At 45.8% G+C, this 57,671-nt stretch carries 31 protein-coding genes and 1 pseudogene (1 of these 32 running past the window's edge); 13 read left to right on the top strand and 19 right to left on the bottom strand.

The window, feature by feature from the left end; genetic code table 11:
- From IQ257_RS02770 to IQ257_RS02760, 3 genes are all read right to left on the bottom strand, one after another.
- Positions 1-479: the start of a tellurite resistance TerB C-terminal domain-containing protein gene (locus tag IQ257_RS02770; protein WP_193873111.1), read on the bottom strand. 823 nt of this gene lie to the left of the window's left edge; only the first 479 of its 1,302 coding nucleotides appear in the window; it begins with the start codon at positions 477-479; its stop codon lies off the left edge, out of view.
- Between the two features lie 103 nt (positions 480-582).
- Entirely contained in the window at positions 583-1,872 is a 1,290-nt protein-coding gene (locus tag IQ257_RS02765; protein ID WP_193873110.1) for an ATP-binding protein, read from the bottom strand.
- Positions 1,873-1,999: 127 nt separating this feature from the next.
- Positions 2,000-3,046: a glutathione S-transferase family protein gene (locus IQ257_RS02760; RefSeq protein ID WP_193873109.1), complete on the bottom strand. Its 1,047-nt coding sequence runs from the start codon at positions 3,044-3,046 to the stop codon at positions 2,000-2,002.
- A gap of 178 nt (positions 3,047-3,224) precedes the next feature.
- Between IQ257_RS02760 and rpsD the strand changes: the two genes are divergently transcribed.
- Positions 3,225-3,833, top strand: coding sequence for a 30S ribosomal protein S4 (gene rpsD, locus IQ257_RS02755; RefSeq protein ID WP_193873108.1), 609 nt, complete (start codon positions 3,225-3,227; stop codon positions 3,831-3,833).
- Positions 3,834-3,919: 86 nt separating this feature from the next.
- On the opposite strand, the gene moaA is transcribed toward rpsD, so the two are convergent.
- Positions 3,920-4,906, bottom strand: a complete 987-nt coding sequence (moaA, locus tag IQ257_RS02750) for a GTP 3',8-cyclase MoaA (RefSeq protein WP_193873107.1) — start codon at positions 4,904-4,906, stop codon at positions 3,920-3,922.
- Between the two features lie 249 nt (positions 4,907-5,155).
- On the opposite strand from moaA, the gene IQ257_RS02745 reads away from it, so the two are divergent.
- From IQ257_RS02745 to IQ257_RS02705, 8 genes are all read left to right on the top strand, one after another.
- On the top strand, positions 5,156-7,036 hold the full coding sequence (locus IQ257_RS02745) for a protein kinase domain-containing protein (protein ID WP_193873106.1): 1,881 nt from the start codon (positions 5,156-5,158) through the stop codon (positions 7,034-7,036).
- 582 nt (positions 7,037-7,618) lie between these two features.
- Positions 7,619-9,547, top strand: coding sequence for an AMP-binding protein (locus IQ257_RS02740; RefSeq protein WP_193873105.1), 1,929 nt, complete (start codon positions 7,619-7,621; stop codon positions 9,545-9,547).
- A gap of 16 nt (positions 9,548-9,563) precedes the next feature.
- The gene (locus tag IQ257_RS02735) at positions 9,564-10,400 is read left to right on the top strand and encodes an isocitrate lyase/PEP mutase family protein (RefSeq protein WP_193873104.1); all 837 of its coding nucleotides are present in this window, start codon (positions 9,564-9,566) and stop codon (positions 10,398-10,400) included.
- A gap of 145 nt (positions 10,401-10,545) precedes the next feature.
- The gene (locus IQ257_RS29735) at positions 10,546-15,594 is read left to right on the top strand and encodes a non-ribosomal peptide synthetase (protein ID WP_228060364.1); all 5,049 of its coding nucleotides are present in this window, start codon (positions 10,546-10,548) and stop codon (positions 15,592-15,594) included.
- Positions 15,591-18,989, top strand: a complete 3,399-nt coding sequence (locus IQ257_RS02720) for a non-ribosomal peptide synthetase (protein ID WP_193873103.1) — start codon at positions 15,591-15,593, stop codon at positions 18,987-18,989. The genes IQ257_RS29735 and IQ257_RS02720 overlap by 4 nt, the downstream gene beginning before the upstream one ends.
- A complete protein-coding gene (locus IQ257_RS02715) occupies positions 18,986-23,371 on the top strand; it encodes a non-ribosomal peptide synthetase (protein WP_193873102.1) in 4,386 nt (1,461 codons plus the stop codon). Before IQ257_RS02720 ends, IQ257_RS02715 begins: the two co-directional genes overlap by 4 nt.
- A 76-nt stretch (positions 23,372-23,447) precedes the next feature.
- Positions 23,448-24,512: a glycosyltransferase family 1 protein gene (locus IQ257_RS02710; RefSeq protein WP_193873101.1), complete on the top strand. Its 1,065-nt coding sequence runs from the start codon at positions 23,448-23,450 to the stop codon at positions 24,510-24,512.
- Between the two features lie 9 nt (positions 24,513-24,521).
- Positions 24,522-25,673: a DegT/DnrJ/EryC1/StrS family aminotransferase gene (locus IQ257_RS02705; RefSeq protein WP_193873100.1), complete on the top strand. Its 1,152-nt coding sequence runs from the start codon at positions 24,522-24,524 to the stop codon at positions 25,671-25,673.
- 33 nt (positions 25,674-25,706) lie between these two features.
- Here IQ257_RS02705 and IQ257_RS02700 read toward each other — a convergent pair whose 3' ends face one another.
- The 4 genes from IQ257_RS02700 to IQ257_RS02685 form a co-directional block, all read right to left on the bottom strand.
- Positions 25,707-28,052 carry an NACHT domain-containing protein gene (locus IQ257_RS02700; protein ID WP_193873099.1) on the bottom strand — a complete coding sequence of 782 codons (2,346 nt, stop codon included), beginning with the start codon at positions 28,050-28,052 and terminating at the stop codon, positions 25,707-25,709.
- 120 nt (positions 28,053-28,172) lie between these two features.
- Positions 28,173-28,415 carry a hypothetical protein gene (locus IQ257_RS02695; RefSeq protein ID WP_193873098.1) on the bottom strand — a complete coding sequence of 81 codons (243 nt, stop codon included), beginning with the start codon at positions 28,413-28,415 and terminating at the stop codon, positions 28,173-28,175.
- Positions 28,412-28,633, bottom strand: coding sequence for an SOS response-associated peptidase family protein (locus tag IQ257_RS02690; RefSeq protein ID WP_193932918.1), 222 nt, complete (start codon positions 28,631-28,633; stop codon positions 28,412-28,414). Before IQ257_RS02690 ends, IQ257_RS02695 begins: the two co-directional genes overlap by 4 nt.
- A gap of 44 nt (positions 28,634-28,677) precedes the next feature.
- Positions 28,678-30,636: a hypothetical protein gene (locus IQ257_RS02685; RefSeq protein ID WP_193873096.1), complete on the bottom strand. Its 1,959-nt coding sequence runs from the start codon at positions 30,634-30,636 to the stop codon at positions 28,678-28,680.
- 326 nt (positions 30,637-30,962) lie between these two features.
- Between IQ257_RS02685 and IQ257_RS02680 the strand changes: the two genes are divergently transcribed.
- Positions 30,963-34,133 (top strand): alpha-mannosidase, encoded by a 3,171-nt coding sequence (locus IQ257_RS02680; RefSeq protein WP_193873095.1) that lies wholly within the window; start codon positions 30,963-30,965, stop codon positions 34,131-34,133.
- On the opposite strand, the gene IQ257_RS02675 is transcribed toward IQ257_RS02680, so the two are convergent.
- The 8 genes from IQ257_RS02675 to IQ257_RS02640 all read right to left on the bottom strand — a co-directional run bounded on the left by IQ257_RS02675 (position 34,123) and on the right by IQ257_RS02640 (position 52,987).
- Positions 34,123-34,356: a hypothetical protein gene (locus IQ257_RS02675; protein WP_193873094.1), complete on the bottom strand. Its 234-nt coding sequence runs from the start codon at positions 34,354-34,356 to the stop codon at positions 34,123-34,125. The two genes, IQ257_RS02680 and IQ257_RS02675, sit on opposite strands and share 11 nt — an antisense overlap.
- Before the next feature lie 141 nt (positions 34,357-34,497).
- Complete coding sequence (locus tag IQ257_RS02670) at positions 34,498-38,352, bottom strand: PAS domain S-box protein (protein ID WP_193873118.1); 3,855 nt, start codon at positions 38,350-38,352, stop codon at positions 34,498-34,500.
- Positions 38,353-38,521: 169 nt separating this feature from the next.
- Complete coding sequence (locus IQ257_RS02665; protein WP_193873093.1) at positions 38,522-43,114, bottom strand: DUF6923 family protein; 4,593 nt, start codon at positions 43,112-43,114, stop codon at positions 38,522-38,524.
- A gap of 159 nt (positions 43,115-43,273) precedes the next feature.
- Positions 43,274-45,412 (bottom strand): OmpA family protein, encoded by a 2,139-nt coding sequence (locus IQ257_RS02660; RefSeq protein ID WP_193932922.1) that lies wholly within the window; start codon positions 45,410-45,412, stop codon positions 43,274-43,276.
- Positions 45,413-45,574: 162 nt separating this feature from the next.
- Entirely contained in the window at positions 45,575-49,690 is a 4,116-nt protein-coding gene (locus IQ257_RS02655; RefSeq protein WP_193879893.1) for a hypothetical protein, read from the bottom strand.
- On the bottom strand, positions 49,687-50,601 hold the full coding sequence (locus IQ257_RS02650) for a DUF11 domain-containing protein (protein ID WP_193879896.1): 915 nt from the start codon (positions 50,599-50,601) through the stop codon (positions 49,687-49,689). The genes IQ257_RS02655 and IQ257_RS02650 overlap by 4 nt, the downstream gene beginning before the upstream one ends.
- 719 nt (positions 50,602-51,320) lie before the next feature.
- Entirely contained in the window at positions 51,321-52,334 is a 1,014-nt protein-coding gene (locus IQ257_RS02645; RefSeq protein ID WP_193879898.1) for a 2-hydroxyacid dehydrogenase, read from the bottom strand.
- A 209-nt stretch (positions 52,335-52,543) separates the two neighbouring features.
- Positions 52,544-52,987, bottom strand: coding sequence for a hypothetical protein (locus IQ257_RS02640; RefSeq protein WP_193879901.1), 444 nt, complete (start codon positions 52,985-52,987; stop codon positions 52,544-52,546).
- A gap of 54 nt (positions 52,988-53,041) precedes the next feature.
- Between IQ257_RS02640 and IQ257_RS02635 the strand changes: the two genes are divergently transcribed.
- Positions 53,042-53,707 (top strand): class I SAM-dependent methyltransferase, encoded by a 666-nt coding sequence (locus IQ257_RS02635; protein ID WP_193879903.1) that lies wholly within the window; start codon positions 53,042-53,044, stop codon positions 53,705-53,707.
- A gap of 9 nt (positions 53,708-53,716) precedes the next feature.
- On the opposite strand, the gene IQ257_RS02630 is transcribed toward IQ257_RS02635, so the two are convergent.
- On the bottom strand, positions 53,717-54,004 hold the full coding sequence (locus IQ257_RS02630; protein ID WP_193879906.1) for a hypothetical protein: 288 nt from the start codon (positions 54,002-54,004) through the stop codon (positions 53,717-53,719).
- A gap of 277 nt (positions 54,005-54,281) precedes the next feature.
- Positions 54,282-54,605: pseudogene (locus IQ257_RS29730) on the bottom strand (pyridoxal-phosphate dependent enzyme); the annotation flags it as partial.
- Positions 54,606-54,906: 301 nt separating this feature from the next.
- On the opposite strand from IQ257_RS29730, the gene IQ257_RS02620 reads away from it, so the two are divergent.
- Positions 54,907-55,356, top strand: coding sequence for a hypothetical protein (locus tag IQ257_RS02620; RefSeq protein ID WP_193879908.1), 450 nt, complete (start codon positions 54,907-54,909; stop codon positions 55,354-55,356).
- Positions 55,357-55,432: 76 nt separating this feature from the next.
- A complete protein-coding gene (locus tag IQ257_RS02615; protein WP_193879910.1) occupies positions 55,433-55,876 on the top strand; it encodes a hypothetical protein in 444 nt (147 codons plus the stop codon).
- A gap of 105 nt (positions 55,877-55,981) precedes the next feature.
- On the opposite strand, the gene ilvA is transcribed toward IQ257_RS02615, so the two are convergent.
- Positions 55,982-57,493 carry a threonine ammonia-lyase, biosynthetic gene (gene ilvA, locus IQ257_RS02610; RefSeq protein WP_193879912.1) on the bottom strand — a complete coding sequence of 504 codons (1,512 nt, stop codon included), beginning with the start codon at positions 57,491-57,493 and terminating at the stop codon, positions 55,982-55,984.
- Positions 57,494-57,671: the final 178 nt, after the last annotated feature.

Raw genomic sequence — 57,671 nt, 5'->3', positions numbered from 1 at the left:
GCCCACAAAGATTGATTCAGTTCGGATTGGTGTTTTTCAATCTGACGAATTTGCGTTTGCAGATTGTAAATTTCTTGGAGTTGCTGCTGTTTTTGCTGCTGAACATCACCGAGTTCTTGATACAGTTCGTTACGTTGGGTGTGAAGTTCAGAAATTCGGTGTAAAAGTTGGCTACGTTCACCTTGTAAAGCACTGACACTAGCTTCTAACTGATGTTCGATTGCCATCGCCTTGGAGAGGGATTCATAAAGCAAGCTTTCTTCTTCTTCAAAGTCTTGAATCTGATTGAGTAAAGAATGCTTGTGCCGTTTTTCCTGTTCGAGACGTCGCTTTTCAGCTACCATGGCTCCAACAGAGCTAGCCACTACAGTAATAGCACCATTCAAGAGTGCTTTGTTGGGGTTGGTGAACAATCCAATACCAAAGCTAACTGCAAAGGCAACGGCACCGAGAAGAATCTGATTGACTAGCTGGGTCATTAGTCATTAATCTGGTCATGGAGCATTGATTCACGCTCTCGGCTTCTTGCTAATAGCCTCTTTTTCAGCATAATGATGACGAATCAAGATTGAAGGTTAAGAGCTAATGGCTCATGGCTAACTCGCCCCTAAGAAAATCAACAAACTGTCGAGCGCTGCGTCCGGAACGTCCGTTGTGGCGGGTTGCCCACTGGAGAGCACGATACTCTAGTTCCTCTTGAGGGAGATTAATACCAGCTCTATTTGCCAAATGTTGAACAATTTGCAGGTAAGTGTTTTGGTTGGCTGGCTCAAAGGTTAGGGTTAAGCCAAAGCGATCGCTAAATGATAACTTCTCTTGAACAGTATCCCAGCCATGGACTTCATCATTATCGCTGGGACGGGGGCGATCGCCAAAAAATTCCCGAACTAGGTGCCGCCGATTCGATGTTGCATAGACTACGACATTGGGCGGTCGAGCTGTTACACTCCCTTCTAATACCACTTTCAAAGCTTTAAAGGCATCATCGTCTTCCTCAAAGGAGAGGTCATCCACAAAGATGATAAACTTCTGAGGTAAATCCCGCACTTGCTCGACAATTGCAGGCAGCTCCTTCAAGTCTGATTTGGCAACTTCAATCAGCCGTAAGCCACGACTGCTATAGTTTTGTAATAATCCCTTGACTAATGAAGACTTCCCTGAACCACGACTGCCGTAGAGCAGAACGTGTAGGGCAGGATATCCAGCTAGCAGAAACTCTGTATTCTTTACCAAAGTAGCTTTTTGGGAGTCATAACCCCTCAGTTCTTCAAGCTGGACAGGATCAGGATGGGCAATACCAACAAGCTGTCCCGACTGCCAATGCAAAGCGCGATATTCAGCCCATAACCCTGTACCATGTTGTCGGTAGTAGGCAGCTAAATCCTCTAGGGCATCTGCCCAGTTACTTTTCTGTTGCAGAAATGTTGACTGTAATGATTCGACACTCCAAGGAATCGGCTCTACCTCTAATTGAGATGCTTTTTGTACCCAGCGACTGATTTGTTCGCCACTGCATTCGTAGAGACTTTGCAGGTTGAGTAAATCCTGTTGAGCAGCAGATACCAAGGCTGAGGGTAAATCATTCACGGCAACTCGCTGGACTTGCCGAGTAAAGGGATTATCATCGCGCAGAATTCGCCCAATCAGGTAATCTTGCCAACTTTTACCTCTATTTGCTAAAGCTTGGAACCATTCGCCATAAGCAATAAGGCAGGCGAGCCTATTCTCCTCATTCCGCCCTAGAGTGTGCAACAGGTGGAGGAAAGTATGCCCAACTTCACTGCTCAAAACAGATTGATAAAGCAGCAAGGATGCGGCTTGGCATCTGATAAATCGGCTGGAAATGATCGCTGGCTTGTTTAGAGATGACATGGATGCTATTTTAATCAATTATCTCATGTCTGGTTAAAGAGGTTAATTAGACTTTAATCGGTAATTCCCTTTAACCGTTGCAGTTCCCTTTTTTACTTAAGAATTGCGATCGCTTCCCAGAAAAATTTTAATCTTGCAAAACAGTCTGTTTGCCGCTGCTTTCACGTTCATGGGGTTCGAGGAGGTTCGTAATATCCGGACCTGTAGGGATAATTCCACCGGGGTTAAGGGGAAACAGGTTGCCGTAGTAGTCACGCTTCACGCTCTCTAAATCACAGGTGCCAGCGACTCCAGAAAGCTGATACAAGTCACGCAGATAGCCCCCTAGGTTCTTATAGTCCTGAATTCTTTGGCGATTGCACTTAAACAATCCGTAGTACACGATATCAAAGCGGAACAGGGTAGTAAAAAGACGCACGTCTGCAAGGGTAACGTTGTCCCCGCACAGATATCGACTCCTCTCTAGTGCCATATCAATTTCATCTAAAGTTGCAAACAACTCATTGCAGGCGTTGTTGTATGCCTCCTGAGTCTGGGCAAAGCCGCAGCGATACACGCCATTGTTGACGGCAGGGTAAATTTTCTCATTCCACTGTTCGATTTGCCCTTGCAGTTCCTCTGGATAAAGTTCTTGTGCGGGATTTTTGGCAAATTCGTTGAACTGGGAGTTTAACAGGATAATAATCTCAGCACTCTCGTTATTGACAATCGTCTTCGTCTGGTTATCCCAGAGTACAGGAACCGTAGAACGTCCGCTGTAACCAGGTTGGGCTAACTGGTACAGTTCAGCCAGGGTGCGGCAACCCTCTTCTTCTTGGTTGAGTACCCAGCCCCCCTCAATAGGAGAAGGAGACACGACGGACACCGATATAACATCTTCGAGCCCTTTGAGTGCGCGAACGACGAGAGTGCGGTGCGCCCAAGGGCATCCGAGTCCCACATAAAGGCGGTAGCGTCCTGCTGCGGGTTGGTAAGGGTTTCCCTCTTGGGTGCTAATGGTGTTTCTGAACTGGCTTTCTGGGCGAATGTACTCTCCCGACTGACTGCGGGGGGCAAGCTGCGACATCATCAGGTGCCATAAGGTAGTCCAGACCCATTTTCCGAGTCTGATGATGAATTTTGCAGGGAGTGACTTCCCTTTTTTTTGGGGTTTGGGAGGGGTAGGCTGTGACATTGCATTCGCTCGAAGAGCTTACCAATATATAACTAGTCTATTTGATGAGTGAATAGAGAGGCAGTAGAGGAGGTGGGGAAGAACAAAAAAATTAAATTAAACAAAAAGCACTCCCTAGAAAGGTGTATCATAATAGTTTTGGGTAAACGTTCAGTTAGCACAGGAACAAGGAAGTTATATGTCGCGATATCGAGGCCCGCGCTTGCGGGTAGTGCGTCGTCTGGGCGACCTTCCGGGTCTGACTCGCAAGACGCCTCGGCGGTCTTACCCGCCAGGTCAGCACGGTCAAGGTCGCCGGAAGCGCTCAGAATATGCCATCCGCTTGGAAGAAAAGCAGAAACTCCGGTACAACTACGGAGTCTCGGAAAAACAGTTGCTTCGCTATGTCCGCAAAGCTCGTCGGGCAACGGGTTCAACGGGTCAATCCTTACTGCAACTCCTAGAAATGCGACTGGATAATACCGTCTTTCGTCTGGGAATGGCAGGAACCATTCCCGGTGCGCGTCAGTTGGTAAATCATGGTCACGTTATGGTGAACGGTCGCGTGGTTAATATTGCCAGCTATCAGTGCCGTCCTGGAGACGTGATTGGTGTCAAAGACACTGAACGCTCTCGGCGTTTAGTCCAACAAAATATGGAATACCCCGGACTGGCAAACCTGCCTAGCCATTTAGAGTTTGACAAAAACACATTCACCGGCAAGGTTAATAGTGTTGTCGAGCGCGAGTGGGTAGCCCTACAAATCAACGAACTACTAGTGGTTGAGTACTACTCACGGAAAGCTTAAGTTATTAGTCCTTTGTCGTTTGTCTTTTGTCCTTCGTCGTTTGTTACTACGGGAATGACTAATGACCAATGACCAAGGACTAATGACTATCCGCCAATTTGTGACATAGTGCGAGTGTACGTGCCTTCTGTTCCAGAGTCTCGCTGCTTAAAGTTAATCTCTGGTTTGAGTACCAGCAACTGCCGCACTCGTTCTCTCAATTCAGGTAATTTAACACCGCTACGCAGAGCAGATTTTAAGTCAATTTGACCCGTCTCATTAAGCAGACAGGGACGCAACCAACCATCAGCAGATAGGCGCATCCGGTTACAGCGATCGCAAAAACATTCTGACATTTGGCTGATAAAGCCCAACGTTCCTAAAGCACCAGGAATCTGGAAGACATCAGCCGGACCATTGCCCCGCACATTAGACTCGCCCAAACCCCAGTGAGAACGAATCTGCTGCCGCAGTTCTTCAGACGGTATCCAAGCACGCTTGTTAAACAGTTGAGTATTCCCAATGGGCATGAACTCAATAAACCGAATGTGCCACCTGCGGTCAATCGTCAGTGCTGCTAAATCTATTACTTCTGTATCATTTACACCGGGAATCACGACTACATTTAGCTTCAGAGGGTCAAATCCCACCCGATGTGCAGCTTGAATACCTTCCCAGGTTTGCTGCCAGCGGGAACGTCCTCGATTGCTGATAATTTTGTCAAACGTATCAGGATTGAGAGAGTCGAGGCTGATGTTGATGCGCCGCAACCCTGCGTCGTAGAGTTCCTGTGCCATGCCTGCCAATAAAAAGGCATTGGTCGTCATGGCAAGATCTTCCGTTTCGGGAAGGGATGCAATTGCTCTCACCAAATCCACAACCCCCGGACGCAGCAAGGGTTCGCCCCCCGTGAGGCGAAACTTTCTAAATCCCAATGGCATAAACACCTCCTTAAGTAGCGTCAGCAGTTCCTCATGGGTCAGCAATTCCTGTTGCAGGATATAATCCAGTTCTGCTCCTTCCGGCATACAGTACTGGCAACGGAAATTGCAGCGGTCAATGAGGCTAATTCGGAGATAATCGACAGTATTCATGGGTCGTTAGTTATTCGGCTGAGATTTTAGGAGCAGTTGCCCCCAGCCAATCTTGAAAACTCTTCTGATATCGAAATTTGTTGAATCAACCTTAATTAAGAACGTCTCCCATCCCCCCATCCCTCCATAATAAGAATCTTGAACGGCTAGACAGCCAAGACTAAAAATAAAATTGGCACAATCCTGGCACACAGTCTCTACCCGCGTATGTAAATATTGACAAGTGGACTCTCAAGGGCGTCATCATCCATGTTAGGCAAGTTACTCGACGGACGTTACTACATCACCCAAGTTCTAGGTGCTGGTGGATTTGGTAGAACCTACCTGGCACAGGATACCAGACGTCCCGGTAATCCTATCTGCGTGGTCAAGCATCTCCAGCCTGCCAACCAGGAACCTAGCTTCCTAGAAACTGCCCGACGCCTGTTCACCAGTGAAGCTGAAACCCTCGAACAGCTTGGCAATCACGACCAAATTCCCCGCTTGCTGGCATACTTCGAGGAAGACCAGGAATTTTACCTGGTTCAAGAATTTGTGGAAGGGCATACCTTAAGCCAAGAGTTACAGCCCGGTCAGCGCTGGGATGAAAAGCGGGTGATGGAGTTGCTCAAAGAAGTCTTGGGCATTGTAGATTTTGTTCACCGCCACGGTGTCATCCATCGTGATATCAAGCCCGACAACCTGATCCGCCGCAACTCTGACAATAAATTAGTATTAGTAGACTTTGGTGCAGTTAAGCAAATTCGCACTCAACTGGCTAGCGGTTACGGTTCGGTGAATAATACTGTTGCCGTTGGCACCCCTGGCTATATGTCTAGCGAACAGGCAATGGGTCAGCCACGACCCAGTAGCGATATCTACGGGTTGGGTATTATTGGTATCCAAGCACTCACGGGTCGGATGCCAGCCGAGTTGCAGGAAGACCTGAATACCGGTGAAATTCTCTGGCAGCATCTGGTGTCAATTAGTCGAGGATTGGCTTATATTCTCAATCGGATGGTAAGCTATCACTTCAAAGACCGCTACCAATCGGCAGGTGAAGCGCTACAAGCACTACAGCAGTTGACAGCTTCCCCATCGAGCTATTCTCCAACAAACCCTGCTTACCCATCGGCTCAGGGTATCTCTACTCCCAGACAAACTCTACCACCACACAATCCAGCTCCCCTTTCAGAACAGGCTACCATGGCGGTTGCGCCTGCCGCTCCTCCTCGACCTCCAGCTCCTACTCCTACTCCTCCATCTAGCTATCCTCCACCTTCTCGATCTGACAAACTGCCACTGGTACTGGGTATTGGCATGGCGATTGTTGTGGGTGGAGTGAGTATGGCTTACGCCATTCGTCAGAGTTCCTTAGGTGCGTTCGGTGATGGCGTAGGAACTTGCACGGTGGCAGTTGGAGTGTTAAATGTTCGATCACAACCGCAAGGAAGTGTTGTTGATACAGTTTCCAAAGGAACAAAGCTAGCACTGACCGGCACTGAACAAAATGGTTGGGCGGAGATTAGCTCTCCAGCGAAAGGATGGGTTTTTAAGGAAAGACAGTATATAGACTGTACCTCAGCTAATCCGACCGTTGCTCAGACCCAACCTAGTCCGACTCCAGTTGAAACCCAACCCAGTCCAGTTGTCATTAACACTCCCGCGCCAAAACCCTCACCAGAGAAGCCAAAAGATAAACCTAAACCCGCTGATAATGGTGACAGCAAACTCACCACAGCGGCGGAAAAATACCAACAGGGTAAATTGGATGAAGCGATCGCTGATGCTCAATCCGTTCTTCCCAGCAGTCCAGCTTTTGAAGAAGCTCAGAAGAAAATCGGAGAATGGCAGCAAGAATGGTCAGAGGCTAAGGCGAAGTTTAATAACATTCAACAAGCCTTTGATGAAGGTCGCTATGTTGATGTGATCATTTATGCATCTGACAGCAATTTTCCTGAGCAGCGCTATTGGCGAGAAAAGTTAAATGATTTAGTTCGGAAAGCTACGCAGCGCAAAGCCGACACTGAAGGGAATCAGGAAACCCCCCCTTCGCCGACACAACCTGAGACTCAAAATCCGAAACCCAATCCCCAAGAATCCGTTGATCCTTCACCCGCAGCGACTGGGGGAAACCCGGTTACGCCGTAAAGAACGGGTTTAGGGGGGTCAAAATGTACTTCACGCTCGTTGCAAACCCCTGTAATTATACTGAGTTTTTGATCGACTGACATTGGGGATGCTCCCCTAAAGAATCGGTTTGAACAAAGGAGTTCAGAATTTTTTGAACGTCTGGGCAACCTGAATTGAGTGAGACTAGTTTTTAAATTTTTAATAAAATTTCTATAAAGATTTAATAAAGATTGATTTTTAATCTTCTCATCCGTCTAGTCGCGTGGATAGAATTGACTAGACTCGATTTATCTATAAAAGTTCCCTTAACCCTCCAAATAAAGAATAAACACTAACTATCGATGATAGTCTGAGGGACTTCCAGAAAATCAAGTATGAAATTACCCCACCCCTAAAGGGATAGGGTTCTGAGATTGAAAAATTTGTTTTTTGCCCACTAAAGGCAAAACGTGTACCGATATTTTTTTCAGAGTTCACTCTTTAAAATTCAGACTTCTGTTGTCAATTAACTCTTAGAGCCGTTCTGCATAATTCATCAAACAGTTTCTATCAGCGAGGTTGAGTCAAAAAACTTCGTTAATTTATGAAAGTTGAGGCAAAATGAATACAGTTAGTCAGCAGCTTGGAACAGGTTCACTGCATCTACGCCTTTGGGATCTCCTAGAGAATCAGACTGAAGCGAATCCCGACGCGATCGCAATTGCCGCAGTAGGACGCCCTCCCCTCACCTATCGCCACTTGGGCGATCGCATTCGCCAAGTTGTCACTACGTTGAACGCTATGGGTGTAGGGCGCAATCACCGAGTTGCTGTTGCCCTGCCTAATGGTGCAGAAATGGCAGTTGCCTTTTTAGCGATTGCCTGCGGTGCCACCTGTGCGCCTCTCAACCCCAGCTATCGGGAACCAGAATTTGACTTTTATTTATCGGATCTTGATGCCAAGGCACTGATTATTCAGTCGGGAGTTGCCGAACCCGCTAGGGAAGTAGCCCGAAAACGCGGGATTCCGATTATTGAACTTTCTTCTAAACTGGAGGCTGAAGCAGGAGTCTTTACCCTCACGGGGGGTGAACCCAGCAATTTAGTGAATGGGGGTTTTGCCGAACCCGATGATGTAGCTTTAATTTTGCATACATCCGGCACCACATCACGTCCGAAAATGGTGCCACTAACCCACAGCAACCTCTGTACTTCAGCGTATAACATTCGGGAGACGCTGAATCTGACAGGGAGCGATCGCTGTTTGAATGTGATGCCCCTGTTTCATATTCACGGACTCATGGGTGCATTACTTTCATCCTTAAGCACGGGTGCTAGTGTGGTTTGTACGCCGGGGTTTTACGCCCCGCAATTTTTTAATTGGGTAGACGAGTTTCGCCCAACTTGGTATTCAGCCGTTCCGACAATCCATCAAGGAATTTTAGCTCGAACTGAAGCTAACCGTGACATTATTACCCGTTGTCCACTGCGGTTCATTCGTTCTTCTTCTGCATCTCTGCCACCCCAAGTCATGGCTGAGTTGGAAACGGTATTTAATGCCCCTGTGATTGAATCCTATGGGATGACAGAAGCCTCTCATCAAATGGCTAGCAACCCCTTACCGCCGGGAGTACGGAAACCGGGTTCTGTGGGGGTGGCAGCCGGACTAGACGTTGCCATTATGGACGAGGCAGGCAACTTGCTCCCTTCTGGGGAAGTGGGGGAAGTGGTAATTCGGGGAGCTAGTGTTACTAAGGGTTATGAAAATAATCCCGAAGCGAATGAAAAAGCATTTACCAATGGCTGGTTCCGTACCGGTGACTTAGGGTATTTGGATACAGATAACTATCTCTTTCTAAAGGGTCGAATCAAGGAAATCATTAACCGGGGGGGTGAAAAAATTTCTCCCCGTGAAGTGGATGAAGTGCTGCTCGATCATCCGGCAATTCAGCAAGTTGTCACCTTTGCTGCGCCCCATACTCTCTTGGGTGAAGATGTCGCTGCGGCAGTCGTTCTCAAGCAAGAGGTATCCACTACGGAGATAGAACTTAAGGAATTTGCTGCCAAGAAATTGGCTGATTTTAAAGTCCCCCGTGTGATTCTGTTTTTAGATGAAATTCCCAAAGGTCCAACAGGCAAACAGCAGCGGATTGGTTTAGCTGAAAAATTAGGTCTTACTGCCTCTAATCCGACGGCACCCAGACCCAACTATACCCCACCACGCACCCCTAAAGAAGAAACGTTAGCGAAAATTTGGTCTGAGGTTTTAGGCATTGAGCCAGTTGGGATTCATGACAATTTTTTCCAGTTGGGCGGAGATTCTATCCTAGCAACTCAAATCATTAACCGAGTGCGAGACGCCTTGCAGGTTGAGCTGTCCTTTCTCATCTTTTTTCAGCAACCGACCATCGCTAGCATGGCAGAGAGAATTGTCCCAACTCAGACGGAAACGGTAGAGTCTGATGAACTAGGCGAGATATTAGCTGAAATTGAATTGCTCTCAGATGAGGAAGCTCAACGAATTTTAGACCAAGGCATTCATAATTCATAAGGAGAGATTAAAGAGAATGGTAAATCCTTGCGGAATTCGCCTACGACAGGACTTAAACAGCAGAGATATTATTCCGTTTATCGGTGTTTATGATGTATTTTCGGCATCGGTTGCGGGAAAATATTATGACGGTATTTTTATCAGTGGGTTTGGTTTTGCGGCTAGCTACTACGGCTTACCGGATATTGGATTTATTGCCTGGTCTGACATTTTAGCATTTGTCCAACGGGTAAAAACTGTACTGCCCCACCATCATATTCTCGTTGATATAGACGACGGTTATGTAGATACAGAAGTTGCTTGTCATGTGGTGTCTCTGTTGGAGTCTATCGGGGCTTCAGGGGTAATTATTGAAGACCAAAAACGCCCTCGCCGATGTGGACATTTGGATGGCAAGTTGCTGATGGAGTTGGATGAATTTCTAGAAAAACTGAAAAAGGTTTTGGCAACTCGTAAGGATTTGTTTGTCGTTGCTCGTACCGATGCAACAGATATTGATGAAATTATCCGCCGAGCTAAGGCGTTTGAGGAAGCGGGAGCGGATGCCATATTAGCTGATGGGATTAAAGATTTAGAAATTATCGAAAAATTAAAATCTAAAGTAGGTAAACCCCTGGTATTTAACCAAATTGCCGGCGGGAAGTCTCCGCCTTGCAACTTAACCCAACTCAAGGATGCGGGTGTGTCTTTGGTGAACTACAGTACACCTTGTCTGTTTGCTGCCCAAACTGCCCTTGAAGATGAAATGCAATTGCTCAGAGAACGGGATGGATATATCCAGAAAGACAGGGTAGGCGTGAAAGAATGTACGGCACTTTTGCATGAGAATCTGGTGAACCGGAGTAAAGAATAGACGTCTTGTTCCAAGTCGAGAACTGCTTAACAGGAAACTGATCAAAAATCCTGCTTCTTTACCCTCTACTTTCTAGCCAGGTCTAGTAATGAACGATTTTTACATTCGGATAGGTTAAAGCTATTTATGTCAGGTCATAAACACTATGAACGATATTAATCAAAAACTTACCAAACTATCACCAGCTAAACGAGCGCTTCTAGAACAGAAACTTCAGCAAAAAGCACTCAAACAAAACCGCGAACTTTCCATTCCTCAAAGAGCTAATTCTGACTCAGCCTCTCTCTCATTTTCTCAAACAAGAATGTGGCTACTCGACCAGTTTGAGCCGGGAAATCCTGCTTACAATCGTCCCACCAATATTCACCTGACGGGTCGTTTAAATGTTACTGTACTAGAGCAAAGCCTCAACGAAATTGTACGTCGCCATGACATTTTACGCACGAGTTTTCCGGCTGTGGATGGGCAACCCGTTCAGGTTATTTCTCCGATGCTGACCTTAATGTTGCCAATTGTAGACCTGAGTCATTCACCTCAAGACCAGCGAGAGGATGAAGTTCAACGTCTTGCCACTCAAGAAGCACAGCAGTCTTTTAATTTATCTCAATTGCCTTTAATGAGAGCTATCTTAGTGCGATTGAGTGAACAGGAGCATATATTACTGCTGACTCTGCATCACATTATTTTTGATGGCTGGTCGATGGGGGTTCTCATTCAGGAACTGGCAGCACTTTATGAAGCGTTTTTGACTGGGAAACCATCTCCTTTACCTGAGTTACCCATTCAGTATGCTGATTTTGCCCAATGGCAGCGACAAAGATTGCAGGGAAAAGGATTAGAGTCTCAGCTTGCTTACTGGAAAAAACAGCTTGGGGGTAATTTACCCATTCTGGAATTACCGACCGACCGACCCAGAGGTGCTGTGCAAACTTTTCGGGGGGCGAAGCATTCGTTGGTGTTACCCAAGAACCTGAGTGAAGCACTTAAAGAATTGAGCCAACGGGAAGGGGTGACATTATTTATGACCCTGTTGGCAGCGTTTCAGACACTGCTTTATCGATACACGGGTCAGGATGACATTATTGTAGGCACTCCGATTGCAGGACGCGATCGCACCGAAACGGAGAAACTAATTGGCGTTTTTATTAATACCTTAGTTTTGCGGACGCAGATACAAGTAAATCTCACTGTTCGGGAACTATTGGGTCGAGTGCGGGAAGTAGCATTAGGAGCTTATGAACATCAAGATGTACCCTTTGAGAAATTAGTACAAGAACTGCAATCCGAGCGAAACTTAAGCCGCACTCCACTATTTCAGATACTCTTTCAACTGCGAAATCTACCTAACAAGGCAGTAGAAGCACAAGGATTAAAAATAGATGATTGCCTATTAAAAACAGGCATGGTGATGCTCGATCTAGCTCTGGAGATTGAAGAGCAACCTGAAGGGCTTTATTGTGTATTTAAGTACAACAATGACTTATTTAGTGCAGCGACTATAGAGCAGGTAGGTGTTCATTTTCAGATTTTATTAGAAGGGATAATTGCTAATCCAGAGCAGTCAATCTTGAATTTGACATCTTTGACTAGAAGTCATCATCAAGCTTTATCCAACTACCAGCACTTCAGTTGTTTTTTAATAGGTCACGAGTCTTTATTGATTCCTTGTGCCGAGCTTCTTTTAAAGCGCGGTCATCAGATATTAGGCATTATCTCAATGGGGACATTGATTACTAGCTGGGCAACTTCACAGGGTATACCTTATATCCAGCCAACTGAAGATTTAATCAGCTTTTTAAGCCAGCAAGCTTTTGATTACTTATTCAGTATTTATAATCTCTCTATCCTCCCTCAAGAAATTCTAGAATTACCCCGTCAATATGCAATCAATTGTCATGATGCTCTGCTGCCCAAGTACGGCGGTATAAATGCTCCATCCTGGGCTATCCTACATCAGGAAAAAAATCATGGCGTCACATGGCATAAGATGACTCATCAGGTTGATGGAGGTGATATTTTCAAACAGGTAACTATTAGCATTAGTAAAAAAGAAACGGCTTTTACTCTGAATGGCAAGTGCTATGAAACAATTATCCATTCATTTGCTGAATTAATCCATGACTTGGCTTCTAACCAAGTCACTTTAGTTCAACAGGATCTAGCCAAACGAAGCTACTTTTCAAGGTCGCAAAAACCGAGTCCTGGCTGTGTCTTGTCCTGGAATCGTTGTGCCCATGAACTAGATACTTTTGTTCGAGCTTTAGACTTTGGTTCACATGAAAATTTAATCGGCTTTCCGAAGTTAGTACTAGGCAGCGAGTTTATTATTGTTTCTAAGATTGAAGTTCTTGATACTCCATCTACGTCACCACCAGGAACAATAACAGCAATTGAATCTAATTGCCTTCAGGTTAGTACTACAAGTTATGATATTTTGCTGCATCAGGTGTTATCGATAGAGGGTCAACCCCTCTCCATACCTGAGTTTGTTACAAGATTTAAACTCCAGGTAGGAGAGCGGTTTAAGGATATCGAACTAGATCTAGGGAAGCGTATTAAAACGTTAGAAGTATCGCTAGTCAAGCATGAAAAGTTCTGGGTAGAGAAATTAGCAACCTTACAGCCGATAACACTTCCCTATGCAGAACGGAAAATCTCATCCCAGTTATCAGAAGGTGAGGTCAGGAGTAAAGAATGGTTGATCCCCAATGAGGTAATAACTTTCTTGGAGAGTTACCCACCAGTAGGGACTCTAGGAAACTTCCTTATTGCAGCTTTTGCTGCCTATCTCGCTCGCATCAGTCAGACTGATTGTTTTGATTTGGGATTGAGACAAAGCGAGCTAGAAAACCAACTGACAGGACTAGAAGGCTTGTTTGCCTCTGCTGTTCCTTGTCGCATAGAGATAAACCAAGAGCAATGCTTTGCAGAAGTTGTTCAGGCTGTAAACGAGCAGGTGGAATTGATAAAACAGCACAAAACCTATTCACGAGATGTTGTGTTGAGATATCCGAAAATTCAGTTGCTTGAAGCGGGTTGTGATTGGAGATTGCCTATCATCGTAGAACAGGTAGCCAGTCTCGATGATTACAAACAAAAATCTGAACAAAATGCGCTGACCTTAGTTATCCCGGAAAATGGCAAAAAATGCTATTGGGTCTATGATGCTACCACTTACACTGATGACAGCATTGACAGAATTGTAGAACAGTTTACGATTTTTGTACAAAGCATTGTTGCTGCTCCTAGCCAGGATATCTGTGACCTTCAATTGTTATCCGATGCTGAACGTCACAAACTGCTAGTAGAGTGGAATGCTTCCCAAACAGAGTACCCAGTTGACCAGTGTATCCATCAATTATTTGAACAGCAGGTAGACAGAACTCCTGACGCAATAGCGGTGATGTTCAAAGACCAAAAACTCACCTATCGGGAGTTAAATACCAAGGCAAATCAATTAGCTCATAACTTGCAACAACTCGGCGTGAAACCAGAAGTGCTGGTGGGAATCTGCGTGGAACGCTCCCTAGAGATGATTGTGGGATTGTTGGGAATTCTTAAAGCAGGTGGAGCTTATGTACCGCTAGACCCAGTTTATCCGATGGAGCGGTTAGCCTATATGGTGTCAGACGCCCAAGTTCAAGTGCTATTAACTCAAGAGAAATTGCTGCCTTTGCTCTCCCAGCAGATAGCGCATATTATTTGCCTGGATACAAGCTGCGGGGATTCTAATGAGAGTAAGGAAAATCTACCTCACAGTATTCAGCCGGATCATTTAGCCTATACGATTTACACATCGGGTTCTACTGGGAAACCTAAAGGGGTACTAATCTCCCATCGCTCTTTAGTCAATTTTACACAGGCTGCTATTTCTGAATATGGGATAAGTCAGAGCGAGAACCCTACAGGTACGCTTTGCGATCGCATTTTACAATTTGCCTCAATTAGTTTCGATGCAGCCGTCGAAGAAATTTATCCCTGCCTGACTACGGGTGGAACATTAGTGCTACGAACTGATGAAATGTTAAGTTCTCTATCGACATTTCTCAAAGCTTGCCAAGATTGGAAATTGACCGTTTTGGAGCTGCCGACAGCCTACTGGCAGCAACTGGTTTCTGAATTAGCAACAACTGATATAGTCCTACCTGAATCCCTGCGCTTGGTAATCATTGGGGGAGAGCAAGTCCTACCCGAATCAGTGAGAATGTGGCAACAGCAGGTAGGTGATTGCCCTCAATTGTTAAATACTTATGGTCCAACCGAAGGAACTGTAGTTGCCACCGCTTACAAGGTAAAAGCATCTACACCAATAAAGAAAGAAGTACCGATTGGACGCGCTCTTGCTAATGTTCAAACTTACATTCTCGATCGCAATTTACAACCTGTTCCTATCGGTATTCCAGGAGAATTGCACATTGGCGGTTTGGGTTTAGCACGAGGCTATCTCAACCGTCCCGATCTTACCCAGGAAAAGTTTATTGCTAATCCTTTTAGTAACGATCCAAATGCACGTCTTTACAAAACTGGCGATCGAGTACGCTATCTCCCTGACGGCAATATCGAATTTATTGGTCGCCTCGATAATCAAGTTAAAATTCGGGGTTTCCGCATCGAACTGGGGGAAATTGAAGCCGTATTAAGTCAACATCCACAAGTCAAAGAAGCCGTTGTCATAGCCAGAGAAGACCAACCCGGTAATAAACGTCTCGTTGCTTATTTTGTTTCTAACTCCCAACAAGTAATTACCGATGAACTGCGCTCGTTCCTCAAGACAAAGCTACCTGAATATATGGTGCCATCGGCTTTTGTCAAGCTGGATAAATTACCTCTAACTCCCAATGGTAAAGTTGACCGTCGCGCCTTACCAGTACCTGAAATAGAGGATACTCTCTCTAACAACTTTGTCGCACCCAGTACCCCAAGTGAGGAACAACTAGCTGCTATCTGGTCATCGGTTCTAGACATCGAGCGAGTGGGAATTCATGATAACTTTTTTGAGTTGGGTGGACATTCTCTGTTAGCCACTCAAGTTATCTCTCGTATCCGTCAAGCTTTTGAGGTGGAGTTGCAGTTGCGTGCTTTATTTGAAGCCCCTACAGTTGATGAATTAGCAAAACGTATTGAAACAATGAATTGGTTGAAACAAGATTCACTAAATACTTTAAACAAAGGATTAGAGGAAGTTGAATTATGAATACTATTGAGTTTCTCTCTTATATTCGCAGTCTAAACATTAGACTATATGTTGATGGCGCTCGCTTACGCTGCCAAGCTCCCCAAGGTGCTATTACACCCAGTTTAAAAGCAGAACTAGCGGAGCGCAAATCAGAAATTATTGCCTTTTTGAATCAAGCCAAGACAAATTCTGCCCAAACAATTCAACCCATTTCCAGAGATAGAAATTTACCTGTATCTTTTGCCCAGCAAAGATTATGGTTTCTTGACAAACTTGAAGGTCAAAGTGCTATTTATAACATATCTAAAGTGCTACGTCTTTCCGGCAAACTCAACCTAACGGCTCTAGAGCAAGCCTTCCAAGTAATAGTAGAACGTCATGAAACCCTACGCACAAGTTTTCAGGTCGTTAATGATTCTCCTGTTCAAATCATTGCTCCTCAAATCTCCTTTACCTTGCCAGTTATCGACTTACAAAACTTACCGATAGAGGAACAATCTACCCAAGTTCAAAAATTAGTCAAGAAAGAAGCCCAAAAACCCTTTAATTTAACTCAAGCACCCTTACTACGAGTCACCCTCCTCCACTTAAAGGAACAGTCCCATATCTTAGTTCTGACAATACACCACATTATCTCTGATGGCTGGTCGATGGGGATATTCATTCGTGAATTATCAACCTTATATCAAGCCTTCCATAAGGGAGAACCTAATCCTTTACCACCATTATCCATTCAATATGCCGACTTTTCTCACTGGCAGCGAGAGTGGCTACAAGGTGAAGTTCTCAGCAAGCAACTCAACTATTGGAAAGCCCAATTAACCGATGCTCCTAGACTGTTAGAACTGCCAACGGATCATCCTCGTCCACCAGTGCAGACGTTTCGAGGGAGGCGGCAACAATTTCAGCTTAATGCTGAACTAACGCGAAAGCTAAAAACATTGAGCCAACAGTCAGAAGCCACTTTATTTATGACCTTATTAGCGGCTTTTGTGACATTACTCTATCGCTACACTTCTCAGGCTGATATTGTCATTGGCTCTCCTATCGCTAACCGCAATCGTAGTCAAATTGAGCCATTAATTGGATTCTTTGTCAATACTTTGGCATTACGGATTAACTTAGATAACAATCCCAAGTTCAATGAATTACTAGCTAAAGTGCAACAGATAGCCTTAGATGCCTATGCTCACCAAGACTTACCATTCGAGAAACTCATAGAAGAACTGCAACCGGAGCGTTCGTTAAGTTATAGTCCTTTGTTTCAGGTAATGTTTGTCTTACAGAATGCTCCGAGTAGTAACCTAGAATTACCAGATTTAACCCTGACACCCTTAGAACTTGATACCGAAACAGCCAAATTTGATTTAACTTTATCAATAACAGAAACTGAGCAAGGGTTAAGGGGTGTTTTGGAATATGCCACTGATTTGTTTGATGAGGAAACCATCACCCGAATGGCCGGTCATTTCCAAACGTTGTTAGAAGGGATTATTGCTAATCCTCAACAGAAAGTCTCACAATTCCCAATTCTAACGGAAGCTGAACAACATCAGTTATTAGTGGAGTGGAATAATACTCAGACTGATTATCCCAAAGATAAATCTATTCATCAATTATTTGAGGAGCAAGTTGATAAAACTCCTGATGCCGTAGCGGTAGTATTGGATAACCAAAAACTGACCTATCAAGAGTTAAATAATCGAGCAAATCAGTTAGCTCACTATCTGCAAAGGATGGGTGTAAAAACCGATGTTTTAGTAGGTATTTGTGTTGAGCGTTCCCTAGAAATGATAGTCGGGTTATTAGCAATTCTTAAAGCTGGAGGAGCTTATGTTCCATTAGACCCAACTTATCCCAGTGAGCGCTTGACTTATATGCTAGAAGATGCCCAAGTTAGAGTGTTGTTAACTCAACACAGATTAGTTGAAGGGCTTCCTACTAACGATGCCAAGGTTCTTTGTTTAGATACGGATTGGAGGATAATCGCTCAAGAGAGCCAAAACAATCTTCTTACAAGTGTTAGCCCTGATAACTTAGCCTACATCAACTATACGTCAGGTTCGACAGGCAAACCTAAAGGAGTAGCCGTGGTACATCATGGTGTTATTCGTCTTCTGTTTGGCATAGATTACGTTCACCTAGATGCGGCACAACGATTGCTACAAATGGCACCCATTTCTTTTGATGCTGCCACCTTTGAGATTTGGGGAGCTTTGCTACATGGTGCTCGGTGCGTTTTTTTCCCAGAAAGAGTCCCGACCGCCGATAATTTGAGACATACAATCGAAACTCAGCGTATTACAACCTTATGGCTGACCTCGGCACTGTTTAATTCAATAATTGATGATGATCCAGAAGCTTTATCAGGAATTCAACAACTATTGACAGGTGGAGAATCCCTCTCAATCGCTCACGTTCAAAAAGCTCTGAAGGCTTTGCCATCGACACAGATCATCAATGGATATGGTCCGACAGAAAGCACGACCTTTGCTTGTTGCTATTGTATTCCCAGACATCTAAAGGGAACGGCACAATCAATCTCTATTGGTCGTCCCATCAGTAACACTCAAGTTTATGTGCTTGACTCCCATTTCCAGCCTGTCCCTATTGGCGTACCCGGAGAACTTCACATCGGAGGTGATGGACTAGCCAAAGGTTATCTCAATCGCCTAGAATTAACAGCAGAAAAATTTGTTCCTAACCCTTTTAGTAATGAACCCGATGCCCGTTTGTACAAAACTGGGGACATAGCGCGATATCTGCCTGATGGCAACATTGAATTTATTGGTCGGATTGATCATCAAGTCAAAATTCGGGGTTTTCGCATTGAACTGGGGGAAATCGAAGCGGTACTCAGTCAACATCGCCAAGTTAAAGAAGTCGTTGTTATTGCCAGAGAAGACCAACCCGGTAATCAACGTCTGGTTGCCTATTTTGTTTCTAACTCCCAACAAGTAATTACCGATGAACTGCGCTCGTTCCTCAAGCAAAAGCTACCTGAATACATGATGCCATCGGCTTTTGTCCGGTTGGATACTCTCCCCCTAACTCCCAATGGCAAAGTTGACCGTCGCGCCTTACCAAAACCTGAAATAGAGGATACACTATCAACTAACTTTGTCCCACCTCGTACCTCAACCGAGGAACAATTAGCGTCTATTTGGGCATCAGTTTTAGGAATCGAGCGAGTGGGAATTCATGATAACTTTTTTGAGTTGGGTGGACATTCTCTGTTAGCTACTCAAGTTATCTCTCGTATCCGTCAAGCTTTTGAGGTGGAGTTGCAGTTGCGTTCTTTGTTTGAAGCCCCTACAGTAGATCAATTAAGCGATCGCATCGAAACAATTCTATGGGCTACGTCAACTCAAGTCCCATCAACTGAAACTGATCTAGAAGAAGGAGAACTATGAAACCGATTGAAGAACTTTTATCCGAACTGCGCCATCGTCAGGTCAAACTATGGATTAATGAGGGGCGTTTACGTTACAGTGCGCCCCAGGGAACCCTAACTCCTGACTTGCTCGAGCAAATGCGATCGCGTAAATCAGAAATTCTGGCATTTCTGGAGCAATTTAATCCAGACACACCTGCACAAATTAAACCCGTTCCCAGAAACCAAGACTTACCCCTATCCTTTGCCCAACAACGACTGTGGTTTCTCGACCAACTCGAAGGCAAAAGCTCCGCTTACAATATACCCATGGCGTTACGTCTGAAGGGCAACCTCAACGTAGCTGCCCTACAGCAAGCCTTACACTCCATCATCGAGCGTCACGAAACCTTACGCACCAACTTTGCGACTCGCAATGGCACTCCTATCACTATTATTCACACCACGTCTAACTTTTCCCTGCCCCTAATAGAGTTGCAAAACCTATCGGAAACTGAGCGGGAAACTGAGGTACAACAATTACTTGATAAGGAACATTTACAACCCTTTGACCTAGAAAAGGATTCCTTAATTCGAGGGACTCTACTGAGGCTACAAGACCAATACCATATCCTCATACTCAATCTCCACCATATCATCTCAGATGGTTGGTCAATGAACCTGTTGCGTCAGGAACTCGGAACCTTCTACTCCGCTTTCTCTAATAATAATCCCTGTCCCTTACCCGAATTGCTCATCCAATACGCTGATTTTGCTTATTGGCAACGAGAAGAGTTAGCCAGAGAAATCTCCCAAAAACATCTATCCTACTGGAAACAACAACTCGCAGGCGCACCACCCCTGTTAGAGTTACCCCTTGATCATCCCAGACCAACCCTTCAAACCTTTACGGGCGCAAAATATTCTCAACACCTTTCCCAACCCCTCAGTGAGACTCTAAAAACTCTGAGCCAAAACGCAGGCGTTACCCTATTTATGACCCTATTAGCGGCATTTAAAGTCTTACTGTATCGCTACACGGGTGTAGAAGACCTGGTGATTGGCACTCCTGTCGCGGGTCGTAATCGCTCGGAAGTTGAGCCATTAATTGGCTTTTTTATTAATACCGTAGTCCTACGCACCCACCTTGATGGTAATCCCAGCTTTCGAGAACTGTTGGGTCGAGTCAAAGAGGTGACAATAGGAGCGTATGAGCATCAAGAAATGCCCTTTGAGAAGCTAGTAGAGGAACTGCAACCGGAACGAAGTCTAAGTCACAATCCTCTGTTTCAAGTCTGGTTCAACATGGTCAATTTGCAATCCAAAGCATTGGAACTGCCAGAGTTGACAGTGGAGTTGCTTTCTAGTTCAGAAGCAGCATCTAAGTTTGATATTACCCTATACGTGCGGGAGCAATCTGAAGGCATCACGTTGCAGTGGGTGTATAACCAGAATTTGTTCAACCCAGAAACCATCGCAGGGATGGCAGAGCGTTTTCAAACCCTATTAGAAAGTACCGTTACTAATCCAGAGTACCCGATTGGTAATTTGTCTCTTTTAAGTTCAGCAGAACGTCAGAGGCTGCATAATTGTAAAAACCTTGTTACTCCTGATAAACCGTTTACAGAATTTCCCAAAGCAGCCATTGAGCAATCCATCTCTGCTCGGTTTTCTGAGCAAGTCATAAAATATCCCGACAATATTGCAGTCTCCACTAAAAACCATCAGTGGACTTACCACACCTTAAATAATAAGGCGAATGCGATCGCTCAAACCCTCCGGCAACAGTGCGGAGACACTTCGCAACAAATAGCCCTATTATTGGAACATGATGCACCTGCGATCGCCGCTATTCTAGGAATCCTTAAACTTGGCACAACCTACGTTCCCCTCGACCCCACGTATCCCCAACTCCGACTGACTTATAGTCTCGAAGATGCTCAAGCCACAGTTATCCTAACGAACAATAACAATTTGGCTCTTGCCCAAGAATTAACCTCTAACAAAATTCATCTGATCAATATTGATGAAATCGACCTAGAAAGGGATTGGGATGAAGTCAATCTATCCATTGCCCCAGATACCACAGCCTATATCCTCTATACCTCCGGCTCAACTGGACAACCCAAAGGCGTCCTACAAAACCATCGCAATATCCTCCATTTCATCCGCAACTATACAAATAATCTTCACATTGCTGCTGATGATAAGCTAACCCTGCTAGCCTCCTACAGCTTTGATGCAGCAGTGATGGATATTTTTGGAGCATTATTAAACGGTGCTACCCTATGTCCATTTAATATTAAGACAGACGGTTTAGCCAAACTATGCCAATGGCTAACTCAACAAGAGATTACCATTTATCACTCCACCTCCACTGTCTACCGACATTTTATCGACACCTTACCCGTACCTGCTCAACCACAAGAAACACCTTTTCCTCAAATTCGCTTAGTCGTTTTGGGAGGAGAGGAAGTCGTCAAAAAAGATGTCGAGATATACCAAAACTATTTTTCCACAAATTGTATCTTTGTTAACGGATTAGGATGTACAGAATCCTCCTTTAATCTGCAATATTTAATCAATGATGATACAGTCATTGCCGGTCAATCGGTTCCCGTTGGTTATCCTTTTGAAGACACTGATATTTTATTACTCAATCAGGCAGGTGTTGACGCTCAAATTTATGGAGAAATTGCTATTAAGAGTCCCTATATTGCTTTAGGGTATTGGCAAAAACCGGAACTAACACAAGCAGCATTTTTACCCGATCCGGATGGTGGTTCGACTTCGCTCACCACAAGAGGCACCACAAGAGGCACCACAAGAGGCACCACAAGAGGCACCACAAGAGGGAACCGCCGAATTTATCGCACTGGAGATTTAGGACGTTTAAGAGTTGATGGCACAATCGAATTTTTAGGCAGAAGAGATTTTCAAGTCAAACTTCGGGGTTTCCGCATCGAACTTGGCGAGATTGAGACAAATTTACTGCAACACTCGGCGGTTCAGGAAACTGTCGTTATTGCTTCCCCAGATAATTTTGGTAATAAGCGGCTCGTTGCTTATGTAGTTCCCAAGCCAGAGTCAATTCCTACATCTTTGGAATTACGCAACTTCCTCAAAGATAGGCTTCCTCACTATATGGTGCCAGCCGTTTTTGTTAGGCTGGATGCCTTGCCCTTAACTCCCAACGGTAAAGTGAACCGTCGCGCCCTGCCTATCCCTGATGTAACGAAACCAGAATCGGACGACACGGCTGTTGCTCCCCGTGATGAGTTAGAACTGCAACTCACCAAAATTTGGGAAAGCGTTCTCAACATTCAACCGATTAACATACATGATAACTTCTTTGAGTTAGGCGGACATTCTCTGCTAGCGGTGCAATTATTCAGTGAAATTAACAAGAAAATTGGTCAAGATATTCCCCTAGCGACTCTTTTTCAAGCGCCAACGATTGCAGAACTGGCAACTATTTTGCGCCAAGAAGAATGGTCAGCACCTTGGTTAAGTTTAGTCCCCGTTAAGCCGACAGGTTCTAAACCCCCCTTCTTCTTTCATGGTGGTGCTGCTGATGCTATGACTTGGGCAGGATTTGGTCGCCGTTTACCTCCAGATCAACCTTTTTATGGTCTGCAACTGCCAGCTTTAGATGGCAAACACGAGTTTCAAGATTCTGTTGAGGAAATAGCGGCGGACTGCCTCAAAGAAATACAAACACTCCAACCCAAAGGACCCTATTTTATCGGCGGTCACTGCTTTGGCGGAACTATCGCCTTTGAGATAGCTCAACAACTTCACGCTCAAGGTGAAGAGGTAGCACTGCTAGCTTTAGTTGATGCCTACTCCCCTAAATCTGTGCCAAATGATAGCGTTCTGTGGCGAACTCAGGCTCTGATTCATAAATGGGATTTTTTATTGTACAAAACTTACTACTATCATTCTGATGAATTAAGAAAACACCAATTAATCGGAAAGCTAACTTATCTTGGAGATTGGTTAGGGCAGAAGATCAAAGTAAAGCTACAACATCAGATTAACGATCAGCCTTCACAAGGGTTAAATAATTCCCCTAGTAACGTAGTTAAAACTGACAACGATTCTCACTCTTCTCAAAATAATGACGAATTTGTTCCTCATGGAATTCGCTACCTCCAAGCTCACCAAGCCAACCGAGCAGTGAAGGCAAAGTATTGTCCTCAAGTTTACCCTGGTCGCCTGACTCTCTTTCGGGCTAAAAAGCAAACACTAGACTGGTATTTCGGTCAAGCATTAGGCTGGAATGACTTAGTAGATAGCGGAGTAGAGTGTCAGGAAATTCATGGTATTTTTGGCAATTTGTTCAATCAACACTCTCTCCCACTGCTCGTTGAAAAGGTGAAGAGTTGCTTGGAGGAAGCACAAAATGATACCCGGAAATAAAACCGAATTTAATAACCTCCTAGTTATCCCCTCTGCAAAAGTCTAAATGTTATGGAATATACCTGAAACTAGAGCCATGAATATCGTTCAAATTGTTCCCAGACTTCCACCTTACACCGATGGTGTTGGTGATTATTCACTAAGATTAGCCGAGCAACTCTTAAAGGCTCACGGAATCACAACTCAGTTTCTAGCGTTCCAACAAGGTCTTAAATTAGACCCGATGATTAATGGATTTCCAGTCATAGGATTACCTGCTCACAACTTGGATGCTTTTTTATCCGTTTTTCCCAAAGACGTTGATGCAATCCTTGTACATTACAGCAATTATCCCTATCTACGTGGAAAACTAGACGCTCCCTTTTGGCTTGTAGATGCTTTGCGATTGGTGGTGAGACAACAATCCCTTAAGTTGGTTGTTATGTTTCACGAGTTACCAAGGTTGAAATTTAAAGCGCTCAATATCCTCAACCCCATCCAGAGTAGAGTCTCTTGTCACCTTGCCAAATTAGCCACTACTGTTATTACTGATAGTGCTAAATTTCAAGCGGTTCTTGAGCAATGGGTAAAGCACCCTGTTACCTGCATCCCTGATTTTTCCACAATTGGTGAACCCGATCGCGTTCCCTCCTTAGCCGAACGCCAGCGACGACTGATTATTTTTGGCGGCAGCGATCGCCATCGTGCTTATAAAAATTACCTGCCAGAATTGCTTTACACTTGCCAGGTGTTAGGCATTGAAGAAATTTGTGACATTGGTAAATCTCTGAATTTGCAAGACTATGACTTCCAAAACATACGTCTTGTTGAGAAGGGATTTCAACCGAATGAAGCCGTTCGTCAATTACTGTTAAATTCATTAGCAGGATTTTTAGACTACAGTCGCTTCCCAGGTGATTTAGGTAAATCGAGTGTTTTCGCTTCGTTCTGCGCTCATGGACTGATTCCGCTCAGTTCTCAATACAATCCGTCAGAAGCCGATGGATTAGAAATGAAGAAGCACTATTTAATACCCGATAAGAGATTAAAAGAGTTTAATTTATCCCAACTACAAACGGTTGCTGATAATGCCAATAAATGGTACAACCGCCACAACTTGACCGAGAATACTAAAGTTTTTACATCACATCTTATAGGATGAACAAAGCGAATGAATAAAATTATACCCATTTCTCAACCTTCAATTACGCAATTAGAGATAGATTACGTTTTAGATGTGATGCAGTCTGGTTGGATTTCTTCTCTTGGTAACTATATCAATCAATTTGAAGAAAAATTTGCTGAGTATTGTGGCACGCGCTATGCCCTAACAACTTCCAGTGGTACAACCGCACTGCACTTAGCCCTTATGAGTTACGGAATTCAAGCAGGTGATGAGGTGATTGTCCCCGATTTAACCTTTATTGCCACGGCTAATGCTGTAGCTTATACAGGTGCAAAGGTAGTGTTTGTGGATATAGAAGAAGACAGCCTTTGTATCGATCCAGTCAAACTTGAACAAGCGATTACCGAAAAGACTAAAGCTATTATTCCCGTCCATCTTTATGGGCATCCTGCCAATATGATAGCGATTAATAAATTGGCAAGAACCTATAATCTTTTAGTAATAGAAGATGCAGCCGAAGCTCATGGTGCTGGCATAAACGGTCAGAAAACTGGCTCTTTGGGTGACTGTGGAGTTTTTAGTTTCTATGGGAATAAAATTATAACCTGTGGTGAAGGAGGCATGATCACCACGAATGACGAAGAATTTTATAAAAGGGCGAAGCACTTACGCGATCATGCTATGAGTAGTTCAAAACGATACTGGCATGATGAGTTGGGCTATAACTATCGCATGACGAATATGCAAGCTGCACTAGGTTTGGCTCAACTGGAAAGAATCGATGAGTTACTCAATCGAAAATTAGAAATATTTGAGCGTTACCATAAAAATTTGTTCGATATTTTCGGATTAAAGCTCAACTTTACGGCAGATTGGGCATCTAATGTTTATTGGCTTGTATGTATTGAAATTGAGGGATACACCGAAAAAGAGCGAAACACTCTCATGGAAGCGTTAAGCCTTAAGGGAATTGAAACTAGACCTTATTTTTATCCGATGTCTGATATGCCTATGTATCAGAGTCAAACCATTCATACCCCTGTAACTCACAAGGTTTATCAACGCGGAATTAATTTACCCTCTTACTTCGATATCAACAATTCCGATATTGATTATATCTGTGAATCCCTGCGAACTTATCTACAACGAGAAGGCTACACCAAAGAACTCTCATGTCTCCTAATTCCTGACTTGTGACTCCCACCCAAGTTTCACAATTCATTATAAAATCTACAATTCAGACAGAGGCAACAATAACATCTCTTCAAGTTCCTGCCGTACCGTTGGTGTCACCTGACAGTTGCTATTGAGACATTCGACGAGCAGTTGATTGCCATAATTATACTGCTCGAATCGCTGTTGCCACGCTTGGCTCAAATGCCATTCGTAACCGATATGACGATGGGCGATCGCTATAGCTCTGAGTTGCGATATCCAGGCTTGACTATTAACTTGCCACCATTGCTTGATACTATCTTGATCTTCATCTGGGTTAGGGAGTTGGTGCTGAAGTTGCCTGAGAGAAGCACTTATCGGCTTACTTCCTGTTAGGTGGTTGAGATCAAGGGCAAGGCGTAAGGCACTTAAGCGATCGCTAGCCAGTTCAGGCGTCAGCGTCACGGCAACCGTGAGGGCATGAATTAGCGCTAAATCCAAGGCGAGTTCGCCTCCCACTTCCCCTGCTAAGTTACAATCGATTGCCAAGGCTAAAGCTTGGTTGCCAGCCAGTGGATAGTCAGGAGGAAGGGCAAGGGTTAAGTAAAAAGCACGGACAGCAGCGGGTTTGTAAGAAGTTTTGACTGCTAGAGATTTCTGCCTCACCCAGTCCAACAACTGGGGTAATGTCTGATTTGCGTTATTTGAGAGTGAACCTGAACCATCCTCTACATCTACAATCGCCACAGCATCAATTTGTTGCTTCATGAGCTGCAACAGCCTATCGGCATCCGGCAATATTTGTGCCGTTAGTAAAATAACTTCCCGCCAGCGTTTCTCAGTTAAATGCTGCACCAATTTTGGCAATGATGCATCAGCACCAGCCACAATAGCTCGGGCTGTAAAATACTCCTGAAAAGTCAGGTGAGAGAACGAGTAAATCAGTCGCGCTCGTTCTACTAAAAGACCATGCTGTGCTTCAATGGATTGGAGGATAGCTGCACTATCGAGTTCTAAGGTTGCTAAGTCAATGTGATCGCTAGACAGTTCCCGCAAATAGTCGGCAATGAGCTGCTGAAGCGTACTTTTTTCAAAGAAATAGTCTTCTTGCTCAAAGGTAATGGCGGCAATCTGACTGAGTAGTTGCAGTTTGTGGGGCAGGGATAAATTGCGATAAATCTCGTCTCGTTTGATGCCTCTAGCCCCATCCCAGCGAATCAGCAGCAAGTCAAGTCCTTGCTTATAAAGGTCGGAACGTTTGAGAGGAAAAGCAGCCTTGGCTTGAAAAACTAAACAAGTAAGGTTGAGCAAGATGGGTGTGGTTGCCAGTTCTCGAATCGGTTGATTTTGGGAAAGTTCTAGCTGTTCGAGAAATAGGGCTGCCTTTTTCAAGCCCGATTCTGGGGAGTTTCGGGCAACCGCTACAAACCACTTTTTAGCAAAGCTTCCAATTTGTTCAGACTTAAAATCCGCAATCTCAACTTCAGTAAATCCGCTAAATCGATAGTCTTTAGCTGCAAGGCGGCAAGTGATGATTATCGGGTTTTTATAATAATTTTCCCCTAATTTACGAATTTGTTTAATAACTGCATCACTAGCAGATTCTGGGACTTCATCTAAACCATCTAAGAGCAGTAAATTTCTACCCTGAGTGAATAAAGATTCAACCTCTAACGTTGATACATTAGAACGTTCAAATTCTTGACTAATGTAATGTTTTAGACTAAAATTATCTTCATCAAGAGCATCTTCGGCAAAATTTTTCAGCCGGATGAAAATGGGAACAAGATGACTTTGAAAATGACCTTGATTGCACTGTACGGCAATATACTGCAAAAAAGTGGTTTTCCCAGCTCCTGGTTTACCTAACACCATCAACTTCCCATACCGTTCCACGGCGTTAAGTCCTGAAACTCCTTCGAGACGAACTTTCCCCAAGCTCAAGCGATCGAATTCTTCAGGACGGAATCCTTGTAAATCTGAAAGTTCTAACCAGCGCTGACTAGTAATTTCTTCCAGAATATTGACATGGACGTATAGGTCATCGAGTTCAACAGGTCGGGTAATATCTAATAGACGTAAACTGCCGCACTGGTCTTGAATTTTATCATAGCGTTGTTGTCGAACTTTGGAGACTAAGGTATTGATATCACTGTCAGGAGTTGTAATGTCCTTGTCTGTTGGGAGAGGCTCAACTTGTAGTAATAGTGCAATCTCTTCAGGTTCAATCTCTAAACGAAAACAGATTTCAATGAAGACGTGACGATCGACGGGCTTACCTGCAAAAAATTTCCAAATCGGCTGGCGAGTTTCTATTCCCACTTCACTTGCCAGATACTCTTGCGTCCATCCCTTGCGCAGGAATGCTTGTTTAGCTTTTTTAATGCCTTCTGGAGATGCTTGTAGCGATCGCCTTGCCATAACTCAGTTTTACAAACCTCTAGATAACAAATCTCTGGAAACTCTGTTATGGAGTTCCCAGAAATGTGCCAAAGTACAACCTTGACAGAGTTACGTGACCAAACCAGGGGTTAAGTTCTATCAATTCGAGTTCAGTCGCTTAGATATTTGGCTAATTATTCCGCTCATTAGTGCTCCTGCCATCAAAATGCCGATTGCTGGAGTAAAAACGGGTTCCCAGAGGCGATACCAAAGGTCGAGTCCTAGGGGAATGCCAACGGAACGCCCGAAAACAGCGATCGCTAGCCAGAAAAAGCTCAATAAAACCAGGAAAACATCTGCAACTAAGAACTGGTTGAGCCAATAAATCAGTGTGTCTTTCATGCTGATATTGTTAATTTCTGAATGCTCTCAATACAGGAAACACTATCATGGCTTGCCTTATTTACCACTGTACTAACTGGAGAAGCCATCATCTTCTCACTAGGGTAGGGGCGTAGCAGGGGTTGCAGCACCTCTACCGCTTTCACCTCCAAGTCAAGCCAGACATCGTAATCTTGCGGATCAAGCCAGAGGTTAATTCTAGAATTCAGCAATGGCAAAAGTTTTCGGAGAGTGACAAAAGAGGGATATCTCCCCTGCCCCCTTAGCGGTGACGCCTCAGCTTCCGTACCCATCGCCAAATTCTTATGACCAGTTCTTCCAGCCAGAGCATACCGATATCTAGCCATCCGAGTACTTGCTCTAAGGGATGTTTGACGTAACCCGTTGGGGTTGCTTTAGTTTCGATCCAGTCGGGTGCTGGTTCAATGTCGATATTGGGGGAGTGGGGAATGAACTTTTTCTGGGCTTCTCCATTCCAGAGGGAATTGATGGCATCTCTAGAAGATTTTTCCTTTTTTTGTCTTGTTGTCGTTGGTAAGGTGCTGCGGGAATTGGGGGTAGTAGGAGATAGAGGGGTAGAAGTGGGCTGCTGGGCTTTTAAGTTGCCTTTATGGTAAATCTTTGGACTGGGCTGGGCTAATGGCACTGCTTTTTTGCGATCGCCTTTCATTTCACTAACGCTGCAAGAGAGTTTGAAGAGATTACTCGGAACCGATTTGACTTTCGGCTCCTGTCTAGGAGGTACAGCAAGCTTACCTGGAGACAGCTTTATGCTCAAATAACGCTTAAGTTTACCCCAGATAGACTTCTCCTCCGGCACCAAGGGTATTTTGCGATTGAATCCTTCTAGGAGTTGGGGTGGAGATGTGGGCTGTTCTTCTGCAAAAGTAGGAGTTGAGGATATCCCTGTCTCTGAGGTGCCGAATACATCGTTCCAAGTTAACCAGGGATCGAGTTTGCTGATATCGGTTAATTCTGATTCAGGAAGTGTAGCAGGAGAGATTGAGGTAGCCGAATTAGCAAATCGGTAATTGACTAGTTTTGTCGGGTTTGCTGAAACGGCGGCTTGCTCCGGATAATCCGTCTGGGACAAATCTGATTTGTGTCTACCGAAAAAGTAATCAATTGCCGCGTAAATTAAAGCCTGCAACCAAAACCTATGGGTTTCAGAGGCTTCTGTGGGTGTATCGGCATGGCGTGGTGTGATAAAAGGAGTACGCAAGTTGTGAAAGAGTTTCTGAGTGCGATCGCGTAGAGTAATCGCCATTTCAGAGTCTGTTATTAAGGTATGAGACTCCAACTGGGCAATAGTGCGATCTAAAAAAGTTAAAGCTCCCCTTGGTTCTAATCGTCCACCCAACTGATTTTGACCTATGGCATATTCCCTTCTCCTCTGCTTCCCTGCACCTCGGCTCCTCTGCCCCCCTTCTTCTACAAGGGTGGATTCGCCAAATAGATTAACCGCGATCGCAACAGGACTGATTTGCACCCATGCGATGACGCGCCAGAATAACCTCAAGGGAAGAAACAGGGGAGGCTTATCTAGATGACTGAGGCAGCGTTGGGTTTTTTTCAATTCGGATTTCTGGTTGAGACGCCACTGGCGGAAGAGGTTTGCCACTTCCCAACTAATTTTGGAGGAGAGTTTTTCTTGCTGTTGAGGCGTCAAGATATCCAGGATTTCATTTTCAGCGGTAACAAGTACCAGGCTACGGGTTGTCAGCAGTGTTGCCACTCCCTGAATGAGTCGATGCTGACTGCTAGTTTGCTTTCGAGTACGATTGGTTGGTTGTCCCCTATTCGCTATGTCTTTTTCCTCAACTGCCGCTTTCTCTAGTGACGACTCACCCATGAAGACTGTTACAAAACCAGACGGTGAGGTAACTAAATCTAATGCATCTGGAAGTGGCAAAATCTCAACATCTTTGAGAACTCGCTGAATCGGCGTGTCAGCGGCTGGGGGTGCCTTCTGGGGCTGGGATTGGGTGAACGTTTTTAATTTAGGAAATCCTGAGCGAGCGGCTGAGGAGAGTTGACGTCCAACAGATAGAGTGCCTTGTACGAGCAGGTACACTGGATAAAGCAGAACCTGTACTCCCCAGATGGCTGCAACTTTCAGATGTCGCAGGGCGCGATCGCTTTGCTCGATCCATCGGCGAGACTCCCGATTCAGGAAATTGAACAATCTGCTGCGGTAAGGACTTTTGCTAGTAGAGGACATAGGTAGTGGGGAGCGGCAGCTTTTATGACTCCCCTCATTATTTCATTAAAATAAAATCTCTAGTATAGTCAGTCAGTTATTTTGTCAAGATTGTCCTGGCGTTGATTTTCTGGTAAAGGTGTTGGGATAGTGCCAGTTGCTAAGAGCATAAATTTACTCATTTTTTCGTAAAAACTGACACAATTTCCTAGAGTCTGTTTCTGGCGTTTCCTAGCATCTTTTTTTGAAGGGAGAGTAAGAGCGATCGCATATTTGTTCCTCTAGAGCTACAGTTTCAAGCTGAGGTCAAAATATCAAATTCAAACAACTCAATCATCGTTGCCATTATGCCCCTATCCCTCTCGGAATCTATCAAGAAACTCTATGGCTTAACTCAGATTGATGTTCAAGCAAACTGGCGATACCATCTTGGCGACTTGTCGCTTGATGCTGCAATAGCATCCGATTTCTCAAATTGGTCAAACGTTGAACTTAATACCAACAGCTACATTACTTGGTCAGCAGGACGGCAAGTTCTATGGTTGGGTCAGCGATTCGTTGTTCCCCACAATTTACAGGGTTATCCCTTAGCAGGATTAGCCTTACGACTGATACTAACATGGTGGGCAGAAGATACCAAAATTTTTGTCAATGGTCAGTTAGTACAAGAGGGAGATTTATTTGATTCATCGGCTAGAGTGTTGCTGAGTTCAGCCGTGACGCCTGGGGAAGGGATTAAAGTCGTATTGCGGTTAGTCAGTCCAGGTCATGATATTGGTGGATTAATGCGATCGCACTGCTTATATGAATCAACCGATTCCATCGATCCCGGTTTTATCGCTGATGAGTTAACTGTATTGCAGAAGTATTTAGCAGCATTTGAACCTAAAAAATTAGATGTCCTAATAGAAGCAGTAGCCGAAATTAATTGGAATACGGTATCAGACCCGAAAAAGTTTACGCGATCGCTCTCCATAATACGCCAAAATCTCCAGTTAAAAATCCCAACTCCCAACTCTAAAATTCACTTGTTGGGTCACGCACATCTCGACATGGCTTGGCTGTGGACAGTAAATGAAACCTGGGATGTTGCCGTTCGCACCTTTGAATCAGTCCTCAATTTACAGCAAGAGTTTACAGACTTAACCTACTGCCACACCACACCCGCCCTTTATGCCTGGATCGAACAAAACCGCCCCGACCTATTTGCCAACATTAAACAACAAATCGCTATCGGACGCTGGGAAATTGTTGGTGGGATGTGGGTCGAACCCGAATTAAACTTAATTGATGGCGAATCCATTGTTCGGCAGATACTTTACGCTCAACGTTACACTCAAGAAAAATTCAGTCAGCTCACTCAAATAGCTTGGGTAACAGATAGCTTTGGCTTTAATTGGCAATTACCCCAACTTCTCAAGCAAGGAGGAATTGAATATTTTGTTACCCAAAAACTGCACTGGAACGATACGACAAAATTTCCCTACGGTGTTTTCTGGTGGCAATCTCCCGATGGAACCCAAATCCTCAGCTTAATGTCTCCTCCCAACATTACTGGAGTAATGGACACTAATCCCGTTACTATGGCATCTTACGCCATTGATTGGGAAAAGCAAACCCAGATAAACGATGTATTTTGGCTTCCCGGCGTCGGCGACCATGGTGGTGGACCTACCCGTGATATGTTAGAGGTGGCAAAGCGCTGCCAGCAGTCGCCCTTCTTTCCTAAACTCAAATTTACTACTGCTCTGAAGTATTTGCAGTCTATTAGAAATAAGTTCAATGTAGAGATAGGAAAAAATTCCATTCCCAATCCTATCTGGAATGATGAAATTTACTTAGAATTCCATCGGGGTTGCTACACTACCCATGCCGACCAAAAACGCTGGAATCGTCAGTGTGAACGATTATTATACCAAGCCGAACTTTTTGCGTCTTTAGCAACAATAATAACAGGTACAACCTATCCTAAAATTCAGCTAGAAGCGGCTTGGAAAAAGGTTTTATTGAACCAATTCCACGACATTTTGCCAGGAACATCAATTCCGGCTGTCTTTACAGAAGCCAATCAAGCTTGGCAGGATGCAGAGCAAGTGAGTCGTGAACTCGTGCAAGCATCGTTAAATGCGATCGCATCTCAGATTTCCCTACCCCCACCACCAAAACCAGATGCTCAACCTATTATTGTCTTCAATCCCCTAAACTGGCAGCGTTCCGAAGTCGTTCCGGTTTCGTTACCCGCAGAGGAGACGGGCTATACCCCATCTCCACATCAGTGGGAAATCTACGACCTTTCTGGAAAAACAGTACCCTCCCAACTCAGCGACTCATCAACCCTGCTATTCCTAGCAAAAGATATTCCCCCAGTTGGATATCGCCTTTTTTGGCTTTGCCCCTACTCCCCTAACCCATCCGTTACATCCGTTACCAAATCCCCTGCCACCGAAACCTTTGTTCTTGAAAATGAATTCCTACGGATAATAATTGAACCGGATACCGGAGACTTAAGCAGTATTTTTGATAAAATTCAGCAACGAGAAGTTTTAAGGGGTGCTGGGAATCAACTGCAAGGGTTTAAAGATAACGGTCAGTACTGGGATGCCTGGAATATTGACCCCAACTATACTCAACACCCCTTGCCTCCAACTCAACTACAATCCATTCAATGGGTGGAACAAGGGATAGTGCGATCGCGCCTACAAGTTGTGCGCCAGCTAGGAGAGTCTCAATTTTGTCAAGATTACATCCTCGATACCGAGTCGCCCCTTCTTAAAATTGTCACAACTGTAGACTGGCAGGAACGACACGTACTTGTAAAAGCTGCTTTTCCTTTAAATTTAGAAGCCAACTCTGCCACCTATGAGATTCCCTGCGGTGCTATCGAGCGTAGTACTCAGCCCCAAACTGCCGCTGAAAAAGCTAAATGGGAAGTTCCCGCCCTGCGCTGGGCAGATTTGGGTGATAAAACCTATGGCGTTAGTTTACTCAATGATTGCAAATACGGCTATGATGCCCAACCGTCTCAGTTGCGCCTCACCTTACTCAGAAGTCCTACGTGGCCCGACCCGGAATCTGACCAAGGTACTCATTATTTTACTTACGCTTTGTATCCTCACGACAGTAGCTGGCAGTCGGCTAAAACAGTTCACCAAGGCTATGAGTTGAATGTACCCCTGCAAGTGCTGTTGTATCCAACGACAGAAACCGATTATCTCAAACACTTACCATCGGTGGGTCAATTCTTGGATTTGCAGGCAGAAAATCTAATTGTGATCGCCCTTAAGCAATCTGAAGCGAATTCTAACCAATGGATTCTGCGGTGCTACGAATGCTACGGCAAGGAAGCCGAATTGTCTTTAAAGAGCGATTTGGGGTTAAGCCTAACCCATTCAGTGGATCTACTGGAAAGACCAGCCACTTCGTCTCAAATACCACAAAATGAGCAATTTGTCAAAATCCCACCTTGGAAAATTGCAAGTTTTGCACTTGTCCAGGGAATTAGGGACGTTACTCAATGAACGAGTTGTAGCGAAAAATCTCCCATGAGGTGCGCTTGGAGGTAAGCAACAGTGCGGCTGCAATCAGCAGTTTGACTAACCACGGTGCCAATACAAGGCTCAGAAACAGACACAGTAAGGCAGTCAGTACAGCCGCCACCTGCATCAATTCTTCTCTGGCATTGACACTGACGCAAACCGAGACAACGGCAATGGTTAGGGTGATAAACGAAGGTAATAGCATAGAACTTATTTCAATGGATTATAGACAAACATCTATTGATTACTTCTGATTATCATATAAATTGAGCCGTCAATACATCCGTAAAACTTCTTAATATAGTACGCCGATTGGCTGAGTGGGATTTGTTTCCTCCGCATCAACTCACAGGATAGGCTCTTGCCGCTCTCGTTGCAGTGCCGTTTCAACGCGCTGGTACTCTGATTCGAGCTGGGAAATCAGAGCGGAGGCACCCGTTATTGTTTGAGACTTCCCCAAGTCTTCAAGTTGCTGACACAGTTGTGAGAGAGTCATTGCTCCGAGGGCGGCGCTGGCAGACTTTAACGTGTGAGCCGCACGCTGCAAGGCGGCTGGCTCTTTGTGACTAACGGCTGTATTCATGGCTTGCAGTAAAATTGGAGTCTCTTCTAGATAAACATCAATCAGTTGGGTTAGCATTTCGGAGGCGCTCTCTCCCATCATGTCTCGAAATCCTTGCAAGCACTGATAGTCAATGGCATCCTCTGGCATCGGCACTAACTCCGGATTGTTCAAACTTGACTGAGAATCAGGCTGGCACTGTAACAAAGCCCTGACTAGCTCCTGTACTCGAATGGGCTTACTAATATAGTCATCCATCCCCGCGTCCAGACATTTTTCGCGATCGCCCTGCATGGCATTAGCCGTCATCGCAATAATCCGGGGGCGTGTATGGGTTAACCAGTGTTCACAGATGTGGCGGGTTGCTTCCAAGCCATCCATGTCTGGCATATGCACATCCATAAAGAGTACATCATAGGACTGACGGTGTAGTGCAGCGATCGCTTCTAGTCCGTTACCCGCTACATCTGCTCGATACCCCATGCGTTGCAATAACTGCAATGCCAACTGCTGGTTCACCATATTATCCTCTGCAATTAAAATTCGCAGGGGTAGCCGTTCAGCCATGTGCGGATCGAGTTGCAGGGAGTGAGAGCGCGACGGCTTAACCTTGATGGGTTGTCCGCCTAGAATCTGACACAAAACACTATAAAGCTGAGATTGCTTAATTGGCTTGTTTAAGAATGCTCCAAAATTAGCCTCAATTTCCTGAGAGTCTATCTTCGGTTTGCCCATTGAAGACAAAATCAGCAAGGGCAGAGTTTGACAATCAGACTGCTTGCGAATTTCAGAACCCAGAGTAATACCATCCATCTCTGGCATCTGCATATCCAGAATGGCAATATCAAACCGTTCTCCTTGAGACAGCCAATTTAGAGCTTCAAAACCCGACTCTGCTGCCTTCGTAATGACGCCCCAAGACTCAGTTTGCAGAGTCAGAATTTGTCGATTAGTCGCATTATCATCCACAATCAGCAACCGCTTACCAGTAAGCTGAGCTTCACAAGTCGGTTGCTCAAGGGACTGTGAACCAGAAACTGATTCGGCAACGAGGGTGAAATAGAATGTTGAACCTTTAGAATTGGGGCGTTTAGATTGTGCTTTCCACTCCGGTGGTGGATTACCTGCTACAAAACCACCACTTTCAACCCACATCCTGCCCCCCATCATTTCGCACAGACGGTTGCTAATTGCCAAACCCAAGCCTGTGCCTCCATATTGGCGAGAGGTTGAGGAATCAACCTGACTAAAGGACTTGAACAGCCGATCTAAACGATCCTCGGGAATACCAATACCGCTATCTTTAACGGTAAATTGGAGTTCGTAACACGAATGAGGAGGGTTTTCCTCATGCTCCAATTTCCAGGCAATCACGGAAACGATAACGTCCCCTTCAGGGGTAAATTTAACGGCGTTACCCACCAAATTAACTAAGATTTGCCGTAGTCGGGTGACATCCCCCATGATTAGGTTTGGGGTTTGGGGAGCGAATAGGTATGCCAATTCCAGATTTTTCTCAGTGGCTTTGGCAGTGAGTAAGTCGAGGGATTCTTCGATACAGGTGCGTAGTTCAAAGGGTTGTTCCTCTAACTCCAACTTACCGGACTCGATTTTAGAGAAGTCAAGAATATCGTTGATAATGGTGAGGAGCGCATCTCCGCTACTGCGAATCGTTTCTGCAAAATCACGCTGTTGGGACGTTAGTGCAGTGTCGAGTAAGAGTCCAGTCATGCCAATCACGGCATTCATCGGCGTGCGAATTTCGTGACTCATGGTTGCTAAAAATTCGCTTTTCGCCTGAGTTGCGGCTTCCGCTGTCTGTCTAGCTTTCTCCAACGCTATATTTTGCTCGGTTAAAAGTTCGCGCTGATGGGTTTCTTGTTCGAGGAGGCGAGCTTGAGCGATCGCAATTCCCACTTGATCGGCGACGGCTTCAAGTAACTCAATTTCATCATCATTCCAGTGGCGGTACGAGTCACACTGATGTAAACCAATTAAACCATTGGGTTCTCCTTGATAGGAGGTACGAATGGCTAACATTGACTTCAGTCTAGCGCGGCTACAAAGCGGTTCCGCCCCTTGCAGGAGGGGTTCGGTGTAGACATCAGGAGAGGAAATGGCTCGGTCTTTTTTTAACAGTTGCTGGACGTGGAGATTACCAGCAATAAGAACATTTAAGTCAAAAATCGATTCCTGTTCTTTTTCTAGATATTCAGCAACAAATGCAATAGATGGAGTGGCTTCGGTGAGGTAGGTATAAATCACGCAGCGATTGACACGGAATGCCTGACCAATTTGAGTAGCTGTGGTTTTAAAAATTTCTTTCGTGTTTAAACTTTGGCGAATTTCTTGAGTAATTTGTTTGAGCAACAACGTCCGCATGAGCTGCTTTTGAAGAGCAATTTCGGCTTGCTTACGTTGAGTAATATCAATGGAGACACCCAAGACTGCAGGTACATCTGAACCTGCTACAAAAAAGGGAATTTTTGTGGTTTGTAAAATGCGAATCTTCCCGTGAGCATCTGTTATTGTTTCTTCGGGAATATGTTTGAGCTGTCCACTATTGATAACTTGCAAGTCAGCGTCTCGATATCGGTGAGCATCTTCAATGGATGCTACAAAGTCTTCATCTTTACTGGTGAGGAGTTTTTCTACAGAGGTTCCGTAAGCCTCGGCAACAGCTTGGTTAGCAAGGATAAATTGTCCATTTTTATTTTTTGCAAAAATTAAATGAGGAACTAAATCGATAATTTGACGCAGTTTTCGTTCGCTTTCTTGGAGTTTTTCCTCTGCCCATTTACTATGGGTAATATCTCTCAGGGTGCCGGATATTCCTGTAATAGTATTATCAGGAGCCAAGGTTAATTGAGCGTGTACCTCCATCCAGCGATAGCCGCCATCTTTGGTCATGTATCTAACTTCATGGCGACAAGATTCTTTTTGACGTTCAATTAAGGGTTGAAAGAGTTCTTGATTGCGCTGGCGCTCATCAGGATGAATGTAGTCAATAAAGTTTGTACCAATGCTCTCTCCTAGGGTAAACCCGGTAATGTCTGTCCAAGCGGGATTGAGAAATATCCATAAACCCGCTGCATCGGTTTGGAAAATAACTTCTTTGATGCTTTCAACAACAGAACGATAGTTTTCTTCACTCTGGCGCAAGGCGTCTTCTGTTTGCTTTGCCTGAGTGATATCTCGACCTTCTAGAATGAGTAAAATTACAACGCCAGTCTCATCTTGGATCGGCTTGAGGGAGAAGTCGATCGTTACGAGTTTCCCATCAGCTCTGTAGAGTTCAACTTCATAGCGAACAAATTCACCCGCAGCCGCAGTAGCGATCGCTTCTTGCAAGAGAGTTTGATGTTCAGGTGCCTGAGTCCACCACGGCGTCTCCCAAAACGGACGCCCCACAACATCGTCCGCTTGAGTGCCAATAAAGTGAAGCGCTGTTCGATTGACGGCTAATAAGGTGCCATCTGGTTGCAGTGCTGCCATCAACTGGAACATTTGGTCGAAGATAGCATGAAAGAGTCTTTCGCTCTCTCGCAGTTTTTCCTCGACTTGTACCCATTCTTCCTCAGTTCGCTGCTGCTCTTTGAACTCAGTGATCGATCGCGAGCTTTCTGTGTCATTCATCATTAAACCTCTAGCAACCGTCGAAGTTATAAGCTCCTCCACATCTAGTTTGCATTATTGTTTTTGTTAAAGCTCTTGTAGGATTGGCTGAAAAGCCCATCCTAGCTGGTGCAAGGAAGGCTGTGGAATAGCTTACCGAGTTGCATTCAAAGGCGTCCCATTGGGCGATGTGCTAATCAATTCTGGCGCGGAAGCGGATAAAACCAACATTATCAGGAGCTGTGGTTGGAATATTTCCGATGTTTACCAATACTGAGCCATTGGGGTTATTGCTGCTCGGACAGGGAGGATTGGCGGGAGTTAGTTCTGACAAAAAGGTTCCTAGGTCAGTATCTAATGCATTGGTCAAGGAGGTATTGTTTCCGCTTCGATTCAGAACAATCCCTTGACCTGATGTAAAACTATCACGCATAAAAGATGTTCCTTCTGGAATTGCGTCACAAAGCCGGATGCCGTTGAGTCCAGTTCCACCATCCGACAAGAAATAGATGGTGTACTCAACCTCATCACCGCTTTGCAGATTATTTTCTGCTCCTAACTGGACAATTCCCACTGGCGGGCGTTGATTCCAACCCGGTACATCGTCATCGGCATTGGTCGGATCATCAATAAAGCTATTGAAGTTAATACCACTGACCTGTACACCGTCTCGGGTAATATTGGTAATTCGTTTGACTAACCGCAGACGTGGACTGCCAGGACTGCCAACCGTCACAAGGGTTGGGTCATCATCACCAGTACCAGAAAGGTTGCCTTGATTAATTCCATCATCATTGGTTTGGGGCAAATCTGGCGTCCCATCATCTCCTAACCCTGAAAGGGCATCGGTGAGAGAGAAGTCTACAGAACCGCCGTTTGATTGGGCTGTGGCTTGGTTTTGAATTTGTGTTCCAGCCCCAGCGGTGATTCTGACGCTGTACATTATTATGACTCGACCCCCACTAGTCCCTAGTTGTCCTCGATTGTTGGGATCAGTGAGGTTTTGATCCGTCGTGCCATTGAAACTGGGATTACCCTGTACCGTAGTATTCCCGGCTGATCCACTGCCATCGACACGCCGGAAGTTATAACTATCGGGTACAAAACTCACCTTGTCAGCTTCGATTTGGTCAGAGATTAAGACGTTAGTAATGGGGGCATTGGCTCCAGGATTGGTGTAGATAATGGTGTACTCAAGGGTATCACCTGTCGTTACCGATTCACTGTTATCAGCATCGACAACCAGACGAACAGATTTACTACCTGTGGGGGTAACAGGACTGACAAAGTTGAGAATTGTGGGGTCAGTGGCACCATCATTGGGTTGGTTCACATTACCCCCTTCACCAACAGGACGAGGGTTTCCAGGGTTGTTTCCAGAACCCGGTTGTGTGGGGTTAGAGGTGTCGCTAGCATCTGTGAGGACGGGATTTCCTCCATCTCCCTCGAAATTAACGAGTCCTTGGTTGGTAATGGGGTTAGCTGCCCCTGGTAGAATTTGGGCATTTAGAGTGAGAGTGACTTGACCTGTTGGCGGCAATGTGCCCGGATTGGTAAAGCGAATGGGATTACCTGTACCGTTGAAACTACTAATCGGTAAATTAGGGTTGAGAGAAAAACCTGCATCGACCGTAATTGGGTTAGAACTGTCGCGCAAGACTCGCACCTGAATGGGAAGGATTTCGCTCAGGACTACATTATTCAAAGTCCGAGTTGGGTTGGGATTGCGGACGATGATTGTGTACTGAATATCATCACCAATGGTGAGAGTCCCACTGTTGTCGTTGTCTCTCAAGAAACGCACTGACTTATTCGCAACAGGACGTGTGGGCGTCATCGGTTCCTCGACAGTTAACACCGTCGGGTCATCAAAACGTGGATTATTCGGATCACCACCATTATTGGTTTGCGGTAAATCTCCCGGTTTTTGAATGGCATCGGTCGGTACAGAGCGATCGCCTGTATTATCTGTGAAGTTAGCAATGGCTTGGTTACGAATCGGGACGCCAGGGCCTGCTATGACTTCCGCCTGATACTGAATTACTACTTGACCCCCTCCCCTTGCCAGAATGCCTGGTGTATTGAGGTTAGGGTTAGTTGTGCCATTGTAGTTAGTGTTTGCTCCTACTGTTGTTCCAGGAGTAGCCGTGAAACTGTAACTGCCACTAACAAACCTCAAGCCATTAGTGTCTATACTGTCAGTCGCTTGGAAGTTGTTGATATCTGTCGATGGGTCAGAGTTGGTATATGTGATCGTGTACTCAACAATATCACCCGTACTTAACGAGCCACTGCCATCGGTATCTTGAGAGAGACGAACCGATTTGGTTCCTGCAGGATTGACAGGTGTGGCGAAGTTAACAATAGTAGGATCGTTGGGACTATCATTGGGTTGGTTTACATTACCATTTGGATCGGGATTACCAGGATTGTTTCCAGAACCGGGTTGAGTGGGGTTAGTGGAATCGCTGGCATCTGAGCGAATGGGATTACCGCCATCCCCTGCATAATTGGCTAACGCTTGGTTAGTAATTGGACTTGCCGCTCCGGGTAAAATCCTAGCGTTATAGGTTATGGTTACTTCTTCTCCAGGAGGCAGGGTTCCACCATTGGTAAACGGAATTGCATTCCCTGTGCCATCGAAACTTGTATTGGGAAATGTTGGGGCAAGAGCAAATCCTGAGTTAGCAGGTGCATCGATATTAATGAAGTTAGAAGCATCCCGCAATACACGCACCTGAATGGGAACAATATCGCTAACAACTACATTATTGATCGCCTGAGTACTGCTAGGGTTTCGGACGATAACTTTGTATTCAACATCATCACCGATTGTGAGACTCCCACCGTTATCATTGTCTCTGAGAAAACTTACCGACTTGTTAATTGTCGGAGCTACAGGTGTACTTCCCCCACCAATGGGAACAGTAGTTGGGTCTTCTGGACTATTTGGATCATTAGGATTCCCTGGTGTATCAGGATTATCAGTTGATACGGGGGTTTCCACTTGGTCACTGGTCACTGTCGCTATATTGTTAATTTCAGTGACCCCTGGTGGTAAGGGATTGTTAATTGTGACTCGGAATTGAACAGTAGCTGATTCTCCAGGATTGATAGTTCCAGCAGGTTCACCAGGACTGTTAACTAAACCACCAGCCACAAATGGCATAACGCCACCCACGTCAGAAACAGCATTTCCATTTAATGCAGTGCTACTGGGTACATAGGTGGTATTGGCTGGAATGTCTTCGGTAAGAATGGTATTGGTTGATGTGCCAGTACCTGTATTTTGAATAGTGATGGTGTAGCGAAGTTGTTCACCGGGATCGGCTGCACCATTCCCATTGCTATCGATGGGTTCCACTGTCTTACTAGGGACTAAGTTAACAGGGTTGGGATTGACTGTTAACGGTGTTGGGTCGGGGAATGAAGGTGTAGTTGGTTCATCGGACTGAGCGCTAGTTGTTGTCCCACCTACTGTTCCGTTAATCGTCCCTTGGTTGAGAAATGTGCCTGGGAGTCCATCTAGGTTAAGGGGTATCTGAACTTGCACAGTGAATGAAGTCTGCGTTCTAGCTGGGACAGTCATACCTGTAATTTGCAAAGTTCCTGTACCTAGACCTGTTACAGTTCCTCCTAGAGGATTGGGAGGAGACACCCCCCCCTCTACAAATGTGCGCCCGTCTAGAGGGTTAGGTATAGGAGGCAGTCTGTCAGTGAAGGTTACATCATTAACTTGAAGATCAGTCTGATTGAAAACAGTGTAAGTATAAGTGACTATATTGCCAGCGTTAACTGTTGCCGGGGAAACAGTTTTTTCAATAACTGGTGCATAGGCACAAGCCGACCCATCATTGAAAGAAACACCATCAGCATTACCAAGTTCTTGGAAGATTGGGCTACTAAGGTTATCAATCCGATACAAAGTACCCTGTTGTGAATTTGGCACTCCGTTTTCGTAGGCAAAAAATCGTCCTCGTGCATCAAAGAACACTGCACCAAAAGGATTTTCTTGGGAACCTGGCGTTGGTGCAGCAACTAAATAGTCAACAGTGCCAGTATTTGGATCGATAGAAGCTAATTCTCTAAGACCTGTATTAACACCATAGAGCTTGCCATCAACTGGGTTAAACGCTAAGTCCGCAAAGTCATTATTTGGTTGATTAGTGGTATCAAAAGTAAATTCACCGCCCAATTGTACAGAGTCTTGTACCTGAGGTGGGCTTGATGTAAGGTCAATCTTATATATCCGTCCTAATCGGGCAGCGTAAACTAAATACGTTCCATTATCATCAAAATCACCGGCAAAAAATCTGGCATTCGTAGAATTAAAGTCGTCTTTCTCGTTTTGGTCAAAATTAGGGTTACTGTTATCAATTTGGGGGATTCCTAATGATACAGGTATCCCATCTTCACCAATTCTATAAACTGTCTTAAAATTTGCAGAATTTTGGTCTGGCTGAATGCCGTAAATAAACCCATCTTGAACATTAAAGCCCATACCATTGTACTGAATACCTGCTGTACCAGAACCAGGACTTAGCGTAAAAGTATTACCATCTAGAACTCTTAATCGAGTAAAATCTGTTGCAGTTGCTGCTTGACTAATATAAAGTGTACCATCACAAGGCAGCATACTAATTTGTGCAAATGTAGGCAGTGAATACCCGAAATTTATGACTAAATAAGCAACCATTGTCGCTAAACTTATAAATCTAAGCCAGCGATTTCGTGAAGCAGTTAACCAAATTTGGTATTTTTCAATAATGGTGGTTTTTCGCTTCATTAAAAGATGTCTAAAATAGGGCTTCATGGCTAAATTATTAACAGTAGAGAGAGAAGAAGCAGAACGTTATCCCAAGCCAGAACATTGGTGCAAGCTACCACTAGCTAAAAGGTAAAAGAGCGATAGAGGAGGGATGATTGAAGTATCGTAGTAAGGTAATTACTCGTCACTACCTGTTGATTCAATTTGCAAGTCCGTTTCTTGAGTCTCAAAAATAATCTCCAACCCCCTAAGATCCTGGAAAATAATCTCAACCCGCCGATCGCGTGCATAATCAACCGGATCATCTCCCATCGTGCGGCGTTGGCTTTCCCCAAAGGAACGAATCATCATCCGTTCTGGTGCAATACCTTGACGCAACAGGTAATTCCGCACCGATAGCGCCCGACGTTCTGCCAAGGCTTGGTTATACGCTGCACTGGCGCGGGGGTCGGTGTGACCTTGTAGTTCAATAGTTAGGAAAGGATATTGCTGGAGAACTGCTGCAATTTGGTCGAGTACTTCTGCACTGGCAGGACTGATATCAGAACGGTCGAGGGCAAAATGGACATTTCTGGGTACTCGCAGTGTCAAGGGTTCTGGCGGCGGGGGCGGGGGTTCCGGTGGTGCTGGGGGTTCCGCTTGAGAGGTGCATTGGGGAATCACGGGGGTTGGTGTCACGGGTGTTACTGGATTTTCTGCGGGTAGGGGGCTACCGTCCAAGGACGTGATCATCGCATTCAGTGCCGGTTCAGATGTCCCATACTGGGGATGAGTGGCGATCGCACTCACCCTATCTCCAGGCTGCAAGGTGTCAAACACAGCACTAAATCGCCCATCCTCATTCGTGGCAACGGTATCAAGAGGTACATTCAACGGACCGTAGGGAATGGCAGTATTTTCAATAACCCGATACAGTTCCACCGTTGAATCTGGATCGGCTTGACCAAACACCTCAACCTGAGAACCCAATGCCACAAACTCCCTAGAGGCAAATTCTGGGGCATTAATCCCTGCATTACCCGTGGTTTGACGACTTCGGCGTGACCCTTCGACAAGCTCAGGGCGGAGACGCTCAGTCGAACGCTGGTAACGGGACTTGCGGGGGGGATTGACTCCATCGCCCCGTTGAAAGTGGAAGGGTTCGACGTGCTGCTGGGTGTTCAGGTCAATACTCAGACCGTCGAGTTCACCAAAGCTATTGGAGACGATAATGTTACCCAGACTGTTTGGATAAGCCGCTACCACAGTCCCAGGTCCTGTCTGATAACCAATTTGGTTGCCCGTTACTTGGTGATTGTCCCCCATCAGGTAAACCGCAGCCCGACGCAGGCGTCTGCCGTTATAGACGATTTGGTTATCCCGAATCTGCACATCACCCTCCGGTTTAAACAAATACACCCCACTGCCATCGTTGCCGCAAATCAAATTCCCTGTAATCTGCGACGCATTAATGATTCCCTCTAAGCGTATGGCATCGGGCATACCTGCAATCCCGTTACCTACAATAATGTTTTCTGTTACTAATAAGGTGTTGGCACGCACTGAGGTAATAATGCCGCTGCCCTCGTGGTTGGCGATGCGGTTGCGTCGGATGGTGGTTCCCACACTGTTAAATACAGATACTCCGAAGGCGGATAAGGAGTCCGGCATTTCCTCATCGGGAGTGATGCCCAACCAATTGAACTCAATCGTTACGTTCTTGGGGGGAACGTTGCTTTCATAGAAGGGAAAGTTTCGATTGGGGGGGTACTGCTCGCTGATATCTGGAGGGGGTGAGGCGTGGGCGATGAAAATATCAGCGGGGGGTGTACTGAGGGTTGCATCTCGCAACGTTTTAAACCCGTAGATACTCAATCCTCGCACCGATGCATTATCGGCGACAATTGTCAAGCCCCGTAAAATCTGACGATCCGGTGCTGGCGCGATCGCTACTACAGGAGTGGGAATCGCAATTTCAGCGGTAGGAGATTGGGTGGCGTCGTACCCCGGTTGAGTTGTGCCATCCACAACGAGTCCCGGACGTGCCAAGGGGGGCAGTATTTCCTCAAGGCGGATGGTGGTTTGGTCGGGGGGTAAATTGAACTCAATCCGGGAGGTGGTATTACCTGGGGTAATCTGGGCTTTTTCGGCAGCGCTTAACTGCTCGACACCCAACTCACCGTTAACAATGGCGATCGCTTCCCGCAAGGTCAACCCCTGATCGGGCTGAATCTCGCCATCTTGGTTACTATTCACCACAACTACAACATTATTCGGCTGGGTGGTCGCTGAGGCGTTCGACTGAGCGTCTCCGCCCTGAGCTTGTCGAAGGGTCACGCCGAAGTCTTCTCGAAGCGCAGTGGCTAAATAGGGAAGGGTTAAAAGACTCAAAATACCCAGTCCTACACAATATCCCTGCCACTGACGAAGGAGGCGAAGGGTGTCTCCTGAGCATTGCCGAAGGGTTAGAGTTTTATCGAAGTCTACAAGTCTCACTGCTCACTGCTCCTGATACCGCGTTGCGCGAAGAGGTTCCGCTGGTTGGTCCGAAATAGGGGAAATGGATAGAACACCGAATGAGTGCAAGTTGTTGGTATGGTTCCCTTCGCTCTGCCGCAGCTCCTCTCTGAGTAAAGAGGGTTGGGCAGATCGGTCGTGTGACACCATTAAGGGAAATTGGGATAAGGGGATTATTGTCATCGCCGGATTGGTTCCAGCCACAGGTTGCACAACAGATTCCTGCTGCTGAGGTGGCACGACTTTTTGCCGTCCAAAGCCATCTAAGAGTTCATTCACCTTAAAGGTTACGCTTAAGTAGGGTCCGCCTTCGGAGCGAAAGCCACTGAAATCGCGGTCATCCACGCTGCCAAAGCTGTAGCCAACGCCCACCCGTAAATCGGGTGTTACATAGTAACCGCCTTCCACCGCCCAACCCCATTCGTCGAAATTTACCGAAGATTGTCCAATCCAGCGCCCTTCTACTGCTAAATCCACACGGTATCCTAGGCGATAGGTTGCTCGTAGCTGCCCCAGATAGATGGTGCTGCTGTTGCTGAAATCTTCGGCTAAATCGGTGGTGCTGTTACGGAGGGCAAATTTGCCATAATACTCCCAGCGCCAGTTGGGGGCATAGATTCCTTCTGCTGAAAAAACATGATCTCTGGAGCCTGTGCCGCTGTCAAACAGGAGGGAGTCTGGAATGGTGGAGGGATTTTTACGATACTCGTAGCGGAGTAGGGCATTAAAGCGATCATCATAGGGATTGCGGTACGCCATTCCTAGTTTCAAACTCGCTGTATCTCCCAACCCTTCCAAGAGTTGGTTCGCGCCACTCGCTTGTTGGTAGCGGAATAAGGCGGTGAGGGCGGGGGAAATTTTACCAGCGGCGGCGGCAGAAAAGACGGTATTGTCGCCACTGGAATTGTCGCGGTGTTCAAACCGAGCCGATGCTTTGAAATCAGGACTTGGAGTATATTCGGCAGCAACGCTGTAGGATTCCCCTTCAAAGAGTCCTAAAGCGGACGAACTTTGACCGACGGCGTAGGGGTAGGGGAAGCGATCGCTTGCGGCAGTTTCACCGAAAATATCATTAGCGATGCGTTCGTAACCAAAGTTGATACGCAGTCCAGGAGCAACAACCCAGCGGTGATTTAGTCCAACTGCCTGCTGACCCCTGATGCCATTCAATCCACTGATGATTGAATAACGAGAGGTGAGGGTGGTATTTTCTCCCCATTGCTGCTCCATGAGCGTGTCGAGGGTAGTAATCGAGTTGTCACCGAGCAGTCCGCCATCAAAGAACTGGTGCGCGAGGCGCAGGGTAACACCTGGATAGACATCCCAATCTAAACCCAAGGTCGTGCGGCTGGGGTAAAGGGGGTCTTCATCGTCGCTCAAGTTCAACTCGTTTTGCGCCCGAAATGCGAGGGAATTGGTAATCGGCACATTCAGGCGGGAGACAAATTGACTGGCGTTGCTGTCGAAGGTGTTGTTAGCATGGTCTTCGCGGGAGCGATTAACGTATTCGACCGTTAAATCAGATCTGCCAATTTTTTGTTGAACTCCAGCACGAATGGTGGTAAGGCTGTTATTAAAGAGGCTACCAGGAACAGCTTCTACACCTGGGTTAAAGATATTGCCGGGATTAAATAAGTCAAAGACCTCAAATTCGTCTAGTTCTTGGGGAGCTGTGCCGAAATTGTCTTCGTGGTCGTAACTGGCTAAAACATTGGTAGTTGAGCTAAGTTGGGCAGTGACGTTGGCTCCGTAACGGGTTTGTCCGGGAGTGAAGCTCGTTGTCGCATTGTTCGCAAAGCCTTCTTCAACCGAGCGGTAGTAGGCATTGGCGTTGATGGCGCTAGATAGTGTGCCGGAGATTTCTAGGCGATAGGCGTTACCGGTGACAGTGCCGAGGAAGGGGGATTCATTGCTGGAGTGGGCGTATTCCCCGACGATGCGCCCCTGAGAACCGAGGGGAAAGAAAAAGTCAGCCCCGTAAAGCTCAAAATCCTGTATCCCTTGGTCTTCTGTCAGATAGGTTGCCCCTGCCCAACTTTCTTGCTCGAATTCCTGGGAAAAGTTGTATTGCAATCGCCCGCCGTAGATATTCGTATCGTCATCGGCTTCGTATTGGTAAGTCACAACAATCCGCTTGACGAGGGTATTGCCGAAGGGGTCAAATTCCACTTGCCGGATGGGACGGCGGAATAGGATGCTGCCCCGGTCGTAGTCTATTTCGTAGTCGGCACCGCGACTGAGGCGTTGCCGTTCCACAACGGTGCCGGGGCGATTAAGTTCTTCAGATTCTACGAAGAGAGTTTCACTGCCAGGAATCAGGAGGCGGCGGGAGACGAAGTAGTAACCACTGGTGCCGTCTGGGGCGATCGTGTCACGCTGGAATCCTTCCACATCGGGGCTATAGAGGGCGGTGATTTGCAGGTTGCCGAGGTTGTAGTTGCCCTTGAACCCGTGCAAGGCTCTGGCGGTTGCCGTGTAGAATTGGGAGGCTCGGCTGAGTTCGGTGGTGTGGTAGTCTCCCCACATCCCGTAGTCGGGTTCGGCTCCAGGAACGGCGGAGGTACGCTCAAAGCGCAAGTACACTTCATCGGTGGAGGGGGTTAGGTAATCGGTGGTGGAGCTATCGCCGTAAACCGGATATTGTTGTTCACAAAACTGGGGTCCTTGAAATAGCCGTGTGATGCCATCGCAGGTTTCGTTGAGGGGATGCTCGGTGTTGAAGGCTCCAGTAAATAACCATTCCCCAATTCGACCGGTTGCAAAAATAGCACTGCTTAAATCGATTTCTGTTCCTTCATCGATATTATCTGGGCTGAGAAAATCCCGGCGACTCCCCCAATAGTTCGTGCCACTGGGTCCGATGCGCAGATTGACAAAGCCACTGACGAGGGACGGGCGCAGGTGGGTGACGAATTCGACTTGGGTATAGGCTTCAATGGTTTCAGAGGAGAACCCCGTTGAGGGTCCGATGATGGTTTCGTCCACCTCGGATTCGGCACCTAATGTCTCAATTGCCGCCCGGATGCGGACTTTCCGAGCGTCTAACCCGGACTGCAACCGAGCGCTAAACTGCCCGTTTTTAGCCAGTATTTGAAATCCCAGTTGGTCGTCGTCGTAGTCAGCACCGACAAAGGTTCCCACCTCTGCCGTGAGGGTGACAACGGCATCTTCTGCAATCTGTTCGCCGTTTTCGTTGGTAATTCTGCCCTCTAGGGTGATAATAGAGCGACCATCCGCAGGCACACGGGGATCGCCGACTGGGGAGAGGGTTAGTTCAACCGCAGTTGGCTTGACAGTAAGCTGAACGCTGGCAGGAGAACCTTCACCCGTTGATACCGTAATGGTATTGTCTCCCTCTTTGAGTTCGATGCCGTACCAAACCTGGGTAATAATATTTTGGGTTTCGTCTACCTCGGTAGTGGTGGGCGTATCGGGGTTGAGGGGTTGTTGGTTAACGTTAACTTGAACTTGAGAGTCAGCGTTGTACTGGATGATGAGGTTGGTTGCGCGATCGCCAATCACTCCGGGTTGGGGAGCAAGAATGCGAACTTCGTCGGGTGCCAGTGTATCCGTTGTTGGTTCTGCCTCTGTGGGAAATTCCTCTTGTTGCTTGTCTAGTAATCGCTCACGGGTGGGCAAGTCTATTTCTTCTAGATTGGATGGGGTATCTCTTTCATTCACCAATAACTCCGCCGTACCTGAATGGGTATCTACGGGGGCGCTATCAGATTCTGCTGCCAGTGAGTCGTCGGGAGAAGTTGCGGCTGTCGTCTCCTGCTCAATTGTTGCGGATGAGATAGCCGCCGTATCCAGAGCGACTGGCGTTGATGAACCCTCTAATTCAGCCGTTACATCCGTTACCCAATCCGTTGCCGCGCTTTCTGATTCTCCCACGTCTAAGTTGCCTTCATCGGCTTGAGCAGCAGGTAGAGTCCCGATGAGTGCCAACACGGTTACGAGTAGCCCCAGGGTAAGAGAAGGAAACCAGCCGTTGCCTAGTAAACAGTAACGGAGAATACTTTTGGGTAAGGAAAAATTGTTTAAGTTAGCGATCGCTTGGGAAATCGTCCTTTGGCAGTTGCCTTTGTTGTTGTTCATAGTTGTTCCTCCCCATAGGCAGGTGTCACCCCAAAGTTCATCCGCACGAGTCCACCCGGTTGGAGTCGCACTAAGCGAGACTGACTGTTGCCTTCAATAAAGTAGAGATTGGGAGCGAGACTGTATCCTGGCAGGCTGCTTAAATCTAGGGTGCCAACGCGATGACCGGCAATAACGTTAGCGAGGGAGAACAAGCCGTTGGCATCGGTGGTAATGCGGTTGCCGTTATCCATATAAATCACGGCATTTGGCACTCCCGGTTCCCCACGTTGCTGTTCGCCGTCAAAGTTCTTATCGACAAAGACTCGCCCAACAATAGTGCCGCAGTCTGAGAGAATTCCAGGACGAATTCGCACCTCAAAGGTGGCAATATTGCTCCGACTCTCCTGAGCTACGTTTCTACCATCTCCCCGAATGGCATCTGGTGTCGCCACAGCAGCGTAGACGATCGTCAGCGTCTGATTCGGCTCTAGCCTGGGATAGGTAAAAGTGAGGGTTCGATTCGATTGGGTGGCTGGGGGCAAATCCACGGGAGTTGTAGTGGTTCCCGTTCCGATTGCGCCTCGTAATGACTCTGGCAAATACTGCAAGCCCAAGGGCAGCGTATCGGTGATGACGAGAGTGTTGGCAGACGATTCACCCGTGTTTTTCAGGGCGAGGCGATAAACAATGGTATCGCCCGGTTCAGCCGCCGCCCGATCTGCTGTTTTAATCAGTTCTAACGCTGCTTGACCGGCAACTAGCGAAGTTTCATTTGAGTTAACAATATCGGGCAGGTTATCGCCAGACGCCGAGGCTTGATTTTTAATTTCATTCGCCGTAACCGACGAAGCCCCGGTGAAAAAGGAAACACTGAGAAGAACAGTTAGTAAAAGCTTACAGCTTTCTAACTGCTGAGTTAGAGATTTCATGAGCAGGCAGCACCCTAGAATGCACTCTGGTTTTTAGACATTTGGGGAAAGGGCTTGTCTAGGGATTTTTTGACAAACATTTCCCTTGAAGTTTAGAATCAATGACCATCGTTTAGCATTTTTGAGGGAAGACGTTGTACATCCTATCTCAAAACGCTTCAATCCTTTACAGAAGTTTGAAATGAAAATTCTAAACAGTACAATTCAGTAGAGTCCCTGATGCAATGGATTAAGGTAGCTATCCTAACCTAGGACGGGTATTAAGGCAAGAACTTTTAAAGGAGAATCGCCCATAGAATTAAGATACAGTTTCAATCGTGACATATTGGCAGACTTAGTCCGCCATCCTGTTCATTCAACCGTTAAAACTACTTAAACAAGGATAAGGTTGAGTCGGGTTTTTCTCATTGATATATTGATATAAAGAAAGCAAGTCGCTATACTAGCGCGAAAAGAATATTCTAGCAAGAGGGTGGAATGAACAACTGGCTCTAGAAGACCGAATGAAATGTTTCTTAATGTCCAACCCGTGGAATTCCCCCTATCCACCAGACTTTTTGGGGAAGAGCGCCGCTATGCCCTTTACAATTACCAATCATCATTGATTCTGTCAGATCAATTTTAGATCGTCATGAGATTGGTAAAACTGATCTGGGCAAACCCCCGATCTTAGATTATAGGATGTTTAAGGTAAATTATATAAAGTCTGCATAATAGTTTTATTTGCTTTTGAGAACACCCTTGGCTCTAACTTCGTTTGGACAAGGACGCCCCGATTCTACGTCTGTAATGTTAGATAAAGTTGTGTCAGCAATATTCTTCAGAGCCTCTTCAGTAAAAAAGGCTTGATGACCCGTAATCAGCACATTAGGAAAGGTTAGCAGGCGTTGGAAAACATCGTCCTCAATAACTTCTTCAGACAAGTCCTCAAAGAACAAATTTGATTCTTGCTCGTAGACATCCAACCCGAGATAGCCAATTTGCCGTGATTTGAGAGCATCAATGACGGCGGTTGTATCAATTAGCGCCCCTCGACTCGTATTAATCAGCATGACGCCTTGTTTCATCTGCTCTAAGGATTGAGCATTAATAAGATGATAGGTTTGGGGGGTTAGAGGACAGTGGAGAGAAATAATATCTGAAGCGGCGAACAGTTCAGGCAATTCTACATACTTCATCCCGAGTGCTTCGGCATCGGCATTGGGATAGACGTCGTAACCGAGCAACTGACAGCCAAATCCTTTTAAAATTTGTGCTACGATGAATCCAATTTTACCCGTGCCGATAATTCCGACTGTGCGACTGTGCAAGTCGAATCCGATAAATCCGTCTAAAGAAAAATTACCATCTCGTACTCGGTTGTAGGCACGATGAATCTTGCGATTGAGGGTTAAAATTAGTCCAACTGTATGTTCGGCAACGGCATAGGGTGAATAAGCAGGAACGCGCACGACACTCATCCCTAACTGATTGGCGGCGTTAAGATCCACCTGATTGAAACCAGCCGAACGAGTAGCAATTAGTTTCGTTCCCTCGGCAGCGAGAACTTGCAATGTTTTCTGATTAAGTTCGTCGTTGATAAACACGCAGACGGCTGGGAATCCGGCTGCCAGGGGTGCTGTATCGTTAGTCAGACGGGGTTCAAAAAAGACCAGTTCGTGATTGTAGTGAGTATTGGCAGCTTCGAGAAACTTTTGGTCGTAGGATTTGGTGCTGAAGACGGCAACTTTCATGCTTTTGGGATTCTAAAGTGCCCTTACTGAGTGGAGAATGGTTTTAATTCACATCTTGCCTTATTATCGGTAAGCACAAAATCATACCATAGGTATAAGCTGTCCTGGGTTTCTCTATCTGGTGAGGTACAATACCCTGGAGTTTAGGGAGTGGGGAGTAGGTAAGAAAACTCAATGTACCTCATGATGCTAGGAAATGCTATAACTGACTACCAAGCAATTAAGTAGGTACGCCAGTTCCTTGGCACACCCTCACTATTTTCTTGGGGAATTGCCAAACGCCAGGTTTTACCTTCTTTTTGCCGTTGGAGATAGACATCGAAGGCATTATGGGATTGAGTTACCTGTTGTGTGGGTAGCTTGATGCTAAGGCTGTAGGTTCCCCGGATGCGGTAGGTGGGTAAATTCCCTAGGAATAGAGGTTCGAGTTGCTTGAGCTTCACCCCAGTAATGTCAATATTGGATAAAGAGGATTGCAGTTGTTGAGTAAGCTGCTGTTGGGTTTGCTTGACTTGGAGGGCGATCGCTTTTTCCACGAGGGATTTTCCCGGTGCTAGACTCAGAGGGGGAGTACTCGTGCCACAAGCGGTTAGGGTAATTGCTAGTACTGCTATTAAAATAACGCGAATTATCAATGGTGCAGCTCGATGCATGCTAATCTCCAAGGGTAGAATCGGGATCGGTATCTTTCATTTTCAGGCTCCGCGATGTCCAAAAAGACTTTTGGCTTAGATAATCAGCTCTACGATTACTTCTTATCCGTTTCGTTGCGGGAACCGGAGATTCTCCGACAGTTGCGCGAAGAAACCCTTGGCTACCACAATGCTGTGATGCAGATTGCACCAGAACAAGGTCAATTCATGGCGTTGCTGGTTCAGCTTATGGGGGCTACAAAAACCTTAGAAGTTGGAGTTTTTACGGGTTACAGTTCTCTGGCGGTGGCGCTGGCTCTGCCTGCTGATGGCAAACTAGTAGCCTGTGATGTGAGTGAGGAGTATACTGCTGTTGCTCGTCGCTATTGGGAAAAGGCTGAGGTAGCTCATAAAGTAGAGTTGCGATTAGCACCAGCCCTTGAGACGTTAGACGAGTTATTAGCGGCGGGGCTTGCAGAAACCTTTGATTTTGCCTTTATCGATGCCGATAAAAAGAATTATCCGGGTTACTATGAGCGATCGCTCCAGTTAATTCGCCCTGGTGGTTTAATTGCTATTGATAACGTGCTTTGGTCGGGACGAGTTGCCGATTCCCAGGTACAAGACAACAATACGCAAGCAATTCGGGCGTTTAACGAAAAATTGTCTCAGGATGAACGAGTGGCGCTGAGTTTGGTGCCAATTGCTGATGGACTGACTCTAGCGCTCAAGCGCCGTTAATGTCTAACCTTAACGCGGAACCCATATTTTTTCAGCTTCGACTAACTCAATATCGCCAGGAAGGGGTAATCGAGTATCGGAGTCGGCGTAAAAAATCAGACCTTTATACCCTGTCAAATACTGATACTTGGTTCCAAATAACCAGAATGCTGAGGATACAACCAGAGGATTTTCGGCTTGTTTGAGGATTGTTAGAAACTCATGGGCTTTGACTTTCACAATTGCACCGGATGCTTGAGTCGCTCTGATTCTAGCCGCCGCCACACTTGCACCGACTCCACTGGTTCCAGCAGTCATATCACGAAATCTCCATCTCTCTCAAATCTTCTCTAAAACTTAGCTATTTTTACTTAGCTGAGTGGTGTGAACTCATCTTAGGAAATACCGTCAGCGGCTAACCTCCCACTATTGAGGGATAAGTATTTTTTTATAGGTTGCTTGCAAGCGACTCAGCTTTTTTTTAATGCAAGAAATGGCGCACACCCGTGAAAACCATCGCCAAACCCAATTCATTTGCCGCCTGAATCGAATCTTTATCCCGCAAACTTCCCCCCGGTTGCACGATCGCTTCAATCCCTGCTGCTGCGGCTGTGCGTACCGAGTCATCGAAAGGGTGACGCGACGCGATCGCAAGTGCTCCAGCAGGTTCTAAAATTGATCGCGTATCCTCAAACACGTCTTTTATCGCCGCACAGGTATCATCCGTATCTACTAAAATAATTTCATTGACATATTCCTGACACAGACGGAAGGTTTCTTCCCCCACTTCCCGCACCGCTACCCCATCGGCAAATAAACCCACATTCGACAAGCGCACCCGTTTCCCGGCTTTCAGGGATTGAGACATAGCATCAGCATCGACGGGTTCAACAGCAATAATCTTGATTTCGGGACGCATAATTGGAAAGCTTGGGCAATTGCCTCTGGGGATTGAGTTTGAGTAAATCTGCCACACATAGTTTTATTTAGATTTAGGGTATCGGCTAATGGTACTTGGTACAGTCAAACCGCTAGTTTATATTAGTTCAATTGTACTATAAAGAAGGATTTCCTAACCCAAGGATGAGGAATTCTCAACCGAGATTGCCCTAAGAAAGCAGGAAGTCATGGGGATACCTTTTCAGTAGATTTCCCGATCGCAGCACAACTAAATGCAGGCTAAGGTGTAGCGAAAGACACATCGAAAGCTACTTAGGTTAATGTTACGCAGAAAACAAGGTTCATGGTTCCATCTGACGGCACTCTTCTTCGTGTCTATCTTGGTGGGTTGGCTGTTATCTGACTATAACGCTCACTGGATTGCTTGGGCTGGAACTACACTCATAACGTTGCACTTAGCTTTAGTCGGAGCGGATGCTGTTGCGGTTGCTGTGACTTGGGTGGTTGGCGTGGTGTGGGCGGGAGCGATCGCTTATGCTTGGCCTGAAACCGTTCGCGGTAGTGGAATTGCAGTGTGGGCAGGCTCTTTAGCATTAGGCTGGTTTCTGGGGTTAGCGTTAGTGCTAACTTTGGCGTTTGCTAGGAGAGCGATGGCACGGATTGATACCAACCAAGTTCAAGCGTTTTTGGTTTTGGCAACGGTTACTGGGTTGGGGCTGAAACTTGGTCAAATTATGAATAGTAGTTTCTTACCCGGTTCAGGTTATTAGTTTTCACCCTTGTTTTTGATTCTAGGGGTATTGATAAAGCCCTACTATCTGCTTTAACAAAAGGAAGGTTAATCCGTTGAAACGAGCATTTTTTCAAAAAGAGCAAGTCAACTCCTCAGATTATTTATCAAGAACTCCTAGCTATTACTTGCAACGAGTAGAGCCTCATGTATTATCAAGTTTTAATTCAGAACAGCTCGAGGCAATTGTCTCTGTCTTAGACCAAGCTATTCCCAAACCGTCTCCTAAAATCGTCGATCTTAGATTTGTTGTTGACTTGGTTCTCTCTCGTTTCTATATCGTTTTATTTGTCGGGAAAGATCGGCGAAAAAAACAGCGTCGCTATGAATCGAATGGAATGGCTAAAATTGGTAATGTAGTTGCCGCTGTCATTCTGTTGATTGCGATTAACCTAATGTTGAGTGCTCTGCTCATGCTGTTTGGCTACTTACTCAAATCAGCACTAGGAATTAATTTGTTTCCAGGACATATCTCAGAAACTATTCAAAAGGTTTTGTGAGACTATTAATAGTTATTTCTGTAATTAATCATATAAAGAACTGATTTTTTTTGGTCATTGTTTCGAATTTGGTGTCATTACCACTCTGCCAAAATTGTATCGTCTTTACCCCAAAAACAACTTATACGCCGGATTCTTATTCTCATCCCAATAGTGATAACCCAACGTATCGAGAAAAGCCTGCCACTGTTCCATCTCATGGGGTGGCACTTGCATTCCCACAACAATTCGTCCATAATCTGCCCCATTATTCCGATAGTGAAACAGACTAATATTCCAGTTGGGACTCATGGAACCGACAAACTTCATTAATGCCCCTGGACGTTCGGGAAATTCAAACCGATAAAGCAATTCATGATCAGCCAAGGGAGAATGTCCACCCACCATGTGCCGTAGATGCATTTTTGTCAGTTCGTCATCGGTTAAATCCAGAGTTTTGAATCCACAAGCTTCAAAAGATTCAACCATTTTTGCTGCATCAGCACGGTTTTGAATTTGCACTCCGACAAAAATATGGGCTTCTTTTTGATCAGCAATGCGATAGTTAAACTCCGTAAGGTTCCGTTTGCCCATACAGTCACAAAACTTACGCAGACTACCGGGTTCTTCAGGAATCGTAACGGCAAAAATAGCTTCGCGGCGTTCGCCAAACTCTGCCCGTTCTGCCACAAAGCGGAGGCGATCAAAATTCATGTTAGCACCGCAGGCAACGGCAACTAAGGTTTGTCCCTGGATATGTTCTCGTTCGACGTAGGCTTTAGCTGCTGCGATCGCAAGTGCTCCTGCTGGTTCTAGAATTGATCGCGTATCCTCAAATACGTCTTTAATCGCGGCACAGGTGTCATCCGTATCGACCAAAATGATTTCATCCACATATTCCTGACACAGACGGAAGGTTTCTTCCCCCACTTCCCGCACCGCAACCCCATCGGCAAATAAACCCACATTCGGCAAGCGCACCCGTTTCCCGGCTTTGAGAGATTGATGCATGGCATCAGCATCCACGGGTTCAACGCCAATAATCTTGATGTCGGGACGCAACCGTTTCACATACGCCCCAATTCCAGAGATTAATCCGCCACCGCCAATTGCCACAAAGATGGCATGGATGGGTTGCTGGTATTGCCGCAAAATTTCCATGCCGATCGTACCCTGTCCAGCAATTACATAGGGATCATCAAAGGGGTGAATGAAGGTTAAGCCTTTGTCTGCTTCCAGTTGACGGGCGTAGGTGTATGCATCATCGTAGGTATCTCCCTGCAACACCACCTCCCCCCCACGGGCTTTGACAGCATCTACTTTAACTTGGGGTGTGGTTACGGGCATAACGATAATCGCTTGGGTTCCTAGCTGACGGGCAGCAAGGGCGACGCCTTGGGCATGGTTTCCGGCAGATGCGGCAATGACGCCCTGTGCCAGCATATCTGGCGGCAGTTGCGCCATTTTGTTGTAAGCACCCCGCAGTTTGAAGGAAAAGACGGACTGCATATCTTCCCGCTTGAGCAGGAGTTTGTTGTTGAGTCGTGCGGATAGGTTGGGGGCGTATTCTAGGGGGGTTTCTTGGGCGACATCGTAGACACGAGCCGTCAGGATTTGTACTAGGTAGTCGCAGAGCATGGGGTAAATAGGGTTGCAGATGCGGGGTGTAAAGAAAATTTTACTTTACTAAGAGTATTCCAACTAAAAAATGATCCAAAACTTTAGTCACTTCGACAAAAGATTTCAACGAACCATTTTTTCAAAGTTGGTAAGCGGTAAATCTGCTCTTCGATTTGGGCCATTGCTTGTTGTGTAA

The organism is Coleofasciculus sp. LEGE 07092 (assembly GCF_015207375.1).
Lineage (GTDB): Bacteria > Cyanobacteriota > Cyanobacteriia > Cyanobacteriales > Coleofasciculaceae > LEGE-07092.
Note: the sequence above shows the minus strand (reverse complement) of the source record. Positions and strands in the feature narration are given on the sequence as shown.

Bases quoted from the DNA above. Each gene is read 5' to 3' on its own strand.
- IQ257_RS02675 (WP_193873094.1), bottom strand. From the start codon at position 34,356: ATGCTATTACCTTCGTTTATCACCCTAACCATTGCCGTTGTCTCGGTT.
- IQ257_RS02735 (WP_193873104.1), top strand. From the start codon at position 9,564: ATGGTAAATCCTTGCGGAATTCGCCTACGACAGGACTTAAACAGCAGA.
- IQ257_RS02655 (WP_193879893.1), bottom strand. From the start codon at position 49,690: ATGAACAACAACAAAGGCAACTGCCAAAGGACGATTTCCCAAGCGATC.
- IQ257_RS02705 (WP_193873100.1), top strand. From the start codon at position 24,522: ATGAATAAAATTATACCCATTTCTCAACCTTCAATTACGCAATTAGAG.
- IQ257_RS02765 (WP_193873110.1), bottom strand. From the start codon at position 1,872: ATGTCATCTCTAAACAAGCCAGCGATCATTTCCAGCCGATTTATCAGA.
- IQ257_RS02720 (WP_193873103.1), top strand. From the start codon at position 15,591: ATGAATACTATTGAGTTTCTCTCTTATATTCGCAGTCTAAACATTAGA.
- IQ257_RS02640 (WP_193879901.1), bottom strand. From the start codon at position 52,987: ATGCATCGAGCTGCACCATTGATAATTCGCGTTATTTTAATAGCAGTA.
- ilvA (WP_193879912.1), bottom strand. From the start codon at position 57,493: ATGCTCTGCGACTACCTAGTACAAATCCTGACGGCTCGTGTCTACGAT.
- IQ257_RS02645 (WP_193879898.1), bottom strand. From the start codon at position 52,334: ATGAAAGTTGCCGTCTTCAGCACCAAATCCTACGACCAAAAGTTTCTC.
- IQ257_RS02700 (WP_193873099.1), bottom strand. From the start codon at position 28,052: ATGGCAAGGCGATCGCTACAAGCATCTCCAGAAGGCATTAAAAAAGCT.
- IQ257_RS02650 (WP_193879896.1), bottom strand. From the start codon at position 50,601: ATGAAATCTCTAACTCAGCAGTTAGAAAGCTGTAAGCTTTTACTAACT.
- IQ257_RS02630 (WP_193879906.1), bottom strand. From the start codon at position 54,004: ATGACTGCTGGAACCAGTGGAGTCGGTGCAAGTGTGGCGGCGGCTAGA.
- IQ257_RS02710 (WP_193873101.1), top strand. From the start codon at position 23,448: ATGAATATCGTTCAAATTGTTCCCAGACTTCCACCTTACACCGATGGT.
- IQ257_RS02740 (WP_193873105.1), top strand. From the start codon at position 7,619: ATGAATACAGTTAGTCAGCAGCTTGGAACAGGTTCACTGCATCTACGC.
- IQ257_RS29735 (WP_228060364.1), top strand. From the start codon at position 10,546: ATGAACGATATTAATCAAAAACTTACCAAACTATCACCAGCTAAACGA.
- rpsD (WP_193873108.1), top strand. From the start codon at position 3,225: ATGTCGCGATATCGAGGCCCGCGCTTGCGGGTAGTGCGTCGTCTGGGC.
- IQ257_RS02670 (WP_193873118.1), bottom strand. From the start codon at position 38,352: ATGATGAATGACACAGAAAGCTCGCGATCGATCACTGAGTTCAAAGAG.
- IQ257_RS02620 (WP_193879908.1), top strand. From the start codon at position 54,907: ATGTTACGCAGAAAACAAGGTTCATGGTTCCATCTGACGGCACTCTTC.
- IQ257_RS02715 (WP_193873102.1), top strand. From the start codon at position 18,986: ATGAAACCGATTGAAGAACTTTTATCCGAACTGCGCCATCGTCAGGTC.
- IQ257_RS02635 (WP_193879903.1), top strand. From the start codon at position 53,042: ATGTCCAAAAAGACTTTTGGCTTAGATAATCAGCTCTACGATTACTTC.
- IQ257_RS02745 (WP_193873106.1), top strand. From the start codon at position 5,156: ATGTTAGGCAAGTTACTCGACGGACGTTACTACATCACCCAAGTTCTA.
- IQ257_RS02665 (WP_193873093.1), bottom strand. From the start codon at position 43,114: ATGAAGCGAAAAACCACCATTATTGAAAAATACCAAATTTGGTTAACT.
- moaA (WP_193873107.1), bottom strand. From the start codon at position 4,906: ATGAATACTGTCGATTATCTCCGAATTAGCCTCATTGACCGCTGCAAT.
- IQ257_RS02685 (WP_193873096.1), bottom strand. From the start codon at position 30,636: ATGTCCTCTACTAGCAAAAGTCCTTACCGCAGCAGATTGTTCAATTTC.
- IQ257_RS02680 (WP_193873095.1), top strand. From the start codon at position 30,963: ATGCCCCTATCCCTCTCGGAATCTATCAAGAAACTCTATGGCTTAACT.
- IQ257_RS02695 (WP_193873098.1), bottom strand. From the start codon at position 28,415: ATGAAAGACACACTGATTTATTGGCTCAACCAGTTCTTAGTTGCAGAT.
- IQ257_RS02760 (WP_193873109.1), bottom strand. From the start codon at position 3,046: ATGTCACAGCCTACCCCTCCCAAACCCCAAAAAAAAGGGAAGTCACTC.